At 62.0% G+C, this 56,102-nt stretch carries 55 protein-coding genes and 1 pseudogene (1 of these 56 running past the window's edge); 30 read left to right on the top strand and 26 right to left on the bottom strand.

Features of this window, described 5'->3' with window-relative positions; genetic code table 11:
• The 6 genes from OO258_RS24715 to OO258_RS24690 all read left to right on the top strand — a co-directional run.
• Window positions 1-1,241: the 3' portion of an acetyl-CoA hydrolase/transferase family protein gene (locus tag OO258_RS24715; RefSeq protein WP_110743588.1), read on the top strand. 253 nt of this gene lie to the left of the window's left edge; only the last 1,241 of its 1,494 coding nucleotides appear in the window; its start codon lies beyond the left edge, outside the window; it ends in the stop codon at window positions 1,239-1,241.
• A 372-nt stretch (window positions 1,242-1,613) separates the two neighbouring features.
• Entirely contained in the window at window positions 1,614-1,829 is a 216-nt protein-coding gene (locus tag OO258_RS24710) for a DUF1127 domain-containing protein (protein ID WP_003256968.1), read from the top strand.
• A gap of 305 nt (window positions 1,830-2,134) precedes the next feature.
• The gene (locus OO258_RS24705) at window positions 2,135-2,452 is read left to right on the top strand and encodes a DUF2388 domain-containing protein (protein WP_201204206.1); all 318 of its coding nucleotides are present in this window, start codon (window positions 2,135-2,137) and stop codon (window positions 2,450-2,452) included.
• Between the two features lie 89 nt (window positions 2,453-2,541).
• Entirely contained in the window at window positions 2,542-2,835 is a 294-nt protein-coding gene (locus tag OO258_RS24700; RefSeq protein ID WP_266033806.1) for a DUF2388 domain-containing protein, read from the top strand.
• 36 nt (window positions 2,836-2,871) lie between these two features.
• Window positions 2,872-3,192 (top strand): DUF2388 domain-containing protein, encoded by a 321-nt coding sequence (locus tag OO258_RS24695; RefSeq protein ID WP_266033804.1) that lies wholly within the window; start codon window positions 2,872-2,874, stop codon window positions 3,190-3,192.
• A complete protein-coding gene (locus OO258_RS24690; protein ID WP_266033801.1) occupies window positions 3,189-5,144 on the top strand; it encodes a DUF4105 domain-containing protein in 1,956 nt (651 codons plus the stop codon). The genes OO258_RS24695 and OO258_RS24690 overlap by 4 nt, the downstream gene beginning before the upstream one ends.
• A 39-nt stretch (window positions 5,145-5,183) precedes the next feature.
• Here OO258_RS24690 and OO258_RS24685 read toward each other — a convergent pair whose 3' ends face one another.
• The gene (locus OO258_RS24685; protein WP_266033799.1) at window positions 5,184-5,585 is read right to left on the bottom strand and encodes a GFA family protein; all 402 of its coding nucleotides are present in this window, start codon (window positions 5,583-5,585) and stop codon (window positions 5,184-5,186) included.
• 266 nt (window positions 5,586-5,851) lie between these two features.
• On the opposite strand from OO258_RS24685, the gene OO258_RS24680 reads away from it, so the two are divergent.
• The 9 genes from OO258_RS24680 to OO258_RS24640 all read left to right on the top strand — a co-directional run bounded on the left by OO258_RS24680 (window position 5,852) and on the right by OO258_RS24640 (window position 16,127).
• Window positions 5,852-7,162: a CitMHS family transporter gene (locus OO258_RS24680; RefSeq protein WP_266033797.1), complete on the top strand. Its 1,311-nt coding sequence runs from the start codon at window positions 5,852-5,854 to the stop codon at window positions 7,160-7,162.
• A 69-nt stretch (window positions 7,163-7,231) separates the two neighbouring features.
• Window positions 7,232-8,002 carry a TerC family protein gene (locus OO258_RS24675; protein ID WP_110743581.1) on the top strand — a complete coding sequence of 257 codons (771 nt, stop codon included), beginning with the start codon at window positions 7,232-7,234 and terminating at the stop codon, window positions 8,000-8,002.
• 269 nt (window positions 8,003-8,271) lie between these two features.
• On the top strand, window positions 8,272-9,930 hold the full coding sequence (locus OO258_RS24670; RefSeq protein ID WP_110743580.1) for a Na/Pi cotransporter family protein: 1,659 nt from the start codon (window positions 8,272-8,274) through the stop codon (window positions 9,928-9,930).
• Between the two features lie 30 nt (window positions 9,931-9,960).
• On the top strand, window positions 9,961-11,367 hold the full coding sequence (locus tag OO258_RS24665) for a M16 family metallopeptidase (protein ID WP_266033794.1): 1,407 nt from the start codon (window positions 9,961-9,963) through the stop codon (window positions 11,365-11,367).
• A 145-nt stretch (window positions 11,368-11,512) separates the two neighbouring features.
• Window positions 11,513-12,535 (top strand): DUF5924 family protein, encoded by a 1,023-nt coding sequence (locus tag OO258_RS24660; RefSeq protein WP_110743578.1) that lies wholly within the window; start codon window positions 11,513-11,515, stop codon window positions 12,533-12,535.
• A 114-nt stretch (window positions 12,536-12,649) separates the two neighbouring features.
• Window positions 12,650-13,783 carry an ABC transporter permease gene (locus OO258_RS24655; RefSeq protein ID WP_266033792.1) on the top strand — a complete coding sequence of 378 codons (1,134 nt, stop codon included), beginning with the start codon at window positions 12,650-12,652 and terminating at the stop codon, window positions 13,781-13,783.
• Window positions 13,780-14,571: an ABC transporter ATP-binding protein gene (locus OO258_RS24650; RefSeq protein WP_266033789.1), complete on the top strand. Its 792-nt coding sequence runs from the start codon at window positions 13,780-13,782 to the stop codon at window positions 14,569-14,571. Before OO258_RS24655 ends, OO258_RS24650 begins: the two co-directional genes overlap by 4 nt.
• A 3-nt stretch (window positions 14,572-14,574) precedes the next feature.
• The gene (locus tag OO258_RS24645) at window positions 14,575-15,513 is read left to right on the top strand and encodes an MlaD family protein (RefSeq protein WP_266033786.1); all 939 of its coding nucleotides are present in this window, start codon (window positions 14,575-14,577) and stop codon (window positions 15,511-15,513) included.
• Window positions 15,510-16,127: an ABC-type transport auxiliary lipoprotein family protein gene (locus OO258_RS24640; RefSeq protein WP_266033783.1), complete on the top strand. Its 618-nt coding sequence runs from the start codon at window positions 15,510-15,512 to the stop codon at window positions 16,125-16,127. The genes OO258_RS24645 and OO258_RS24640 overlap by 4 nt, the downstream gene beginning before the upstream one ends.
• A gap of 76 nt (window positions 16,128-16,203) precedes the next feature.
• On the opposite strand, the gene OO258_RS24635 is transcribed toward OO258_RS24640, so the two are convergent.
• The 6 genes from OO258_RS24635 to OO258_RS24610 all read right to left on the bottom strand — a co-directional run bounded on the left by OO258_RS24635 (window position 16,204) and on the right by OO258_RS24610 (window position 21,619).
• Window positions 16,204-17,433: a nucleoside recognition domain-containing protein gene (locus OO258_RS24635; RefSeq protein WP_110743573.1), complete on the bottom strand. Its 1,230-nt coding sequence runs from the start codon at window positions 17,431-17,433 to the stop codon at window positions 16,204-16,206.
• A 152-nt stretch (window positions 17,434-17,585) separates the two neighbouring features.
• A complete protein-coding gene (gene gltP / locus OO258_RS24630) occupies window positions 17,586-18,914 on the bottom strand; it encodes a glutamate/aspartate:proton symporter GltP (RefSeq protein WP_266033779.1) in 1,329 nt (442 codons plus the stop codon).
• A 741-nt stretch (window positions 18,915-19,655) separates the two neighbouring features.
• The gene (locus OO258_RS24625) at window positions 19,656-20,126 is read right to left on the bottom strand and encodes an inhibitor of vertebrate lysozyme family protein (protein WP_266033776.1); all 471 of its coding nucleotides are present in this window, start codon (window positions 20,124-20,126) and stop codon (window positions 19,656-19,658) included.
• Window positions 20,127-20,128: 2 nt separating this feature from the next.
• A complete protein-coding gene (locus OO258_RS24620; protein ID WP_003252966.1) occupies window positions 20,129-20,290 on the bottom strand; it encodes a DUF1328 domain-containing protein in 162 nt (53 codons plus the stop codon).
• A 42-nt stretch (window positions 20,291-20,332) separates the two neighbouring features.
• Window positions 20,333-20,623 carry a hypothetical protein gene (locus tag OO258_RS24615; protein WP_266033773.1) on the bottom strand — a complete coding sequence of 97 codons (291 nt, stop codon included), beginning with the start codon at window positions 20,621-20,623 and terminating at the stop codon, window positions 20,333-20,335.
• Window positions 20,624-20,797: 174 nt separating this feature from the next.
• Window positions 20,798-21,619, bottom strand: a complete 822-nt coding sequence (locus OO258_RS24610; protein WP_266033770.1) for a BON domain-containing protein — start codon at window positions 21,617-21,619, stop codon at window positions 20,798-20,800.
• A 209-nt stretch (window positions 21,620-21,828) separates the two neighbouring features.
• Between OO258_RS24610 and algB the strand changes: the two genes are divergently transcribed.
• Entirely contained in the window at window positions 21,829-23,175 is a 1,347-nt protein-coding gene (gene algB, locus OO258_RS24605; RefSeq protein WP_110743568.1) for a sigma-54-dependent response regulator transcription factor AlgB, read from the top strand.
• A gap of 11 nt (window positions 23,176-23,186) precedes the next feature.
• Window positions 23,187-24,953, top strand: coding sequence for a KinB sensor domain-containing domain (locus OO258_RS24600; RefSeq protein WP_266033763.1), 1,767 nt, complete (start codon window positions 23,187-23,189; stop codon window positions 24,951-24,953).
• Between the two features lie 57 nt (window positions 24,954-25,010).
• On the opposite strand, the gene OO258_RS24595 is transcribed toward OO258_RS24600, so the two are convergent.
• From OO258_RS24595 to OO258_RS24565, 7 genes are all read right to left on the bottom strand, one after another.
• Entirely contained in the window at window positions 25,011-26,615 is a 1,605-nt protein-coding gene (locus tag OO258_RS24595) for an EAL domain-containing protein (protein WP_266033760.1), read from the bottom strand.
• 104 nt (window positions 26,616-26,719) lie between these two features.
• Window positions 26,720-27,508, bottom strand: coding sequence for an N-acetylmuramoyl-L-alanine amidase (locus tag OO258_RS24590; protein ID WP_266033757.1), 789 nt, complete (start codon window positions 27,506-27,508; stop codon window positions 26,720-26,722).
• Window positions 27,509-27,587: 79 nt separating this feature from the next.
• Window positions 27,588-29,528, bottom strand: coding sequence for a diguanylate cyclase (locus OO258_RS24585; RefSeq protein WP_266033755.1), 1,941 nt, complete (start codon window positions 29,526-29,528; stop codon window positions 27,588-27,590).
• Between the two features lie 27 nt (window positions 29,529-29,555).
• Window positions 29,556-30,410 carry an endonuclease/exonuclease/phosphatase family protein gene (locus OO258_RS24580; protein WP_266033752.1) on the bottom strand — a complete coding sequence of 285 codons (855 nt, stop codon included), beginning with the start codon at window positions 30,408-30,410 and terminating at the stop codon, window positions 29,556-29,558.
• A gap of 12 nt (window positions 30,411-30,422) precedes the next feature.
• Window positions 30,423-31,055, bottom strand: a complete 633-nt coding sequence (gene dsbA / locus OO258_RS24575) for a thiol:disulfide interchange protein DsbA (RefSeq protein ID WP_266033750.1) — start codon at window positions 31,053-31,055, stop codon at window positions 30,423-30,425.
• Between the two features lie 151 nt (window positions 31,056-31,206).
• Window positions 31,207-31,824, bottom strand: a complete 618-nt coding sequence (locus OO258_RS24570; protein WP_266033746.1) for a c-type cytochrome — start codon at window positions 31,822-31,824, stop codon at window positions 31,207-31,209.
• 31 nt (window positions 31,825-31,855) lie between these two features.
• On the bottom strand, window positions 31,856-32,158 hold the full coding sequence (locus tag OO258_RS24565; RefSeq protein WP_110743610.1) for a c-type cytochrome: 303 nt from the start codon (window positions 32,156-32,158) through the stop codon (window positions 31,856-31,858).
• Window positions 32,159-32,351: 193 nt separating this feature from the next.
• Here OO258_RS24565 and yihA point away from each other — a divergent pair, with 193 nt between their 5' ends.
• Entirely contained in the window at window positions 32,352-32,984 is a 633-nt protein-coding gene (gene yihA / locus OO258_RS24560; RefSeq protein ID WP_110743560.1) for a ribosome biogenesis GTP-binding protein YihA/YsxC, read from the top strand.
• 397 nt (window positions 32,985-33,381) lie between these two features.
• On the opposite strand, the gene polA is transcribed toward yihA, so the two are convergent.
• The gene (gene polA, locus OO258_RS24555; protein WP_266033743.1) at window positions 33,382-36,129 is read right to left on the bottom strand and encodes a DNA polymerase I; all 2,748 of its coding nucleotides are present in this window, start codon (window positions 36,127-36,129) and stop codon (window positions 33,382-33,384) included.
• A gap of 75 nt (window positions 36,130-36,204) precedes the next feature.
• On the opposite strand from polA, the gene OO258_RS24550 reads away from it, so the two are divergent.
• Window positions 36,205-36,492: a DUF2782 domain-containing protein gene (locus tag OO258_RS24550; RefSeq protein ID WP_003252997.1), complete on the top strand. Its 288-nt coding sequence runs from the start codon at window positions 36,205-36,207 to the stop codon at window positions 36,490-36,492.
• A 71-nt stretch (window positions 36,493-36,563) separates the two neighbouring features.
• Complete coding sequence (locus OO258_RS24545; RefSeq protein ID WP_110743558.1) at window positions 36,564-37,514, top strand: homoserine kinase; 951 nt, start codon at window positions 36,564-36,566, stop codon at window positions 37,512-37,514.
• Window positions 37,515-37,625: 111 nt separating this feature from the next.
• On the opposite strand, the gene OO258_RS24540 is transcribed toward OO258_RS24545, so the two are convergent.
• Window positions 37,626-38,582, bottom strand: a complete 957-nt coding sequence (locus OO258_RS24540) for a zinc ABC transporter substrate-binding protein (RefSeq protein WP_266033740.1) — start codon at window positions 38,580-38,582, stop codon at window positions 37,626-37,628.
• 18 nt (window positions 38,583-38,600) lie between these two features.
• Here OO258_RS24540 and zur point away from each other — a divergent pair, with 18 nt between their 5' ends.
• The 4 genes from zur (at window position 38,601) to OO258_RS24520 (ending at window position 41,465) form a co-directional block, all read left to right on the top strand.
• Entirely contained in the window at window positions 38,601-39,086 is a 486-nt protein-coding gene (gene zur, locus OO258_RS24535; RefSeq protein WP_110743556.1) for a zinc uptake transcriptional repressor Zur, read from the top strand.
• Window positions 39,083-39,856 carry a zinc ABC transporter ATP-binding protein ZnuC gene (znuC, locus tag OO258_RS24530; protein WP_266033736.1) on the top strand — a complete coding sequence of 258 codons (774 nt, stop codon included), beginning with the start codon at window positions 39,083-39,085 and terminating at the stop codon, window positions 39,854-39,856. Before zur ends, znuC begins: the two co-directional genes overlap by 4 nt.
• Window positions 39,849-40,631, top strand: a complete 783-nt coding sequence (znuB, locus tag OO258_RS24525) for a zinc ABC transporter permease subunit ZnuB (protein WP_110743554.1) — start codon at window positions 39,849-39,851, stop codon at window positions 40,629-40,631. Before znuC ends, znuB begins: the two co-directional genes overlap by 8 nt.
• Before the next feature lie 126 nt (window positions 40,632-40,757).
• A complete protein-coding gene (locus OO258_RS24520) occupies window positions 40,758-41,465 on the top strand; it encodes a PA5502 family lipoprotein (protein WP_110743553.1) in 708 nt (235 codons plus the stop codon).
• A 107-nt stretch (window positions 41,466-41,572) separates the two neighbouring features.
• On the opposite strand, the gene katE is transcribed toward OO258_RS24520, so the two are convergent.
• Window positions 41,573-43,759 carry a catalase HPII gene (gene katE, locus OO258_RS24515; RefSeq protein WP_266033731.1) on the bottom strand — a complete coding sequence of 729 codons (2,187 nt, stop codon included), beginning with the start codon at window positions 43,757-43,759 and terminating at the stop codon, window positions 41,573-41,575.
• 175 nt (window positions 43,760-43,934) lie between these two features.
• On the opposite strand from katE, the gene OO258_RS24510 reads away from it, so the two are divergent.
• From OO258_RS24510 to OO258_RS24500, 3 genes are all read left to right on the top strand, one after another.
• Window positions 43,935-44,942, top strand: a complete 1,008-nt coding sequence (locus tag OO258_RS24510; RefSeq protein ID WP_110743551.1) for a methionine ABC transporter ATP-binding protein — start codon at window positions 43,935-43,937, stop codon at window positions 44,940-44,942.
• A complete protein-coding gene (locus OO258_RS24505; RefSeq protein ID WP_056793728.1) occupies window positions 44,942-45,613 on the top strand; it encodes a methionine ABC transporter permease in 672 nt (223 codons plus the stop codon). The genes OO258_RS24510 and OO258_RS24505 overlap by 1 nt, the downstream gene beginning before the upstream one ends.
• 64 nt (window positions 45,614-45,677) lie before the next feature.
• Window positions 45,678-46,451 (top strand): MetQ/NlpA family ABC transporter substrate-binding protein, encoded by a 774-nt coding sequence (locus OO258_RS24500; RefSeq protein WP_266033721.1) that lies wholly within the window; start codon window positions 45,678-45,680, stop codon window positions 46,449-46,451.
• Between the two features lie 120 nt (window positions 46,452-46,571).
• Here OO258_RS24500 and OO258_RS24495 read toward each other — a convergent pair whose 3' ends face one another.
• Genes OO258_RS24495 through OO258_RS24475 form a run of 5 tightly spaced genes read right to left on the bottom strand, consistent with a single transcriptional unit; the run spans window position 46,572 to window position 50,455 of the window.
• Complete coding sequence (locus OO258_RS24495; protein ID WP_266033718.1) at window positions 46,572-47,204, bottom strand: SCO family protein; 633 nt, start codon at window positions 47,202-47,204, stop codon at window positions 46,572-46,574.
• On the bottom strand, window positions 47,201-48,094 hold the full coding sequence (cyoE, locus tag OO258_RS24490; RefSeq protein ID WP_266033716.1) for a heme o synthase: 894 nt from the start codon (window positions 48,092-48,094) through the stop codon (window positions 47,201-47,203). The genes OO258_RS24495 and cyoE overlap by 4 nt, the downstream gene beginning before the upstream one ends.
• Window positions 48,079-49,158, bottom strand: a complete 1,080-nt coding sequence (locus tag OO258_RS24485) for a COX15/CtaA family protein (protein ID WP_266033713.1) — start codon at window positions 49,156-49,158, stop codon at window positions 48,079-48,081. Before OO258_RS24485 ends, cyoE begins: the two co-directional genes overlap by 16 nt.
• A 9-nt stretch (window positions 49,159-49,167) precedes the next feature.
• Window positions 49,168-49,749 carry a hypothetical protein gene (locus tag OO258_RS24480; protein WP_266033710.1) on the bottom strand — a complete coding sequence of 194 codons (582 nt, stop codon included), beginning with the start codon at window positions 49,747-49,749 and terminating at the stop codon, window positions 49,168-49,170.
• On the bottom strand, window positions 49,718-50,455 hold the full coding sequence (locus tag OO258_RS24475) for an SURF1 family protein (protein ID WP_266033707.1): 738 nt from the start codon (window positions 50,453-50,455) through the stop codon (window positions 49,718-49,720). Before OO258_RS24475 ends, OO258_RS24480 begins: the two co-directional genes overlap by 32 nt.
• A gap of 51 nt (window positions 50,456-50,506) precedes the next feature.
• Between OO258_RS24475 and OO258_RS24470 the strand changes: the two genes are divergently transcribed.
• The gene (locus tag OO258_RS24470) at window positions 50,507-50,710 is read left to right on the top strand and encodes a twin transmembrane helix small protein (protein WP_266033704.1); all 204 of its coding nucleotides are present in this window, start codon (window positions 50,507-50,509) and stop codon (window positions 50,708-50,710) included.
• Between the two features lie 13 nt (window positions 50,711-50,723).
• Here the strand turns inward: OO258_RS24470 and OO258_RS24465 are convergent, their stop codons facing one another.
• Genes OO258_RS24465 through coxB form a run of 4 tightly spaced genes read right to left on the bottom strand, consistent with a single transcriptional unit; the run spans window position 50,724 to window position 54,965 of the window.
• A complete protein-coding gene (locus OO258_RS24465) occupies window positions 50,724-51,611 on the bottom strand; it encodes a cytochrome c oxidase subunit 3 (protein ID WP_266033700.1) in 888 nt (295 codons plus the stop codon).
• A 16-nt stretch (window positions 51,612-51,627) separates the two neighbouring features.
• Entirely contained in the window at window positions 51,628-52,194 is a 567-nt protein-coding gene (locus OO258_RS24460; RefSeq protein WP_266033697.1) for a cytochrome c oxidase assembly protein, read from the bottom strand.
• 10 nt (window positions 52,195-52,204) lie between these two features.
• On the bottom strand, window positions 52,205-53,794 hold the full coding sequence (gene ctaD / locus OO258_RS24455) for a cytochrome c oxidase subunit I (RefSeq protein WP_003253037.1): 1,590 nt from the start codon (window positions 53,792-53,794) through the stop codon (window positions 52,205-52,207).
• 43 nt (window positions 53,795-53,837) lie between these two features.
• Window positions 53,838-54,965: a cytochrome c oxidase subunit II gene (gene coxB, locus OO258_RS24450; protein WP_266033694.1), complete on the bottom strand. Its 1,128-nt coding sequence runs from the start codon at window positions 54,963-54,965 to the stop codon at window positions 53,838-53,840.
• 369 nt (window positions 54,966-55,334) lie between these two features.
• On the opposite strand from coxB, the gene OO258_RS24445 reads away from it, so the two are divergent.
• Window positions 55,335-55,994 carry a hypothetical protein gene (locus tag OO258_RS24445; protein ID WP_266033691.1) on the top strand — a complete coding sequence of 220 codons (660 nt, stop codon included), beginning with the start codon at window positions 55,335-55,337 and terminating at the stop codon, window positions 55,992-55,994.
• Window positions 55,978-56,064 (top strand): annotated as a pseudogene (locus OO258_RS24440) (damage-inducible protein CinA); the annotation flags it as partial. The gene OO258_RS24445 and the pseudogene OO258_RS24440, both read left to right, overlap by 17 nt.
• Window positions 56,065-56,102 lie beyond the last annotated feature (38 nt).

Below are 56,102 nucleotides of genomic sequence, written 5' to 3'. Positions count from 1 at the left end.
GCATGCCGTTCCAGGTCGACAGCACCCTGCGCAAGGCCATCAACGACGGCCAAGTGATGTTCATCGACCAGCACCTGTCGGAAACCGTCGAGCAGCTGCGCAACCAGCAGCTGAAGCTGCCTGACATCGCGGTCATCGAAGCGGTGGCCATCACCGAGCAGGGCCACATCGTGCCAACCACTTCGGTGGGCAACTCGGCCAGCTTCGCGATCTTCGCCAAGCAAGTGATTGTCGAGATCAACCTCTCGCACAATACCAACCTCGAGGGGCTGCACGACATCTATATCCCGACCTACCGCCCGACCCGCACGCCTATCCCGCTGGTCAAGGTCGACGACCGCATCGGCAGCACCGCCATCCCGATCGACCCGGCCAAGATTGTCGGTATCGTCATCAGCGACCAGCCGGACTCACCGTCCACCGTACTGCCGCCGGATGACGAAACCCAGGGCATCGCCGACCACCTGATCAACTTCCTCAAGAAAGAAGTGGCCGCCGGCCGCATGACCAACAAGCTCGGCCCGCTGCAGGCCGGTATCGGCAGCATCGCCAACGCAGTAATGTGCGGTTTGATCGAGTCCCCCTTCGAAGACCTGACCATGTACTCCGAGGTGCTGCAGGACTCCACCTTCGACCTGATCGACGCCGGCAAGCTGAGCTTCGCATCGGGCAGTTCGATCACCCTGTCGACGCGCCGCAACGCCGATGTCTTTGGCAACCTGGAGCGTTACAAGGACAAGCTGGTATTGCGCCCGCAAGAAATTTCCAACCACCCGGAAGTCGTGCGTCGCTTAGGCATTATCGGTATCAACACTGCACTGGAGTTCGATATCTACGGCAACGTCAACTCCACTCACGTGTGCGGCACCCGAATGATGAACGGCATCGGTGGTTCGGGTGACTTCGCCCGCAATGCCCACTTGGCGGTGTTCGTCACCAAATCGATTGCCAAGGGCGGTGCGATTTCCAGCGTGGTGCCGATGGTCAGCCATGTCGACCACACCGAGCACGACGTGGACATCCTGGTCACCGAGCAAGGCCTGGCTGACCTGCGTGGCCTGGCGCCTCGCGAGCGCGCAAGGGCAATCATCGACAACTGTGTGCACCCAGACTATCGCGCTGCGCTGAACGATTACTTCGATCGCGCCTGCCAGCGTGGCGGCCATACCCCACACATCCTGCGCGAAGCCTTGAGCTGGCACGAAAACCTGGAAGAAACCGGGCGCATGCTGGCAAGCTGATACAGCTGTGGTGCGGAACGCCGGCGCTGCTCCCGGCGTTCCGGCCTTTTCGCGGGCTGGCCCGCGGAAAGGCGTCAACACCAAATCCTTCTATCAAGATACGTTGCGAACAACACGCTGAATAATCTGTTCTACTGTACCGGTCATCTCTCGCTTCCTTCCCTCAAAAATTCGCTTTCTGAGCAAATACGCACCAAACAAGTGCGCACCAGTACAGTTGCGCCTATTTCGAGTGCAACAGTAGGATTACACAGTTAACTGAGCCATCGTCTTTCAACAGAACTGTATCTACTGTTATGGACAAGAGGGGAGGATCATTGGCATCAGTTAAATCACTACCTAATCCCGCCATAAGCGGAAGGATGAAGCATCATGGAACGTACCCTCAGTTCCGGTCTGGTTTTTGAAAGCAACGCCCAGCAATCCAACGCCTCGCTGCCGCTGCGCGCTCTGTCGACCCTGCTGCTGTGGCAGCGCCGTATGGCCAGCCGCCGTCAACTGGCTCGCCTGGACGCCCGCCTGCTGGCCGACGCCGGTATCAGCGAGTCGCAGCGTTACGAAGAGCTGAGCAAGCCTTTCTGGCGCTAAGCACCGGCTTGCCGGCTGCGGCCGGCACCGCGAATTCCAAAAACCCGTTGCAGGAAACTGCAACGGGTTTTTTGTTTCCAGGCCGCATGCCAGAGCTTCTGGGCCAGCAACGTGCACAGTTTTGGTAAAATCAAAAACATAGCGGTACAGTTTGTTGGTGCGCTGTTCATTAACTACCGCAAACACTGGCGCGTGATACGCTTGGCTTAACAGCTTGGTATAAACCACTGTCAAAAGTACCGCGATGCGCTGTGCAAGCGTCCGATAGACAGAACCACCCGCCCATAGTCCAGGAGTCCACCATCATGTCCCGTAAATACCTGATTGGCGCCGCCCTGATGCTGAGCCTGGCTGGCACCGCAAACGCCACCAGCTTCGTTGTCACCACTGACGCTGTCGTAGGCGCAGTAGCCGCGTCCACCGATGCCACTTCCGATGTTTCCTCCTCCTTCCGTGACGACAAGATCGTCCAGGCTGCCCGTGACGACGCCGCCAGCTTCGTTGGCAGCCAGGGCGACATCCGCGGCGCCAAGCTGGAAAGCGCATTCCTGCACATCCGCTCGCAGATGCCAGCCCTGCAGGCCAGCGACGCACAACTGGCCCAGGCCATCCTGGCACTCTGACCCGGCCTGAATAAAGCAGCTGTGCTGGTCTGCACCAGCACAGCCGTACCCGGCACTGCCGCTACTGTCTCCAGCCGTTTATAGAGCCCATGCGTTATCTGTTGTCTCTGCTGCTTTCCCTCGCCTGCGTGGCTAGCGCCCATGCCATGGACACCACCACGCAAGGTCTGGTGATTACCGGCTACGTTACCAGCCAGGTCACCTCCGCCCCGTTCGACCGCAAGCTGGTCCGCCAGGCACGTGACGATGCTGCGGCGTTCGTTGCCAGCGAGGGCCTGATTCGTGGAGCGCGCCTTGAAGCCGCTCTGGAATCATTACGCCACAATTGCACACGGCATGCCGTCGGCGACCTGGAACTGGCACAGGCAATTCTCGTCCAATAACTACCCCTGACTCCCTGTATTTTTCGGAGATGCTCCATGCGTAAACCGCTGATTGCCGCTACCCTCGGCATGCTGCTGCTGGCTGACCTGGCCCAGGCACAGACTCTGGTGGCCACCAGCAACATCATCGTGCGTGCCTTTGGCCGCTCGATCGACTTCACCTCGGACACCACTACTTCGATCCGCGACTCCAAAGTGGTACGTGAGGCCCATGACGACGCCGCCAGTTTCGTCGCCAGCAACGGGGATATCCGGGGCGCGCAACTCGAGGCCGCTTTCAACACTCTGCGCGAGCGCGTACCGCAAGCGCGCGGCGCAAGCGACCAGGTACTGGCCGAAGCCATCCTCGCACTGTGAAGCGCATACGCGCCTGGCTGCTCGGCTGCGCCCTGACGTTGCTCGGCACGCCCGCCTTGGCCGACCTGCAGCTTGAGCTGCAGGCGTCCGGCCTCGACCCGCAACAAACCCAAGCTACCCAGGCCTTGCTCGACGAGGCCATGGGCAAGCTACCCCCACGCTTCAAACAACAGCTGGACCGCCGCGTGCGGGTCAGCTGGAGTGACAACATGCCGGCCGACGCCTATGGCCAGGCCTCGCTGGTGTCCACCCTTGAGCTCAACCGCCGCCTGCTCCCCAGCCTCACCGACGGCAGCGCCGCCCAAGAGCGCACCAGCCGCCCGCATGGCACAGTGCGCGAGGAGTTGCTGGCCACCGTGTTGCACGAGCTCACCCATATCTATGACCGTGCCCGCCTGTGGCCGAGCGCCGAAAAGTCGCTGATCGCCCGCTGCAAACGCCAGCAAGGCACGCTGGGCAAGGTCGGTCTGCCAGAGGAATGCCGTGGCCAGGCAGAGCGCCGCTTCACCCTCAGCGACGACCCGCGCCTGCTCGACCTGGCTGGCTGGCAGCAGTACGTCGGCCGGCGCGGCGAGCGTGAGCAGCACAACGGCCAGTTCGTGCGCAGCCCCGACAGCTACGAGTTGAGCAGCCCCAAGGAATACATCGCGGTCAATATGGAGTATTTCCTCCTCGACCCGAGCTATGGCTGCCGCCGCCCGGCACTGAACCAATACCTGCGCGAACACTTCGGCTGGGTACCGCAACAGGACACCTGTGCCAAGGGCCTGCCGTTCATCAACGCCGGCAGCGACTTCGCGCGCCAACCGCTGGGCGAGATAGACCCCGAACGGGTCTATGAAGTGGATTACCTGCTGGCCGAGGCCAACCAGAACCTGGTCAGCCGCTGGGGCCACAGCATGCTCCGCCTGGTCATCTGCAAGCCGGGCCGCCCTCGCGGGCCGGATTGCCGCCTGGACCTCGACCAGAGCCTGGTGCTGTCGTACCGCGCCTTCGTGAACGACGTACAACTGTCCAGCTGGGATGGCCTGGTCGGCGTTTACCCATCGCGGTTGTTCGTACTGCCGCTGGGTCAGGTGATCGACGAATACACCAAGACCGAACTGCGCAGCCTGGCGTCGGTCCCGTTGAAGCTCAACCGCGAAGAAATCGAGAACCTGGTGCGCCAGGCTGCGGAGATGCACTGGAGCTATGACGGCAACTACTGGTTCCTGTCCAACAACTGTGCGGTGGAATCGCTGAAGCTGCTGCGCAGCGGCACCGCCAACCCACAGCTGAACGACCTCGACAGCATCATGCCGAACGGCTTGCTGGCCGTGCTCAAGGGGAGGGGGCTGGCCGATACCAGCGTGCTCGATAACCCGCGCGAGGCGCTGCGCCTGGGTTACCGTTTTGACTCCTACCGCGAGCGCTACCAGGCCATGTTCGAGGTGCTGCGCAAGCAATTGCCGATCGAACAGGCACAAGTGGAGGACTGGCTGGCCCTGGATGCCGAACAACGCCGGCCCTGGTTCGCCAAGGCCGACCTGCGCACCAGCGCTGCCTTGTTGCTGCTCGAACAGGCCAGCTTGCGACGGCAACTGCTGCTGGCCCAGGACGAGGTCAAGCAACGCTACCTGAACGCCGCCGCGCTGAAGGACGGCAGCATCAACAAGGCCGATTCGACGCTCAAGCAGATGCTCGCCAACAGCGGTTTTCTCAGCCGGCCGGCAGAGTTGCTGGATGCCAAGGGCTATGGCCTGCCACAGCTGGAGGAGCGCAAGCACCTGGAGCAGGAGAGCACCGAGCGGCAGGCACAGCTGTTGCGCTTGAGTACCAGCCTGGACAAAGAGGTGAGGGCGCTGCTGGAGCCTTCGCGGGCCAAAGCAATTGCTGCGGTCGAGGCTAACGTGAAACAGATCGGCGAGCATCTGCGAGCGCTGCACAAGGCTGCGGGCGGCCTGCAATTATGATGACTGGTGCATCGAACCTGTCGCGCCGCAAGGCCGCTCCTACGACGCCTCTCCAGCGTCCGAAGGCAAGCCCTCGTCCAGTTGCAACCAAGGCAACCGGCTAGCCACCCAGATATGCCGGTTGGCCCGCACCCGCTCCGGGTGGTCAAGCGTGGCCACCGTTACATCGATCGTCTGCGGGCTGTGGGTGGTCACCAGCGCCACATGCGCCCCACACTGCCCACAGAAGAAGCGGCTGCAACTGGCCGGCGCCAGGTAGCAGCTGGGCTCACCCGCCAGCCACTGGAAGCCAGAGCGGGGCAGGGTGAGCCATGTCACCACCAGCCCGCCGCTAACCCGCCGGCAAATCGAGCAATGGCAGTGGGCGATGTCCGTCAGGTCACCCTCCAGCCGATAACGCAAGGCGCCACAATGGCAGCCACCCTCGGTTACATCCTGCATCACCTACCTCTCGTCGCCTTTGCATTGGCGAAAGCTGGCTGAAAGCTTGCCCTCATAGGATAGGCCCACCACCGGCACAAGACCGGTCAGCCAGGGCACCCGGTAAAAACCGCGCCCGGCCCAATCAACAACAACAATGGTGATTCTGATGTATTCCTGTGCCCGCCTTCCTGCAGTACCCCTCCGCATGCTCCCCGCGCAGCGCCATACGCGCTGATCCGCCCGAATCGACGTTCCTTTCGTAGCGCCACGCCTGGAGTATTGCCATGCTGACCTTCCTCGGCTTTGCCATGGTCATCACCTTCATGTACCTGATCATGACCAAGCGCCTGTCGGCCTTGATCGCGTTGATCCTGGTACCGATCCTGTTCGCCCTGTTCGGTGGTTTTTCCGCCAAGATCGGCCCGATGATGCTCGAAGGCATCAGCAAGCTTGCGCCAACCGGCGTGATGCTGATGTTCGCCATCCTGTACTTTGCCCTGATGATCGACTCCGGCCTGTTCGACCCGGCCGTGCGCAAGATCCTCAAGCTGGTCAAGGGTGACCCGCTCAAAGTCTCGGTCGGTACCGCCGTGCTGGCCTTGGTGGTCTCGCTCGACGGTGACGGCGCCACCACCTACATGATCTGCTGCGCCGCCATGCTGCCGATGTACAGCCGCCTGGGCATGAGCCCGCGGATCATGGCCGGCCTGATCATCCTCGCCGGTGGGGTGATGAACATGACCCCATGGGGTGGCCCGACCGCCCGTGCCGCCAGCGCCCTGCATGTCGACCCGTCGGACATCTTCGTGCCGATGATCCCGGCCATGCTGTTCGGCGTGCTGGCGATCCTGGCCATCGCCTATATGTACGGCAAGCGCGAGCGTGTCCGCCTTGGCGAGCTGCACCTGCCTACCGACGACATCGACCATAGCGAAGTCAGCGTGTCGCAGTACCCGGAAGCGCGCCGGCCCAAGCTGCTGTACTTCAACGGCGCGCTCACCGCCGCCCTGATGGTTGCCCTCATCGCCGGCGTATTGCCGCTGCCGGTGTTGTTCATGATCGCCTTCAGCATCGCCATGATCGTCAACTATCCGTGCCTGCAGCAACAGAAGGATCGCATCGCCGCCCACGCCGGCAGCGTGCTGGCCGTGACCGGGCTGATCTTTGCCGCCGGCATCTTCACCGGCATCCTGTCGGGTACCGGCATGGTCGATGCCATGTCCAAGAGCCTGCTGGCGGTGATCCCCGAGGCACTGGGCCCGTACCTGGCAGTCATCACCGCGATCGTGAGCATGCCGTTCACATTCTTCATGTCCAACGACGCGTTCTACTACGGCGTGCTGCCGGTGCTGGCCGAAGCCGCCAGCCACTACGGTATCAGCCCGGTCGAAATGGCCCGAGCCTCGATCGTTGGCCAGCCGGTACACCTGCTGAGCCCGCTGGTGCCATCCACTTACCTGCTGGTGGCCCTGGCGGGTATCGAATTCGGCGATCATCAACGCTTCACCCTGAAGTGGGCAGTGCTGGTCTGCCTGTGCATAATGTTCGCCGCGCTGCTGATGGGGATTTTCCCGTTGTTCAGTAGTCTTCAATAAGTACGAATTACCCTACCGCGACGCGCCCTTGGTTTGGGCCCGTCGCCTTTACCGTTCAAAGGAAAAAACATGGAATGGCTGACCAGCCCGGAAATCTGGGTTGCCTTTTTTACCCTTACCGCGCTTGAGATCGTCCTTGGGATCGACAACATCATCATGATCTCGATCCTGGTCAGCCGCATGCCCAAGCACATGCAGCCGCGCACCCGGATCTTCGGCCTGGCCCTGGCGATGGTCACCCGCATCATGCTGCTGCTTTCGATCACCTGGGTCATGCGCCTTACCGCCGACCTGTTCGTGGTATTCGGCCAGGGCATATCCGGGCGGGACCTGATCTTGTTCTTTGGTGGCCTGTTCTTGCTGTGGAAAAGCTCGCAGGAGATCTACCACGGCCTGGAAGGCGAAGACGAAAGCTCCGACGAGCCGAAAGGCGCAGGTGGCAAGTTCTTCTACACCATCATCCAGATCGCGATTATCGATATCGTGTTCTCGCTGGACTCGGTGATCACTGCGGTGGGCATGGTTTCCCACGTGCCGGTGATGATCGCCGCCATCGTCGTTGCCGTGCTGGTGATGATGCTGTGCGCGGGCGCCATCAGTAACTTCATCGACAAGCACCCGTCGCTGAAGATGCTTGCACTGTCGTTCCTGATCGTGGTCGGTACCGTGCTGATCGCCGAAGCGTTCGAGGTGCATGTGCCGAAGGGCTACGTGTATTTCGCCATGGCTTTCTCGCTGGCGGTAGAAGCTATCAACATCCGCATGCGTACTGCCCTTGCCCGCAAGGAAGGCAAAGAGCATGAGCCTGTGAAACTGCGCAAGGACATTCCGGGTCAATAGGATCAGGAAGTGCAGGACAGGAAAGGGCCCTTCGGGGCCCTTTTTCATGCCTGCACGCCAGTGCTCGGCCGCTGTTGGAGCCGACTTGCCCGCGAGGTGGAACGCACAGGCAACATTCATCTCCCATGTGTTTCAAATAAATGACCACCATGCGAAGCTGGCGACAGCTGCGCAAAACAACTAAAGCTTTGAGTGAGCACTGAAAATTATTCAAACGCTCACGCTTCTTCCCTTGGCCCGCTGGGCCTGTACAACAGGGGGCCTTCGCCATGCTGACCCTGCTCAACCTGCTCTCGGCCGTGACGCTTCTGGTCTGGGGCACCCATATCGTGCGTACCGGCATCCTTCGGGTATTCGGTTCCGACCTGCGCCGCATCATCAGCCAGAACATGAACAAGCGCCCGCTGGCATTCATCGCGGGTATTCTGGTCACCGCCATGGTTCAGAGCAGCAACGCTACTGCCATGTTGGTCACGTCATTCGTTGGCCAGGGCCTGATGGCCATGACCCCGGCGCTGGCAATCATGCTCGGTGCCGACGTGGGTACAGCGCTCATGGCCAGGGTACTGACCTTCGACTTGTCGTGGCTGTCGCCGCTGTTGATTTTCCTCGGTGTGATCTTCTTTCTCTCTCGCAAGCAGACGAGGGCCGGCCAACTGGGCCGGGTAGGGATAGGCCTGGGGCTGATCATTCTCGCACTGGAGCTGATCGTGCAGTCAGCTGCGCCGATCACTCACGCCCAGGGCGTGAAAGTGCTGTTCGCCTCGCTGACCGGCGACATCATGCTCGACGCACTGGTCGGGGCGATGTTCGCCATGATTTCCTATTCCAGCCTGGCCGCCGTGCTGCTTACCGCAACCCTGGCCGGTGCCGAACTGATCAGCCTGCCGGTGGCGATCGGCCTGGTGGTCGGGGCCAACATCGGCAGCGGCCTACTGGCGTTCATCAGCACCAGCATGCAGAACGCCGCCGGGCGCCGGGTGGCCTTGGGCAGCCTGCTGTACAAGTTGATCGGCCTGGTGCTGATCATTCCGGTACTGCACCCGCTGGTGGAGTGGATGGACTCGCTGAGCTTCAGCCCGCAGGAGCTGGTTATCGGCTTCCACCTGCTCTACAACACCCTGCGCTGTTTGCTGATGCTACCCACGGTCAAACCCATGGGACGGCTGTGCAACAGCCTGTTGCCCGAGCGGGAAGCCGGCAACGGCCAAGTCCGGGCGCGCCACCTCGATGCCTCGGCCCTGCAGACCCCCAGCCTGGCCCTCGCCAATGCCGCCCGCGAAACCCTGCGCCTGGGCGATATCGTCGACAGCCTGCTCGAAGCCATGCTCGGAGCCCTGCGGGGTACCCAGACCGCCCTGCCACAGCAGGTTCGCGCCTTGGGCGAAGACGCCGATGCCTTGTACAGCGCGATCAAACTCTACTTGGCGCAGATGTCCCGTGAAGACCTCGGTGAACAGGACAACCGCCGCTGGGCCGAAATCATCGAGCTGGCAATCAACCTCAAGCTGGCCTGCGACCTGATCGAACGCATGCTGCGCAAGGTCCAGCAGCAGAAAACCAGCCAGCGCCGGGAGTTTTCCCAGGTCGGCCTGGAAGAACTGACCGGCCTGCAGGAACAATTGCTGGCCAACCTGCGCCTGGGGCTGTCGGTATTCCTCAGCGCCGACCCGGAAAGCGCCCGCCTGCTGCTGCGGGAAAAGCGTCGCTTTCGCGCCCAGGAACGGCGCCTGGCGCACGCCCACGTCAGCCGCCTGCAGCGTAAGGTAGTGCAAAGTATCGAAACCAGTTCGCTACACTTGGAGCTCATCGCCGACATGAAACGGTTGAACTCTTTGTTCTGTAGCAGTGCCTATGTGGTACTGGGCGGCTCGGACACCGGCGGGCTGATGCTCGACAGCGTGCCGGATGAAGCCCGCCAGCCGTGATTTTGCCTAGCTAAGGACCCTTGCTCGCCAATGCGTTGCCTGATGTTCGTTTGCCTGCTGATCTGCAGCCTGTCCTCATTGGCCCTCGACCGCTCGCGGGTTGAGGGTTACCTATTGCCCAACGGGCTGCAGGTGATCCTGAAAGACGGCTATGAACGTGACCATGTGGCGATTCGCCTCGTGGTTGGGGTCGGCCTGGACGACTTCGATTGCGAACAGAAAGAGCTGCCACACTTGCTCGAGCACCTGCTGTTCAGCGGCATCGACGAAACTGGCGAGGGTGGCCTGGAAGAACGCCTGCAAGCGCTTGGCGGCGAATGGAACGCCTATACCAGCAGCGCCGACACCACCTTTGTCATCGAGGCCCCGGCGCGCAACCAGCGCAAAGTGCTCGACCTTTTGCTGGCGATTGTCCGTGACACCCGCATCGACGCCAAGGCGCTGGCCACCGCCAAGCGCATCATCGAACGCGAAGATGGCGGCCACTATGGCCACCTGCAGCGCTGGCTGGACCGCCAGGACATCGGGCACCCGGCCAGCGACCAGCTGGCGACCGAGCTGGGCCTTAAGTGCCCGGAACGCTCCAACATCGACGACATGACTCTGGAGCAAGTGCAGGCACTGCGTGATCACTGGTATGCGGCCAACAACATGACCCTGATCATGGTCGGTGGTCTCGACCGCCTGCTGCCGGCCTATCTGGAGCGCACCTTTGGTGAGCTGCCTGCCACCGAACCTGAAGAGCGACGCAGCCTGGAGAGCATCACCCAGCAGGCCGAGCAGCGCCGTGACCTGACCCGCGGCTGGCTGGGTGACAGCGTCAAACTGCACTGGCTGTTCATCGAACCGGTGCTGGACAATGACCACCAAGCCACCCTCGACCTGCTGTCACGCTACCTGGACTGGGCACTGTACGACCAGCTGCGCCTGCGCAATGGCTTGTCCTACGGACCCTCGGTGCAACGTGAAAGCTTTGGCGATACCGGCCTGCTCAGCCTCAATGCCGACCTGGAGCGCGATGACATAGACAAGGCCGTCTCGGCAATGCAGGCGTTGTTCGATCACCTGCGCAAGGAAGGCCTCGATCCGGATACATTCGCTCGCATCAAGGATGCCAGCGTTGCCAAGGAAAGCTGGAGTACCCAGGGCAACAGCGCCTTGGCCGACTATTACTGGGGCGCGCTGAACGACTACACCGATGGGCGCTTTACCAACCCGGTACGCAAGCTGCGCCAGGTCAGCCTGGAGCAGGCCAATCAGGCGTTGAAGGAACTGCTCAAGGAGGAGGGGTATGTACGGATCGAGAAGCCATTGCTCGGCTATGACGAACTGTACGGGCTGGTGGCCTTGCTGGCGGGGCTGATTCTGGCGGCGGGGATGCTGCGTTGGCGGCGGCATGGCCCGCAGCGGCCAAGTGGTGCTACACGGCAGCGGTGAATCGGCGGTATCCTTTTGCCAGTACCGGCCTTTTCGCAGGCACGTCCACGCCCATAAAGGCCGCATCATCGCTGAGCCCTGTGGCAGAAGGCATGCCTGCGTAGAGGCCAGTACCGCCATCTCATCCTTTCTGTTGTAGCCCCCAATGCCCCAAATTCCCCATATCGTCCAGCGCATCATCGAACTGCTCAAACGCTACCCCGGCATCATCGCGCTCGGCGGTTTCCTCTCCGGTATCGGCAGTTTCATCCTGGTCGACCGCCAGGCCGGCCTGGCCAGTTGGGTAGCCGTGCTGATGCTGGTCAGTTGGGTCTGGCTGATGTTGGAGAACACCCTCACCGGCCTCTTCGCACGTACCTTCAACCGCGAAATCCCGCAACCGCTGCTGCGCTACGCAACGCAGATGATTCACCAGGAAACGCTGTTCTTCGTGCTGCCGTTCTTCTTCATCACCACCACCTGGAACAGCGGACAGCTGGTGTTTACCGGCCTGCTCGGTGCCGCCGGCCTGATTTCCATCACCGACCCGCTTTACTACAAATGGCTGGCCCCACGGCGCTGGCTGTTCCTGGCGCTGCACACCCTGACCCTGTTCGCAGCACTGCTGACCGCGCTGCCGATCATCCTCCACCTGACCACCGCGCAAAGCTTCAAGCTGGCGCTGATCGCGGCCATGGCCCTGTCGTTCCCCAGCCTGGCCAGCAGCTTCCCGATCAATACCTGGCGCCGGGGCGTGGCGCTGGTGCTGGTTACCCTGTCGGTCGGGGCCGGTGGCTGGCTGCTGCGCTCCTGGGTGCCGCCGGCAACCCTGTGGATGACCGAGGTGGCGGTCAGTACCGAGGTGCTCAACCGCCAGCCGGGCGATTCGCTGGACGAAATTGCTGCCAGTCGCATCCGCAGCAGCGGCTTGTACGCCTACACCGCGATCAACGCGCCACGCGGCCTGAACGAGCGGATCTACCATGTCTGGCAGAAGGACGGCCAGGAGGTCGACCGCATTGCCCTGGACATCCACGGTGGGCGCAAAGAGGGCTACCGCGCCTGGACCCACAAGCAGAACTTCCCGCCAAACCCGGTGGGCAAGTGGCAGGTGCGGGTACTGACCGAGGATGGGCAGGTGATTGGCGTGCTGCGCTTCAAGGTGGTCGATGATGCCCCGGCGCAGTAATTGACAGGGGGCGCTTTGCGCCCCGATGCCCCCTACACACAGCACATAATCACCAAACAGCCCATGCCCACTGCGCTATGATCAGCCCCTAAGCCTTAGCGCCGAGTCAAATGCATGGAGCCTGTGACCATCCCCAGCGCCACCCTGGACACCAGCAGCCATCCGGCCCGCCTGCGCATCACCGGTGACTGGACCCTGGCGCACTACGCCAGCCTCAAGCGCGAGAGCGAGCAGCTGCGTTCGCAGTACACTGCCGACACCGTCGCCGACCTAAGCCAACTGGGCCGCCTGGATACCGCCGGCGCTTCGCTTCTGGCCGAACTGCTCGGCTCCGAGCGCCTGTCACGCTGCACCCAAGAACTGCCCGAAGCCAGCCGCGCGCTGCTGAAGAATGTCTACTGCTCGGTCCAGGACTACTGCATTCCGGTCAAGGAGCCCGAGCGCAACGTGCTGCTGTTGCTGCTGGAGCGCATCGGTTGCGCCGTCGGTACACTGTGGCAAGACAGCATGCAGCTGCTCGGCTTCATCGGTGTAATCCTCGAAACCTTGCTGCGCCGCGCCATCCAGCCCCATCGTTGGCGCATCACCCCAGTAGTTGCGCACATCGAACAGACCGGCCTGGATGCGGCACCTATCGTCGCCTTGCTGACCTTCCTGGTGGGCGCAGTGGTGGCGTTTCTGGGGGCTACGGTGCTGGCCGACTTCGGCGCGACCATTTTCACCGTCGACCTGGTGGCATTTTCGTTCCTGCGCGAATTCGCCGTGCTGCTGACCGCCATTCTCATGGCTGGCCGCACTGCCAGCGCCTTTACCGCACAGATCGGCTCGATGAAGGCCAACGAAGAAATCGACGCCATCCGCACCCTGGGCCTCAACCCCATGGAACTGCTGGTGGTTCCCCGGGTTCTGGCCCTGCTCATTTCGCTGCCGTTGCTCACCTTTGTCGCAATGATCTGCGGCATCGTTGGCGGTGCGGTGGTGTGCGCCCTGACGCTAGATATCTCGCCGGCCATGTTCCTGTCGCTGCTGCAAAGCGACATCGGCGTACAGCACTTCCTGGTGGGCCTGGCCAAGGCACCGTTCTTTGCCTTCCTTATCGCCGCCATCGGCTGCCTTGAAGGCTTCAAGGTCAGCGGCAGTGCCGAATCGGTGGGGGCACACACCACCTCGGCGGTGGTGCAGTCGATATTCGTGGTCATTGTGCTGGATGCGGTGGCTGCCCTGTTCTGCATGGAGATGGGCTGGTGAATGGTAAAGAGCGCGTGATCGAAGCACGCGGCATCTGCAACCGCTTCGGCCGCCAGGTGGTGCATGAAAACCTCGACCTGGACTTGTACCGCGGCGAGATTCTCGCTGTGGTGGGCGGCTCGGGCAGCGGCAAGTCGGTGCTGCTGCGCAGCATCATCGGCCTGCGCCGGCCCAACGAAGGGCAGATCACGGTATTGGGCCAGGACCTGGCCGGCCTGCGCGAAGACCAGCGCTCGCTGGTCGAGCGGCGCTTTGGCGTACTGTTCCAGAAGGGCGCGCTGTTCTCTTCCCTGACCGTCACCGAAAACGTGGCCCTGCCGCTGATCGAGCACGCCGGCTTGTCCCGTGCCGACGCCGAACACCTGGCCGGGGTAAAGCTGGCACTCGCCGGGCTACCGATCTCAGCCGCCGACAAATACCCGGCCTCGCTGTCAGGGGGCATGATCAAACGCGCCGCGCTGGCGCGCGCACTCGCCCTGGACCCGGACATCCTGTTCCTCGACGAGCCGACCGCAGGCCTGGACCCGATCGGTGCCGCCGCGTTCGACCAGCTGATCCTGACCCTGCGTGACGCCTTGGGCCTGTCGGTGTTCCTGATCACCCACGACCTGGACACCTTGTACACCATCACCGACCGCATCGCCGTGCTGTCGCAGAAAAAGGTCCTGGTGGCCGGCCCCCTGGCCGAGGTCGAGCAGACCAACGACGCCTGGATCCAAGAATACTTTCACGGCCCACGCGGGCGCGCTGCCGAACGGGCCGCCACACGCATCGGGCAGGAGCGCTGAACAATGGAAACCCGAGCCCATCACGTTCTTATCGGCCTGGTCACCGTTCTGGTGGTGGCCGGCGCCATGCTGTTCGGCCTATGGCTGACCAAGTCCAGCGTCGATGACGCCTTCAAGGATTACGAAGTGGTGTTCAACGAGGCGGTATCCGGCCTGTCCCGGGGTAGCCCGGTGCAGTACAACGGCATCAAGGTGGGCGACGTCTCCACCCTGCGCCTGGACCCGAAAGACCCGCGCCGGGTACTGGCTCGTGTGCGCCTGAGCGGCGATACCCCGGTGAAGGAAGACACCCAGGCCAAGCTGACCCTGGCTGGGGTGACCGGTAACTCGTTCATCCAGCTCAGCGGCGGTACCCCGCAAAGCCCCGAGCTGAAAGGCAAGGATGGCAAGCTGCCATTGATCATCGCCTCGCCATCGCCCATCTCGCGCCTGCTCAACGACAGCAGCGACCTGGTCACCAACATCAACCTGCTGCTGCACAACGCCAACCAGATGTTCTCCGAGGACAACATCGGCCACCTCAGCAACACCCTGGCCAACCTCGACAAGACTACCGGCGCCTTTGCCGGCGAGCACGGCAGTATCGCCGCGGCTATCGAACAACTGGTACAGGTAGGCAAGCAGGCCAGTGCCACCCTGGCCGAAACCCAGACACTGATGCGCAATGCCAACGGCCTGTTGGGCACCCAGGGCAAGCAAGCCATCGGCAGCGCAGAGCAGGCCATGCAGTCGCTGGCCGAAAGCACTGCGACCATCAATAGCCTGCTCAAAGACAACAGCGACGCCATCGGTGACGGCGCCCAGGGCCTGAACCAGCTGACCCCGGCCATCCGCGAGCTGCGCGAAACCCTCAACGCCCTCAAAGGTATCTCCCGGCAACTGGAAGCCGACCCCAGCGGCTACCTGCTCGGTCGCGACAACAACAAGGAGTTCCAGCCATGAAACCGTCGCTGCGCCTGCTGGCCCTCGCGGCCGCGCTGAGCCTTGCCAGTGCCTGTTCGATCCTGCCCAAGAGCGAACCTGTCGACCTGTACCGCCTGCCAGTCAACCAGGCCAGCCGTGCAGCAGCGCCGCTGGACTGGTCGCTGCGCCTGAACAAGCCCTTGGCCAGCGAAGTGCTGGCAGGGCCACGGATAGCCGTGATTCCCCAAGGCGATGTGGTCAGCAGCTACAAGGGCGCGCGCTGGAGCGATGCGGTACCGATACTGCTGCGCAACCGCCTGCTCGATGGCTTCCAGCGTGACGGCCAGGTGCAGCGCCTGAGCGCCGATGACAGCAACCTGCAGGCTGACTACGAACTGGCGGGAGAACTGCAGGCCTTCCAGACGGAATACCGTGCAGGCGGGGCGGTGGAGGTGGTGATCCGCTATGACGCACGGCTGGTACAGGGCCGGACCCAGCGCATTCTTGCCAGCAAACGCTTCGAGATCCGCCAGCCGCTGGCAGACAAGCAGGTGTCAGCGGTGGTAGCCGGGTTTGGCCAGGCCTGTGACCAGCTGACCGGGCAGGTGGTGAGGTGGACCATCGCCCAGGCGAGCAGCGTTCCCGCTGGCTAAGCTCCTGATAGGGGGGAGGGCTGCCCCTCCCACCGGGTTGCACAGGCCCAAGACCCGTGCAGTCACATCATGGCGATTAGCCGAAGAACCAGTAGCAGATGAAGATCGCCGCGACCACACCCGAGAACTCGGCCAGCAGCGCGCAACCCACCGCATGCCGCACGCGCTGGATCCCCACCGCACCAAAGTACACCGCCAGCACGTAGAAGGTAGTTTCGGTACTGCCCTGGATGGTCGCCGCCACCAGCGCCGGGAAGCTGTCCACCCCCTGCGTCTGCATGGTCTCGATCAGCATTGCCCGCGCCGCACTGCCGGAAAACGGCTTGACCAGCGCAGTCGGCAAGCCTTCGACGAAGCGCGTATCCAGGCCCATCCAGTTCACCGCATGGCGAATGCCGTCCAGCGCCAGCTCCAGCGCCCCTGATGCGCGCAGCACACCTACAGCCACCAGCATCGCCACCAGGTAGGGCAGCAGGTTCTTGGCTACGTCAAAGCCTTCCTTGGCGCCTTCTACAAAGGCTTCGTACACCTTCACCCGCCTCAAGGCTCCGATCACCAGGAACAGGATGATCACGCCAAACAACGTAAGGTTACCCAGGATCGATGACAGGCTGGCCAACGCCGCCGCCGACAACGTGCCCAGGAAGGCCATGAAGCCACCCAGCAGCAAGGCGCCAGGGATGAAGTAGGCGAGCACCACCGGGTCCCACAGGCGCAGGCGCTGCATCACCGCAACCGACAGCAAGCCAACCAGCGTCGAGACACTGGTGGCCAGCAGGATTGGCAGAAACACCATGGTTGGGTCGGGCGCGCCTTGCTGGGCGCGGTACATGAAGATGGTCACCGGCAGCAGGGTCAGCGACGAGGCGTTGAGCACCAGGAACAGGATCTGCGCATTGCTCGCCGTGGTGCTGCTGGGGTTCAGCTCCTGCAGCGCGCGCATGGCCTTCAGGCCGATCGGCGTGGCAGCGTTGTCCAGGCCCAGGCCATTGGCCGCGAAGTTCATGGTGATCAGGCCCAAGGCCGGGTGGCCCGACGGCACTTCCGGCATCAGGCGGGCAAACAGTGGGCCCAGCACCTTGGCCAGCCATTCGACGATACCGGCCTTTTCGGCGATTTTGAGAAAGCCCAGCCACAGGGTCAGCGTGCCGAACAGCAGCACCATCACCTCGACCGACAGCTTGGCCATGGCGAAGATGCTCTCGACCATCGCTGCAAAAATGCCTGCGTTGCCGCCTACCAGCCATTGGGCCATGGCGGACACCGCCGCCACCAGGAAAAAGCCGAGCCAAAGGCCGTTGAGCATCCGAGTGTTCCCCCTGAAAAATGCCCGAATGATAGCGTATCGCAGCCCCTGACTGGCGACCTCGCGCCTACAGAGAACCACGAAGGCCTGGAGAATCGCAGACAACAAAAAGCCCCGACAAGTCGGGGCTCTTGGTCAGGCAGCCATCAGGCTCAGCGCTTGGCAGCTTCGCCAACCACTGCGGCTTCCCGCTTTTCAGTCATCAGCGAGGCGTAGTACTTCTCGCCCTTCGCCGCATCGTACATGCCTTCCCAGCGAGCAATGACCAATGCAGCCAAAGCGTTGCCCACGACGTTCAGCGCAGTACGGGCCATGTCCATGATGCGGTCTACACCGGCGATGAAGGCCAGGCCTTCCAGCGGAATGCCCACGCTGCCCAGGGTAGCCAGCAGCACCACGAAGGACACACCCGGGACCCCGGCAATACCCTTGGAGGTGACCATCAGGGTCAGCACCAGCAGCAGCTGCTGGCTCCACGACAGGTCGATACCGTACAGCTGGGCGATGAAGATGGCCGCGATGCTCTGGTACAGGGTCGAACCGTCAAGGTTGAACGAGTAGCCGGTCGGTACCACGAACGAACAGATCGACTTCGGTGCACCGTACTTTTCCATCTTCTCGATCACCCGCGGCAGCACGGTTTCCGAGCTGGAGGTGGAGTAGGCGAGGATCAGTTCATCTTTCATGATGCGCATGATCTTGATCACCGAGAAGCCGAACAGGCGAGCAACCAGGCCCAACACCATGAACGCGAAGAAGGCGATGGCGAAGTACACCAGCAGTACCAGCTTGGCCAGCGGCAGCAGCGAGCTGAAGCCGAAGTTGGCCACGGTCACGGCGATCAGGGCGAACACGCCGATCGGGGCGTAGTTCATGATCATGTGGGTGACCTTGAACATGGTTTCCGATACGGCCTGGAAGGTCCGCACCAGCGGGTCGCGCAACTCTGCCTGCAGGCTCGACAAGCCCAGGCCGAACATCACCGAGAAGAAGATGATCGGCAACATTTCACCACGCATCAGCGCAGCGAAGATGTTCGACGGGATCAGGTTGAGGAGGGTTTCGATGAACGCATGCTCATGCTGTACCTCGGCCGCAGTCGCCTGGTACTTGGAGATGTCCACGGTACCCAGGGTGCTCATGTCGATACCGGCGCCCGGGTGGAACAGGTTGGCCAGAACCAAGCCGACGACGATGGCGATGGTGGTCACCACTTCGAAGTAGATGATGGTCTTCAGGCCGATGCTGCCCAGTTTCTTCGCATCGCCAACCCCGGCGATACCCACGATCAGCGACGAAATCACGATCGGGACGACGATCATCTTGATCAGGCGAATGAAGATGTCACCGGCGGGCTGGAGGACATTGCTGATCCACCAGGCCTTTTCTGCGCTGAAGTGGTTCAGCAGCGCGCCGATTGCAACGCCCAGGACCAGACCGATGACGATCTGCCAAGCGAGGCTCAGTTTTGCCTTCTTCATGTCTTTACCCTTTGTTCTAGTGGTCATGGCGCTTGGCGGAAACGTGCGTGACACAGCCGTGGCCAGGTCACGGGCAGCAATGTTTCACCCGGCGACTTCATGTAAGGACACCGCAGGCGAGCGACAGGGCGCTCTGGCCAGCGAAAAAGGCGGCAACTATTGCGATGGCAAGGTGGGAAATCTAATGCCGGAAACGCATACCCCATACCGTTTGTGCATACTGTTTTATGGCACCTCAGGGGTGTCGCAAGTGCTTGATTTATAACGTTCGGAATCCCGAACAAGACCAAACCGCCATATTTCGGCAGAATCAGCGGTACACAAAGGGCATTGAAGATGGCTTGTTCGACAATCCGAATGGCCGAAATACCGCTTGAACAAGCAGTACGGGGTAAGAAAAAAATTTGATGTACGGTCGAGACAAAATGTGTCCCAAAGGAAAAAACGCGCAAGCAAAGCGATAGAACCTACATGGCTCCTCGGAAGTCAGGTCTGGCATGGTGTCCCTTGACACCGCCGACCTGATGCTTCCGATTCCGCCTTTCCTGACCCGGCCCATCGCTGGAGGCACTCCCTGTACCCCTAGGCCACTCCGATCCTGCAACAATCAGAACAGCCCGGCCCCATGGTCATGTGCTGCCCCTCCTCGAGGCGGCGCATCATAGAAGGCTGAACTATAGAAAGGTTCAGCTTCTATTACGTGACAGTGCGTGACCTTTCTTGGGTACCGGCACTAACCGCTCAGTACCAGTTCGGATCACGCTTGAGCTGCTCCTGCAGCATGGCCTTCATGCCATCGTCGGGCTCGCCTATCCAACGGTATTGCGCATGTCGGGTAGGCGACTTGTCCTTCGGCAAGCCTTCAGGTACCTCTACGAGCATCCCGTAGGCATCATCCTTGTCCCAGCTGAACGCCACGATCAGGCGTTTGAAGGTGCACTTGTCCTCAGCCTCACACAACGGGCCGACCAAGTACTTGTCACCCTCTTCGGTAACTGCGGACATTTGCTGCTGGGCACTGCCGGTCAGATTGACCACCCAATCAGGCAGGCGTTCCTCGCCCTTGATCGTGTCCTGCCAGGTTTCCCGGTACTCAGGGTCCGAGCCGAGCAACTGGTCGACCCGGACCTGGCCGTCATTGGCCGCCATCGCCGCCGCGCTGCTACCCAGTAACAGGGCGGCAGCCAGGGCTGAACGGAGCTTCCTGCTCATTTTCAACCTCGTCCACGTCCAAAGAAGAAAGAAGCTACGAACAGCACCAGGAAGACAATGAACAGAATCTTCGCGATACCCGTCGCGGCGCCGGCGATACCACCAAAGCCCAGTACAGCGGCGACAATGGCGATGATGAGGAAAGTGATAGCCCAGCTCAGCATGGTGATTCTCCTTTCTTTTGCGGAATCGGTTCGGCCAGTGGATCAGAACACCCAACGGTCCTGGGGTACGACATTTTCCACAGTGGTCGGCGAAGCAGTGGCCCGGCCGCCAGATACTGGCTCTGCGGCCTTGACCAGAGTATTGGCACGGGTTGCCTGAATCTGCGTCAACAAGGCAGTCTGCGCTGCCACTTGCTCGGCCAGGCGCGCGGTCTGCCAGCTGTAATAGAACAGGCCAGCGGCCAGAGTCAGCAGCAGCGCCATGCCGAGGGACAGCATCTGGCGAAGAGGCAGTGCGGCGATCTGCGAGCGGTTGACGGATTGGCGGTTCATGCCGGCTCCTCCTGCTGTAATTTTTGTTCAAACCTGAACAGGTAATTGCAGCCTGCATGCCAGTCTTTGAAATTAAATAAAATCCTTTAAAAACAATGACTTAATGACACCCACCAAAACCGCCAAGGACGTATACTGCACGATGCCGCCCATGGGGTCGTGCGAATTGCACGATCAGCCTTCGACCTTGGTCGCCACCTTCAGCAGGTCGGCATCCACCCCACGCACGCCGATGATTTCGCGGGCGATATCTACCGCGATGGTTTTCTGCTCGGCGCTGACTACCTCTCCCGATAACCGCACCATGCCGTCCACGCTGGCCACTTTCAGGTTCAGGCCATCCAGGTTGCGGCTGAAGCGGTAACTGTTCTGGACCTTGTCGATGATCCAGCTGTCGCTTGGCTGCGGCCCCTCGGGCGCCCCGACGGGGGATTGCCGCGCCTTGGCCATGGCGGCGGTATCCAGGCTGACCAGGTTGTTGACCAGATACACCCCGTCGGTGGTACGCGCCACCACGCCCGCCAGCTCCTTGGCCTCAGCACTATCGACCCGGCCACGCAGCGTCACCACGCCTTGGTTGCTCTGCACGTCTATGGGTGCCTTCTCGGTGGTGCGACTCCACAACAGCCGTGCCCGGATGACCGCCGCCAGGGTGGCGTCCTCCAGCCTCTGGGCGTAGGCACGCAGTTCCAGCGGGCGCTCCACCAGTTCGGGATTGACCTGCAATTGGTTATCCACCTGTTCGATGCCGTGGGTAGCCCGCGCCACATCCTCGGCCAACTGCCGCTCGACGTTGTTCTCTACCTCACCGGAAAGCCGCGCTTGCTTGCCATCCACCTCGACCTTGATGCGGAACGGGTTGAGCATGCGGTTCAGTGACAAGGCAGTTTGCAGCGCGCCTTCCAGACGGGCGTCCTGCACCGGCTCGGCGAATGCCGGGGTAAATACTGTCAGCAGGGTGGCTGCCAACACGGCTCTAGGCAGGGGAAAGGGCATGGCAGTGGCTCCTTTTGGGCAAAAGGTGAAAATCCTCGCAACCAATGTGCCACCGCGTACCTCTAAGCAAATCATTGGAAAAACGCGGGTTGCAGGCATCATTTGGCCATTGGCTAGCATGCAAAGGACAGAATCCTTCAGAATTGACCATGCAACTTGCCCGATTTTTCCCACACTAAATACAGATCTATCTCAAAGGAGCGCAGGAAATGGAATCAGCCCAGGACAACCAAGGCCGCATTCTGCTGGTGGATGACGAGTCCGCGATCCTGCGCACCTTCCGCTATTGCCTGGAGGACGAGGGCTACAGCGTGGCCACGGCCAACAGCGCTGCCCAGGCCGAAACCCTGTTACAGCGCCAGGTATTCGACCTGTGCTTTCTCGATTTGCGCCTGGGTGAAGACAACGGGCTGGATGTACTGGCGCAGATGCGTATCCAGGCCCCGTGGATGCGAGTGGTGATCGTCACCGCGCACTCGGCGATCGACACCGCAGTAGACGCCATCCAGGCCGGTGCCGCCGATTACCTGGTCAAGCCGTGCAGCCCCGACCAGTTACGCCTGGCCACCGCCAAGCAATTGGAAGTGCGCCAGCTCTCTGCACGCCTTGAGGCGCTGGAAGGTGAAGTGCGCAAACCCAAGGATGGGCTCGACTCGCACAGCCCGGCGATGATGGCGGTGCTGGAAACCGCCCGCCAGGTTGCCACCACAGACGCCAACATTCTGATTCTTGGCGAGTCCGGCACCGGTAAAGGCGAGTTGGCCCGCGCCATCCATGGCTGGAGCAAGCGTGCGCGCAAAGCCTGCGTGACCATCAACTGCCCATCGCTGAACGCCGAACTGATGGAAAGCGAACTGTTCGGCCATACCCGCGGCGCCTTCACCGGTGCCAGCGAGAGCACCCTGGGGCGGGTCAGCCAGGCTGATGGCGGCACACTGTTCCTCGACGAGATCGGCGATTTCCCGCTGACCTTGCAACCCAAGCTGCTGCGATTCATCCAGGACAAGGAATACGAGCGCGTCGGCGACCCGGTTACCCGCCGTGCCGACGTGCGAATCCTGGCTGCCACCAACCTGAACCTTGAAGAAATGGTGCGCGAAAGCCGCTTCCGTGAAGACCTGCTGTATCGCCTGAACGTCATCACCCTGCATCTGCCGCCGCTGCGTGAGCGCAGTGAAGATATCCTGACCCTGGCAGACCGCTTCCTTGCCCGCTTCGTCAAGGAGTACTCCCGTCCCGCCCGAGGCTTCAGTGATGAGGCTCGCACAGCCCTGCTCAATTACCGCTGGCCCGGCAACATTCGCGAGCTCCGCAACGTGATAGAACGGGCAAGCATCATCTGCCCACAGGAACGGGTGGAGATCACCCACCTGGGCATGGGCGAACAACCCACTGGCAATGCCCCGCGCGTGGGTGCCGCGCTTAGCCTGGATGAACTGGAGCGCGCCCACATCGGAGCCGTACTGGCCGCCAGCGATACGCTCGACCAAGCGGCCAAGACCTTGGGCATCGACGCGTCGACCCTGTACCGCAAACGCAAGCAGTACAACCTGTGAAGTGGCCACCCATGAAGCTGCGCACGCGGCTTTTCCTCAGCATCTCGGCCCTGGTCACGGTGGCGTTGCTCGGGCTGCTGCTGGGCCTGGTCAGCGTGCTGCAGATGGCCACCGTGCAACAGCGACTGGTGCAAGACACCACCCATGCCCTGGAGGTAGGGCTGAAGCTGCGACAGAACCTGGGCGAACAGCTGACCCTTATCCTCGATGAAGACACCGCTCCGGAAAGCCTGCGGTTGCTGCAGGACAACTTCCAGAACCTGCTCAACCAAGGGTTGGAGCAAGGCGGCGAACGCACCGGTTTCAGCAAAGCCAGCAGCAACTACCAGACGTTCCTCCAGGCCTACCGCGACAGCCCCGCGCCGGCCCGCAGCATGGGTGTCGACCAGCCGCTGGGGGCCGCGTTCAACCAGGTGCGCACTGACCTGATCGACTCCCATAAACAGGCATTGGAACTCATCACCCGTAGCGAGGAACGCTCCCGCGATCAGGCCCTGCTGGTCAGCGGCGTCCTTGGCCTGATGGGCCTGGTGGTGCTGGTATTGGGCTTTGTCACCGCACACAACATCGCCCGGCGTTTCGGCCAGCCAATCGAGGCCTTGGCCAAGGCTGCCGACCAACTCGGCAAAGGCAATTTCGACGTTACCCTGCCAGTCACCCAGGCCACCGAGCTTAACCTGCTGACCCGCCGCTTCGGCCTAATGGCTGATGCCTTGCGCAAGCACCAGGCAACCAACATCGACGAACTACTGGCCGGTCAGCAGCGTTTGCAGGCGGTGCTCGACAGCATCGACGACGGCCTGCTGATCATCGACCGTCAAGGCCGTCTGGAACACCTCAACCCGGTGGCCCAGCGCCAACTGGGCTGGAACGACAGCCGCGTAGGCAGTAGCCTGGCCGAAGCCTTGCAGCGACCGGAGCTGGAACAGCAACTGCGCCAGGTGCTGCGCGGCGGCAGCCTCGACCGCCCGCCAGACGACCTGAACATGGAGGTGGATGAGGAAAGCCGCCTGCTTACCTACAGCCTGACCCCGGTTAGCCACCCGCAGGGGCCTATCCTTGGTGCGGTGATGGTGCTGCACGATGTGACAGAGCAGCGTGCCTTCGAGCGCGTTCGCAGCGAATTCGTACTGCGCGCCTCTCATGAATTGCGCACACCGGTAACCGGCATGCACATGGCCTTCGGCCTGCTGCGTGAGCGGATCAAGTTCCCGCCCGAGGCGCGCGAGAACGACCTGCTGGAAACCATCGGCGAGGAAATGCAGCGGCTGACCCAGCTGATCAACGACCTGCTCAACTTCTCGCGCTACCAGAGCGGGTTGCAAAAACTCGAGCTGGCACCCTGCGCCATCGACGAGCTGATAGCGCGCGCGCAACTGCGTTTTGCCGAGCAGGCCGCACATAAGCAGATCGAGTTGATCAAGGAACTGGAACCACCACTGCCGCGCATCCAGGCCGATCTGGCCCAACTCGACCGGGTGCTGGACAACCTGTTGCACAACGCCATCCGCCACACCGCCAGCGGCGGGCGCATCCGCCTGCATGCCCGGCGGCATGCGGAGCGGGTAATCATCAGCGTCGAGGATAATGGCGAGGGTATTGCCTATGGTCAGCAAGGGCGTATTTTCGAGCCCTTCGTGCAGGTAGGCCGCAAGAAAGGTGGGGCAGGGCTGGGGTTGGCGCTGTGCAAGGAAATCGTGCAACTGCATGGTGGGCGCATGGGCGTGTTCTCCCGGCCCGGGCAGGGTACCCAGTTCTATATGGCCCTGCCGGTATGAGTATCGCCTGCTCCGGCCTCATCGCCGACAAGTCCGCGAGGGGCCGGTGCTGATTAGTCAGTGTTCTACCCGTCGCGGCAGATGGCCACGGCTGACAAGCTCGGCAAACTGCCGGGCGTTCAATGGCCGGGCAAACAGCCAGCCCTGCCCGTAATTGACGCCTTCGCTATTCAGCAGTACCGCCTGGTCCTCACACTCGATTCCTTCGGCAATCACCCGCAGGTGGAGGTCATGGGCCATGCGGATGATATGCGGGGCAACTCCGCTACTGGCTGCATCATGGCCGAGGGCATCGATGAACGCCTTGTCGATCTTCAGACAGTCCACCGGCAAGGTCTGCAGGTAGGCCAGGCTGCAGTAACCGGTTCCGAAATCATCGATCAGCACCTGGTGCCCCACGGCACGCAATGCTTGCAGGTTGTCACGAGCCACCACCACGTCGATCAGGCCGCGCTCTGTCACTTCGAAGGCAATCTGGCTGGCCGCCACCCGATGCAAGGCCAACAGGCGCGCCGCTACCCGGCCAATACGCGGCACCATCACATCGCAGGCCGCCAGGTTCACCGATATGTACAGTTTGGGGTGCGAGCGCAGTAGCTGACCCAGTTGTTCAAGTACGCGTTGCAGGACAAAGTCGGTGATCTGGCGAATCTGCCCGGTGTTCTCGGCCAGCGGAATGAAGAGGTCGGGGCTGGTCAGCGAGCCGTCGGGGCGGCGCCAGCGCACCAGGGCCTCAGCCCCCACGCAGCGCCGGCTGTCGAGTTCGATGATTGGCTGATAAAGCACCTGCAGTTCGCCACGGCGCAAGGCATGCTGCAGTTCCGAGCTCATCGATCGCCGCTGCAGGATCAACTGCAACACCAGCCACCCTATGCAGCAGGCCGCAAGCACGCTACCAGGGAACAGCAGCCAAAGCATGCCATTCATCCGCAGCGGTAGGCTGGCCCGCGGGGCAATCAGCACCAGTTGATAATCCGGCGACTTGGTTGGCATACGGTAGATCAACCGGTCACTGAGTTCGAGCAGCGACTTGTGGCTGGTTGACCAGGCTGACGGCGGTGGCCATACCTGGGGCGGGCCCAGCACCGGGATAGCCCGGGCGCCGTTATCCAGCACTACCACCAGGCTGCCGCCCGGGGGCAGGTCGACAACATCAGTCAGGTGCCCGCGCGATGTGGATACCAGGAATTTGCCCCGGCCCAGCATCAAAGCAGCCAGGTTCTCGTTCGGCTCGGTGGTAGTGTTGAGCCAGTAGCTGTAGGTCGGGCCCTGGATGTCCGGCGGCCGCAGTGGCACGAATGCGCGCTCGTTACCGCGGTTGGAGCAAGCAATGTCACCATCCACATAGGTTGCTTCGTAGATGAACCGCGAACTCAGGCCTACCTGTTGCAAGGCAGCCAGCATCGCCGGGCTACAGCCGCGCAACGGCTGTGCCTGCAACAGGTCGACACCCTCGCGCAATTGGCCGAACACCTGCTCAAGGCGGTCGAGAAACCGCTCGCCCTGGGCATTCATCTGCTCACTCTCACTTTGCTTCATCTGTTGCAGGGCAATGCCGATGCTGGCGGAGAGCAACAGCGCGGCGCTGGCCAACGCCGCCAAAGTGGCCAGCATCCAGGGACGGTAGAAAATTTGGCGCAGCAGGGTGATGAGTGCTGACATCAAGGGCATCCAGTTGATTACTAAGGTATAGCAACTGAATCAATAATCACCCTCACCGTTTGGCGCTTCGCTCGTTTGTGGTGTGAGCAGCCCTGGGCTGCGAATCAACGCATGCGGTTAAGCACCTGCAGCATCGCCGCCGTCTGCGCATCCGGCATGCCATCGAAGCGCTGCGGGCGGAAGCGCATCTGGAACGCGGCGATCACATGGCGGGTGGCCACATCCAGCACGCCGGTCTGCTCGATCTGGTAGCCAAAGCGTGCCAGCTCCTGCTGGTACCAGCCAATGCTGGGCGGGTTGACGCTGAAATAGGCCTGTTGACGGGCCACGGCATTGGCATCCGGCCAGATCCCCAGGCCAGCATCGGCCAAGCGCTTCCATGGGAACAACGGGCCTGGGTCAAGCTTGCGCAGCGGGGCAATGTCGCTGTGACCGATAATATGACGCGGCTCGATGTTGTTGCGTTTGACGATGTCCTTGAGCAGTGCGATCAACGCCTCGACCTGCGCCTCGCTGTAAGGGTGCCAAACCCGACCGTTCGGGGTGTCGGTGAAACCCGGATTGACGATTTCGATGCCGATGGACGAGGAATTCAACCACGTGCGCCCTTGCCATTGGCTATCACCGGCATGCCAGGCGCGCCGGCTTTCGTCCACCAGTTGGTACACCGTCGCCGGACCATCGCCGATCAGGTAATGGCTGCTGACCTCGCCATGAGTGAGCAGCGCCAGTGAACGCTCCAGCGAAGCATTGGTGTAATGCAGCACAACGAACTGGATGCGGTTGTCCTGATTGGCCGAAGGGTGACTGCGGTCGATGCGCAGGCCGGTCGAGCAGCCGGCGACAGCCAACAGCAAGGAATAAATCAGGGTTTTTTTAAGCGTGGAAAGCACGTCAGTGGCCTCGGCGTATGAGCGCTACAGTATAACGTGCTCGCCACGGCCGCGCCTGCCGTGGCTCTGCGCTGGCCGGCTAGTTCTGTTGCACGCGATTGCGGCCCTGGTCCTTGGCCCGGTACAACGCTGTATCGGCACGTTTGAGCACTTGGTCGGCGCGCTCCCCGGAGTGGAATGCAGCCAGCCCGATCGAAGTGGTGATTACCACCCTTTCACCCTTGAAGTGAAACGGGCAGGCTTCGACCGTGGCCCGCAGCACTTCCGCCATCTGGGCAGCTGCAGCGGGTGGTGTCTGCGGCAAGAGCAGGACGAATTCCTCACCGCCAAATCGGGCGATGAAGTCACGAGCACCCAAGCGTTTGCGCAACTGATCGGCGACGATCTTCAACACTTTGTCACCAGCCAGATGCCCGTAGCTGTCGTTGATACGCTTGAAGTGGTCCAGATCGAGGATCGCCATCGCCAGGTGACCGCCATTCTCCTGCCACTCAACCATTTCACGCTCAACCCGCTCGCTCCAGGCCGCACGGTTGGGCAGGCCAGTGAGCGGATCGAGCAGGGCCTTCTGCCGCTGCTCCTCCAGGTGCTCGCGGTAGCCAAGCGCCTCGTGTTCCATGTTCGCCACCCGCTCCGAGAGCCCTTGCAGGCGGCCTGCCAGGTCCTGCTCGCGGCGGTCGCGCTCAAGCTTGTGCTCATCCATGGTCACCAGCAGGCCTTCCAGACGGTTTTCCAGGATGTGCTTCAGGCTGTCCACGTCGGCGGCACCTAGCACACTGCTTTGCAGCCCGTCGACGTGTTCGCGCAACTGGGTATCCAGCTCGCGGGCAGCACTACTGTTGTCGGCGTGGCCGGCGCTGGCCTCATGCAGGTGGCTCTGGAAACCTTCCAGGCGTTCGTTGAGTTGCTGCAGGTAAGCTTCAAATTCGTGCTGGCCACTGTCGGTGATCGCCAGCATCAGCACCGCCAAGTCATCCAGCACCGGGATCAGCTCATACCAGTTCAGCCCGCGGGCAACCCGTTCGCGCATTTCCAGGGCCTGGGCCTTGTGTCGCTCAGGCAGGCTGAGGTCGTCGAGCAGGCCGATCAGGGTCTGCTCGATGTGAGCGGCCACCTGGCTGTAGGGCGGCTCTACCGCGTAGGGCAGGGCATAGGGCTCATCTTCGCCAAGGACTTCCTCAGGCGTCTGCACCAGCTCTTGCTCAGCCAATGGGTCGCTAGCGGCGGCCTGCGCTGCTGGTTCTGCGTCCGGTTGTGGCGGTACCGATAAAGCGAGCGGGGGCTCGATGGTTTCGATCAGTGCCGGGCCTGCTGCCTCCAGCTCCGGCCCGGGCGCCATGGCCAGCTCGGCTGCAGGGGGCGCAGTTGGCAGGGGTTGCAGAGCATCGACGTCGTCAGCCGGCAGGGCCTCGACAGGGCTCGATGCTGCCGGGGGCGGCGTCTCGGCACCAGGCACTGGCACGGGGGCCGGCTCTGGCTCACCTTGGGCATCATCCTCACGGTTACCGAACAAACGCTGCAGAAAGCCGGGACGGATTTCTTCGCCCGGCTTACCCAGGGCCGATAGCGCGCGGCCCTGCAAACCGCTCAACTCCCCCAGCAATGGCGGCAGGTCACGGGACTGGGCGACGCCGCCGTCGAGCTTCTTCGCCAGTTTTTTCAACGGCCGCGAGATATCGTTGGGCAGCGGTAGGCTCTGCAACTGGCCAACCAGCGCGGTCAGCGCATCACCAACCTGGTTCATGCGCGTTTCCCGGCGCTGTTCCGAGTCCAGCACCGCTTTTTCAAGACGTGGAATCAACCCGGCAAGGCCAGCGTCCATGTTGTCGCTGCGGATAACCTCGCGCATTTCCTTCATGCACTGGTCCACCACCTTGTCGCTACCTTCGGCCGCCAGGGTACTGCGCACCAGACCGCGCCGCAGCAGGTCGAGGCGGGCGTTCCAACGCCGTTCGAGCTTTTCCTGCTGCTCGATGCTCTTAAGGTATTTTTCTTTCCAGCGCTCAGCGTCTTCAGTCATGCCCGGTTCCGCAAACGGTGATGGCAATTAGCTCAAAACCGGCAGCGTATCCACAGTCAATGCATCAGGCAATCGAATCTCGACAGCAACGGGAAGGTGGTCGGATATTGGTCGGGCCAACACCTCGACACGCTCCAGCGTGAGGCTTGGGCTGAGCAGAATATGATCCAGGCAACGCTGAGGCCGCCAGCTGGGGAAGGTGGCCTCGACTTGCGGCGCGATCAGACCCAGATCACGCAGCGGCGAGTGCTCCAGCAAGTCTGTTGCATGGGTGTTCATATCGCCCATCAGCACCTGGTGGCGATAACCGCCAATCAGCTCGCGAATGTAGCCCAGCTGCAAGGCGCGGGTCTTGGCGCCGAGTGCCAGATGCATCATCACCACGATCAGTGCATCTTCGCCCTCGCCAAAACGCACCAATATCGCCCCGCGCCCGGCCGGCCCTGGTAGCGGATGGTCTTCGAGCAACTGGGGCTTCAAGCGGCTGAGCACGCCATTGCTGTGCTGGGCAAAACGCCCGAGATTGCGGTTGAGTTGCTGGTACCAGTAGGGGAAGGCCCCCAGATGAGCCAGGTGCTCGACCTGGTTGACATAACCGGAGCGCAGGCTGCCCCCATCGGCTTCCTGGAGCGCCACCAGGTCGAAGTCGCCGAGCAGATCACCGATTTTCTGCAAGTTGCCGGCACGCCCATTGTGCGGGAGCAAGTGCTGCCAACTGCGGGTCAGGTAGTGCCGGTAACGCTCGGTACTGATGCCGACCTGGATGTTGAAGCTGAGCAGCCGCAGGCGACCATCCTGGGGCAGGCCAGAGGCCTGCAGGTGATGCTCGTTGACCTGCGGCTGGTGCAGGCCAATGCCTCGCGTGGTTCTGAAGCGGGGCATGGGTTACGCCGCCTACTTGGCGGCGCGCTCCTTGTCGATCAGCTGGTCGGCGACGTTCAGCACGCCTTCCGGCCCGCCAGCGGTACCCAGGTCGAAGCGGTACTTGCCATTGACCACCATGCTCGGTACCCCAGTAATTTCGTACTTCTTCGCCAGTTCCTTGGCCTGGTTGACCTGGCCCTTGATGGCGAACGAGTTGAAGGTGGCGAGGAACTTGTCCTTGTCCACACCCTGGGTAGCGAGGAAGTCGGCCATGTCCTGCGGGTCGGTCAGGCGTTTGTGCTGGTTCTGGATGGCATCGAACACCGCAGCGTGCACCTTGTGCTCGACACCCATGGCTTCGAGGGTCAGGAACATCTGGCCATGGGCGTCCCATGGGCCGCCAAACATCGCCGGTACGCGCTTGAAGTTGACATCTTGGGGCAGTTTATCAACCCATGGGTTGATGGTCGGCTCGAAGTGGTAGCAATGTGGGCAGCCGTACCAGAACAGCTCGACCACTTCGATCTTGCCAGGCACGGAAACCGGAACAGGGTTGCTCAGCTCGATGTATTCCTTGCCTGCAACAGGCTCGGCGGCCTGCACGGCAGTCATACCGAACACGCTGGCGGCGACCAGCGCGGCGCTGAGAATCAGTTTACGCATGCTTTACTCCTGAGCAGTCGAAAGTCGCCTCTACGCGACCCGTATTGAGACAGGCCGGCAACGGCGTGAGTTCTGTAGTGTAACGGCTGCGGACTGAAAAAAGAGCGGCCCGGCCGCCCTTTCATCATTGGCCTACAACATTAACTGAAAGTTAATGCAGGCCCTGGATGTAACTGGCCAACGCTTCGATGTCGTGGTTGCTCAGCTTACCGGCGATGGTGCGCATGGTCATGGCGTCGCCATCGTTGGTCCGATTGCCTTCACGGAAGTCGGTCAGCTGCTTGGTCACATACTGCGAATGCTGCCCACCCAAGTGCGGGAAGCCGGCCAGCGCGATACCCGCGCCATTGGGCGAGTGGCAGCCGGTGCAGGCAGGCATGCCTTTCTCCAGGTCGCCGCCGTTGAACAGCGCGCGGCCACGCTCAACCAGTTTGGGATCGGCGGCGCCCACGCTGCCTTTCTGGCTGGCGAAGTAGGCCGCGATGTCGGCCAGGTCCTGGTCGCTGAACGCGGTCAGCATGCCGGTCATCTCCAGCACGGTACGTTTGCCCGACTTGATGTCGTGCAGTTGTTTTTCCAGGTAACGCTGGCCCTGGCCGGCCAGTTTCGGAAAGTTCGGTGCCAGGCTGTTGCCGTCGGGGTTGTGGCAGGCGCCACAGACGGCCGTCTTGGCCTGACCGGCGGCGGCATCGCCTTTGACAGGTTGCGCAGCAGTGGCCGCACCTGCGACACCCAGGGTCAACAGCAGACTCACGACTAGTTTGTTCATCAGCTAATCCAACACGGCTAAGGGTGAAATGTTATGTATCGGGACTGCCGCTCATCCAAAGGATGACCAAACGGTAGTCCTCGGCACTGCAGTCCATGCACAATCCACGCGGCGGCATAGCCTTGAAACCCTGGGTTACATGCTTCACCAGTACATCCATGCCCTGCGCCAGCCTTGGCTCCCAAGCTGCCCGGTCACCCTGCCTGGGTGCCTGTGGCAACTGCCCGGTGTGACAGGCCGCACACGTGCGGTTGTACAACACCTCGGGATCCTGTGTAGCCTGTGCGCTGAAATACGGCAGGAACATACCGACAGCTAGCAGCCTTTTCGCCAGGCGAAACGACCTGACAGGGTTGGGGGACGCGCTGCGTTCTGATGCGCAAGCTATAGTTCGGCACCCCATGCCCGCTCTCCTTCGCTGGGAGAATGGGCACACAAAAACTGGGGCATTATATACTTCTGTCAGCCAAACGGAAACGACACCGCTTGCCGGCCTAGGCTTTGGCAACACCCACATCGGAAATCCCATGCAAGTCAAGAACCCCATCCTCGGCCTCTGCCAGAAAGCCAAATTCGCCCTCAGCGCAGCCAAGGTCGAACAATGCCCGGACGACCAGGGTTACGAGGTGGCTTTTGCCGGCCGTTCTAACGCCGGCAAATCCAGCGCCCTCAACACCCTGACTCATGCCAGCCTAGCGCGAACCTCGAAAACCCCAGGGCGCACCCAGCTGTTGAATTTCTTCAGTCTGGACGATGAACGGCGTTTGGTCGACCTGCCCGGCTACGGTTATGCAAAAGTACCGATTCCACTGAAGCAGCACTGGCAGAAACACCTGGAAGCCTACCTGGGCAGCCGTGAGTGCCTGCGCGGCATCATCCTGATGATGGACGTGCGCCATCCAATGACCGACTTCGACAAGATGATGCTCGACTGGGCCAAGGCCAGCGGCATGCCGATGCACATCCTGTTGACCAAGGCAGACAAGCTGACCCACGGCGCCGGCAAGAACACCCTGCTGAAGGTGCAGTCGGAAATCAGAAAGGGCTGGGGCGATGGCGTGACCATCCAGCTGTTCTCGGCGCCCAAGCGTTTGGGCGTTGAGGAAGCCTACCGGGTGCTGGCGGGCTGGATGGAGCTGGAAGACAAGCCAGCTGTTTGAGGGCCCTATCGCCGGCAGCCGGCTCCCCCAGGTACAGCACAGGCCTCAAGGGCGGTGATACCTGGGCGGGGGCTGGCTTGTCGGCGATGAGGTCAGCACGGCCTGACCAAATTTCGGGCAAAAAAAACCCCGGACTTCGTATGGGGAGGGGGAAGTTCGGGGTCCAAGTCCGGACCGCTAGGGCGGGGTCCAGATATCTGCCAACACTTAACACAACATAGGAGCATCGAAAGGCTTCACCAGCCATTCAGTTACTCTGAGTCCCGCTTCACCGGTTTAGTTCCGGAGCCCTGAAAACTATTTGCGATAGTTTGATGAACCATCAGCACCAACGGCACTAGCGGTGCCAGGATCCGCGTCCCTACATCGCAGATCCTACACAGCTTTCCCGGCTCAATCAGTGAGCTTCGTCCCAATTTGCGCCAATTCCTGCCTCAACCAGCAGCGGCACATCCAGCTGCGCCGCCTGGCTCATGTGCTGGCGAATTTCATCTTTCACCTGCTGAACCAGGTCCTCACGCACCTCTAGCACCAGTTCGTCGTGTACCTGCAGGATCACCCGGGCGTCCAGCCCGCTCTCGCTCAGCCAGTTATCCACATTGACCATGGCGCGCTTGATGATGTCCGCCGCAGTACCCTGCATCGGCGCGTTGATGGCCGTGCGCTCGGCACCTTTACGCAGGGCCGGGTTCTTGGCGTTGATGTCTGGCAGGTACAGGCGGCGACCGAACAGGGTTTCGACAAAGCCTTGCTCGGCCGCCTGGGCGCGGGTGCGCTCCATGTAGGCCAACACGCCTGGGTAGCGGGCGAAGTAACGGTCGATGTAGTCCTGCGACTGCTTGCGGTCGACGCCGATCTGCTTCGCCAGGCCAAACGCGCTCATGCCATAGATCAGGCCGAAGTTGATGGCCTTGGCTTTACGACGCTGGTCGGTAGTGACGTCTTCCAGCGCCACCCCGAACACTTCGGCAGCCGTGGCACGGTGCACGTCAAGGTCGTTGCGGAAGGCGTGCAGCAAGCCTTCGTCCTTGGCCAGGTGGGCCATGATGCGCAGTTCGATCTGCGAGTAGTCCGCCGCCAGCAGCTTGTAGCCAGGGCTGGCAACAAACGCCTGCCGGATACGCCGGCCTTCAGCGGTGCGGATCGGGATGTTCTGCAGGTTCGGGTCGCTCGACGACAGCCGGCCGGTAGCCGCCACCGCCTGCTGGTAGGAGGTGTGGATACGCCCGGTGCGCGGGTTGATCTGCCCCGGCAATTTATCGGTGTAGGTGCTTTTCAGCTTGCTCAAACTGCGGTACTGCATCAGCACCTCAGGCAGCGGGTAGCCCTGCTCGGCCAATTCGTCGAGTACCGCTTCGGCAGTGGAGGGCTGGCCCTTGGCGGTCTTGCTCATTACTGGCATGCCCAGCTTGTCATACAGGATTGCGCCAAGCTGTTTGGGCGAGCCGAGGTTGAACTCCTCACCCGCCAGCTGGTAAGCACGCTGCTCCAGCTCGGCCATCTTCACGCCCAGCTCACCGCTTTGCACCTGCAGCAGTGCAGCATCGACCAGTGCGCCTTGGCGTTCGATCTTGGCCAGCACGGGCACCAGCGGCATCTCGATGTCCATCAGCACCGGCTGCAAGCTCGGCGTCTGCGCCAGGCGGGCCTGCAGCGCATGATGCAGGCGCAGAGTGATGTCGGCGTCTTCAGCGGCGTACGGGCCGGCCTTGTCCAGGTTGATCTGGTTGAAGGTCAGTTGCTTGGCACCCTTGCCGGCGATGTCCTCGAAGGCGATGGTGCTGTGGTCGAGGTACTTCTGCGCCAGGCTGTCCATGTCGTGACGCGTCGCGGTGGAGTTGAGCACATACGACTCGAGCATGGTGTCGTAGGCCACGCCGCGCATCTCGATCGCTGGCGAATTGTTGGCGAGGATATTGATATCGTACTTGGCGTTCTGCCCGACCTTGGCCTTGCCCGGGTCTTCCAGCAGCGGCTTCAACGCCAGCAGCACAGCGTCGCGGTCCAGCTGCGCCGGCGCGCCTTCATAATCGTGGGCCAGCGGCACATAGGCGGCCTCATGCGGTTCGACCGCGAACGACAGGCCAACCAATTGTGCCTGCTGGGCGTCCAGACCGGTGGTCTCGGTATCGAAGGCGAACAGCGGCGCCTGGCGCAGCTTTTCCAGCCAAACGTCGAAACGCGCCTGGTCTAGGATGGTTTCGTATTTTGGCTCGACCTTGGCCGCCGGCTCTGCAGCCGGCGCAATGTCATCACCGGCCCTGGCTGCATCGCGCTGCACCTCGGCGACCCAGCTCTTGAATTCCATCTCGGTGTACAGCGCCAGCAACGCATCGCGGTCGGGCTCACCGCACACCAGCGCCTCGACCTCGACATCAAGCGGCACGTCACACTTGATGGTGGCCAGTTCATAGGAAAGGAACGCCGAGTCACGGTGCTCCTCCAGCTTGGCCGGCAGGGTCTTGGCGCCGCGAATGGTTAATGTCGGCACCTTGTCCAGGTTGGCGTACAGGTCGCTGAGGCCGCCACCGATACCCGTCAGCAGCCCCACAGCGGTTTTTTCGCCCACACCCGGCACACCGGGAATGTTATCGACCTTGTCACCCATCAAGGCCAGGAAGTCGATGATATGTTCAGGCCCGACGCCAAATTTCTCGTGCACGCCAGCCACGTCCAGCACGCTACCCGTCATGGTGTTGACCAAGGTAATGTGGCCGTCCACCAGTTGCGCCATGTCCTTGTCACCGGTCGAGATGATCACCGGGCGGCCCAGGGCGGCGCTGCTGCGCGCCAGGGTACCGATCACGTCATCGGCCTCGACCCCTTCGACGCACAGCAGCGGGTAGCCCAGTGCCTTGACACTGGCATGCAGCGGCTCGACCTGTACCCGCAGGTCGTCGGGCATGCTGGGACGGTTGGCCTTGTATTCGGCGAACATGGCATCACGGAAGGTACCGCCCTTGGCGTCGAATACCACCGCGAACAGGCTGTCGGGGTATTGCTTGCGCAGGCTCTTGAGCATGTTCAGCACACCTTTCACCGCACCGGTCGGCATGCCCTTGGACGTGGTCAGCGGCGGCAGGGCGTGGAAGGCGCGGTACAGGTAGGAGGAACCGTCCACCAGGACGAGGGGCGCTTGGCTCATGAGCAGAATCAACCTTTTCGACGGGTCCGGCGCTAGAATAGCCAGAATCATTGACGACAAAGGGACTAGGTTATCATGCGTACACTCAATCGCCTGTTACTGCTCGGCCTGTTGGCAACCACGCCTGTCGTCACCCTGGCGGCGGACGACGCCCCCTCGGCCGATCCCGAGGTGACCATTCGCACGGAAGGCGACAAAACCATCCAGGAATACCGGCAGAACGGTTTCCTGTATGCGATCAAGATCACACCGAAAAACGGCAAGCCTTATTTCCTGGTACGCGCCGATGGCACCGATGCCAATTTCATTCGATCCGACCAGCCGGACATGCTGATACCGTCCTGGAAGATCTTCGAGTGGTAATCTGACGCGCGCACCGTTCACATCAACCCGGCACTTCCCGGCGGAAGTGCCCGTATGGGCAATTTTTCATCATGTCAGTCTTCACCCCCGTGACCCGGCCTGAGCTGGAAACCTTTCTGGCGCCGTACGAGCTGGGCCGTCTGCTCGACTTCCAGGGCATTGCCGCCGGTACCGAGAACAGCAATTTCTTCGTCAGCCTCGAACAGGGGGAGTTCGTCCTGACGTTGATCGAGCGTGGGCCGAGCGAGGACATGCCGTTCTTCATCGAACTGCTCGACACCCTGCACGCGGCCGACATGCCGGTGCCGTATGCCATTCGTGACCGCGACGGCAACGGCCTGCGCGAGCTGTGCGGCAAGCCTGCATTGCTGCAACCACGCCTGTCGGGCAAGCACATCAAGGCCCCCAACGCCCAGCACTGCGCCCAGGTCGGCGAGCTGCTGGCGCACATCCACCTGGCCACCCGCGAACACATCATCGAGCGCCGCACCGACCGCGGCCTGGACTGGATGCTGGCCTCGGGTGCCGAGTTGCTGCCACGCCTGACTGCCGAACAAGCCGCGCTATTGCAGCCAGCGCTGGACGAAATCGGCGCGCACAAGGCACAGATCCTGGCACTGCCAAGGGCCAACCTGCATGCCGACCTGTTCCGCGACAACGTGATGTTCGAAGGCACCCACCTGACCGGCGTGATCGACTTCTACAACGCTTGCTCCGGGCCCATGCTGTATGACATCGCCATCACCGTGAACGACTGGTGCCTGGATGAGCATGGCGCAATCGATATGCCGCGCGCCCAGGCGCTGCTGGCAGCCTATGCGGCGCTGCGGCCGTTCACTGCCGCCGAGGCCGAGCTGTGGCCGGAAATGTTGCGTGTAGGCTGCGTGCGCTTCTGGCTGTCGCGCCTGATTGCGGCGGAGTCTTTTGCCGGAATGGATGTAATGATCCATGACCCGAGCGAGTTCGAAGTGCGTCTGGCGCAGCGCCAGCAGGTGGCTTTGCACCTGCCGTTCGCTCTGTAGACCACGTCTGCTTCTTCGCGGGTGAACCCGCTCCCACAGGGATAGCGACAGCCTTGAGGCCTGCGCAGTACCTGTGGGCACGGATTCACCCGCGAAGGGGCCGGTACAGGCTTACAACTGTTCCAGGCAGCCTGCCAGGTCACCGCCCAGCTTCTCCAGCAAGCGTTCATACCCTTTGCCATCCACCGGATCGGTGCCACCCAAGGCATCCAGCTCGGCCAGACGCACCGGTAACCCGGCAGTCAGGGTTTCGGCCAACCGCGGCCGCAGTGGCGGCTCGCTGAACACGCAGGTCTTGCCTACTTCCTGCAAGCGTTTGCGCATGGCGGCCACATGCTGCGCCCCCGGCTGCACCTCGGACGCCACGCTGAACACGCCGGTGTGCTTCAGGCCATATTCTGCCTCGAAGTAATCGAAGGCCTCGTGGAACACGAAGTACGGCTTGTCGGCAATGCCGGCCACCCGCGCCTTGATCCGCCCATCAAGTGCATCCAGGCGTTCATTGAAGGCGTTCAGGTTGCTCTGGTAGCGGATAGCATTTGCAGGATCTACCTGGGCCAGGTCAGCCGCCATTTTTGCCGCGATTACCCGCGCATTGACCGACGATAGCCACAGGTGCGCATCCAGGCTGCCAGGGCGATGGTCGTGGTCATGATCGTCGTGGTCCGCTTCCTCATGGGAATGACTGTCCTCGCCAAAGTGGCGCAACTTCATGCCCGGCAGCGACTGCACAGACACGGTAGCCTTGCTCCGGCTACCCAATACGCGTGACAGGAAGTTCTCCATGTCCGGGCCGATCCAGTACAGCAAGTCGGCATCACCTACCCGCCGTACGTCGGATGGGCGCAGCGCGTAGTGGTGCGGTGAAGCACCGGGCGGCAGCAAGACATCAGGGCTGCCGACACCCTCCTGAACGGCAGCGGCAATCTGCTGCAGCGGCTTGATACTGGTCAGCACGCGCACATCGGCTTGGGCCGAGCATGCGATGAATACGACAAAAAGGGCTAGAAATCGGGACACGGTGAATACTCGAGTCGTGAGAAACAGGTAACATAATAACGTCTCCATCCAGAACCGTCGCTGCCCATGTCCATCACGCCGCTGGCCAACCGCCCTCACGATCACTCCCATTGCGTCCATAGCGCACTGGCTGAAGCCGACGCCTTGTGCACGCGGCAGGGCCTGCGCCTGACCGCGCTGCGCCGCCGTGTGCTGGAGCTGGTTTGGCAAAGCCACAAGCCGCTGGGTGCCTACGACATCCTCGCCGTGCTCAGCGAGCAGGATGGCCGCCGCGCTGCCCCGCCTACGGTGTACCGCGCCCTCGACTTCCTGCTGGAAAACGGCCTGGTCCACCGCATCGCCTCGCTCAACGCCTTCATCGGCTGCAGCCACCCGGAGCATGTGCATCAGGGGCAGTTCCTGATCTGCCGTGAATGCCATGTGGCCATCGAACTGGAACAGAGCAGCATCAGCGAGGCCATCATCACCAGCGCCAAGGGCGTAGGCTTCACGGTAGAGACCCAGACCGTGGAAGTGGTGGGGCTGTGCGGCAACTGCCGGAGTGCGGCATGAGCGACGCACTGATCCGCCTGGAACAGGTCGGCGTCACCTTTGCCGGCGAGGCGGTGCTCGACAGCATCGACCTGTCGGTAGCTCCGGGCCAGATCGTCACTCTGATCGGCCCCAACGGCGCGGGCAAGACTACCTTGGTACGTGCCGTGCTCGGTCTGCTCAAACCGCACCGCGGCAAGGTGTGGCGCAAGCCGAAGCTGCGCATTGGCTACATGCCGCAGAAGATTCAGGTCGATGCCACGCTGCCGCTGTCGGTGCTGCGCTTCCTGCGCCTGGTGCCCGGGGTAGACCGCGCGGCAGCCCTGTCGGCGCTGCAGGAAGTGGGTGCCGAGCAGGTCATCGACAGCCCGATCCAGACCATTTCCGGTGGCGAAATGCAGCGCGTGCTGCTGGCCCGCGCGCTGCTGCGCGAGCCCCAGCTGCTGGTGCTCGACGAGCCGGTACAAGGCGTGGACGTGGTTGGCCAGACCGAGCTGTACAACCTCATCACCCGCCTGCGCGATCGCCACGGCTGCGGCGTATTGATGGTGTCGCACGACCTGCACCTGGTGATGAGCGCCACCGACCAGGTGGTGTGCCTGAACCGCCACGTGTGCTGCTCGGGCCACCCGGAGCAAGTCAGCAACGACCCGGCCTTCGTCGAACTGTTCGGCCAGAACGCCCCTAGCCTGGCCGTTTACCACCACCACCACGACCACAGCCACGACCTGCACGGCTCGGTGGTGGCGCCCGGCAACCATGTCCACGGAGAGCACTGCAAGCATGGCTGATTTTCTTCTTTACGCCTTGCTTGCGGGCCTTTCCCTGGCAGTCGTTGCGGGCCCGCTTGGCTCTTTCGTGGTGTGGCGGCGCATGGCGTATTTCGGCGACACCCTGTCCCACGCCGCGCTGCTTGGCGTGGCAATGGGTTTCGTGCTGGACGTAAGCCCGGCCTTGGCGGTAACCGTCGGCTGCCTGTTGCTGGCGATCCTGCTGGTGACCTTGCAGCAACGCCAGCCATTGGCCTCGGACACTTTGCTCGGCATCCTGGCCCCCAGCACCTTGTCACTGGGCCTGGTGGTGCTGAGTTTCATGCACGATGTGCGCATCGACTTGATGGCCTACCTGTTCGGCGATCTGCTGGCCATAAGCCCCACCGACCTGGCCTGGATCCTCGGCGGCAGTGCGCTGGTGCTGTTGCTGCTTGCCGCGCTGTGGCGGCCGCTGCTGGCGGTTACCGTGCACGAAGAACTGGCCATGGTCGAAGGCCTGCCGGTGGCCGGCCTGCGCATGGCGCTGATGCTGCTGATTGCCGTGGTAATAGCCGTGGCCATGAAGATCGTCGGCGTGTTGCTGATCACCTCGCTGCTGATCATCCCCGCTGCTGCGGCGCAGCGTCACGCCCGCTCGCCCGAACAGATGGCGCTGGGCGCCAGCCTGCTGGGCATCGCCGCCGTCTGTGGCGGTTTGGCCATGTCCTGGTTCAAGGACACCCCAGCAGGGCCGTCGATCGTGGTCTGTGCAGCAGTGCTATTCTTGCTGAGCCTGGCGTTGCCAAAGCGCTGAACACAGGGCGTGCGCAGGCACGCCTTGCAACCTTTTGCCAGGTAAAGGGTCTGTAAGACCTGTTTTCGAGCGTGCGCACCTGGGTGTAGACTTGCTCGCTTTTTGCGCAAATAGAGAGTCGCAGGAATGAAGCCGTTCGCCTCCCGTTATCTGCTTGTTGCCGCGTTTTCCCTGTTCCTGGCTGCCTGCTCCAGCGCGCCGGTAGAGCAGGCCACCGCACCTGCCCAAGCCGATGCCTGGCAGCAGTTGCAACAGAACATTGCCAGCAACGAGCTGGCCACCGCCGAAGACCAGTTGACGACCCTGCAGGCCCAGGCGCCCGATGACGCGCGTCTGGAGCAATATCAGCGACAACTGGCCGAGGCTTACCTGCAACGTAGCCAGATCGTCCTGCAAAAGGGCGATGTGAATGCGGCGGCAACTGCCCTGGCCCGTGCCCGTGCGCTCATGCCACAGGCCCCGGCGGTGACCGGTGGCGACGCTGTAACCCAAGCGCGCAAGGCCGAGCTGGAGAAGGCGGAGGCGGCGCTGAAGGCAGCCGAGGCCAAGCCCAAGGCACGCATCATCGACCCAACTGCGCCCAGCACCGTGGTGGCCTTGAAGACCACCGACAGCCGCGCCATGCGTCGCCAGCTGGACGAGATTGCCGCCGATGTAGTGAGTTACCAATGCGAGGTGGTGTTCCAGGTGCCGCGCACCGAGGATGCACCTTGGCTGAAGACGTTGCTGGAGAAGCGCGTGCGCAAGATCGACAGCGGGTTCGATTTGAAGCAAAAGCATGAAATCCAGCGCTCGCTGCCGGCGCAGGTGGTTCTGGTCCCACATCAGCAGTAAACCTTTACAGCCCTATTGCCGGCAAGCCAGCCCCCACAGGTACAGCCTTACGAGCAGTGATGTACCTGTGAGAGCTGGCTTGCCGGTGACGGTATGCAAAGCGCGCCTTAGGCCGGTACCGCCTCCGCAGCCGCCTCCCGTTCCCACACCCGATGCCCCTCGACCGCTTTCACAAACGCATCCACGGTCTTCTGCTCATCCCCCACCAATAATCCCTTGTCTTCCTTGAGCCCCAGCGCTTTGACCAAGTCCTTGGTCAACACCAACGCCTTCAGATGCTTGTAACCCTCCAGCAGGAAGTGCTTGGCCAATCCGCTGGCCGCCAAGGCATTCGTTGCAGCATCACCCCCGGGCACGACAATGCCGTCAAACATGATCGACGGCATCCCCTCCATCGACGCATCCACCGGCAACTGCTTGCCATCCGCCGCCTTCACCGGCGCCGAGGTCGGCCCCAGCAGCATTGGCCGCGCACTGTGCGCCTCCAGCGCCTTCACCAGCCGGTCGACACTCGCTGCATCCACACCATCGGCTATCAATACGGCGATCTTGCGCCCCTTGATGCCTATTGAGCCGGGGTGATTCATCTGGCTCAACGCCTTGGACTGCGCCAGCTTGCTGCCTTGCACCTTGACCGTACCTTGCTTGGGCGCCGGTAGCCCCAGGTTCGCCGCCACGGCCGCCGCCAGTTTCAGATCGATATTGGCGAGGATCTCGTTAACCTCCCGCGCCCGGATGTGTTCCCGCTCCACCTTGCCCAGCTCGAAGCTATAGGCCTTGATGATGTGCTGCTGCTCGGTCGGGCTCATGCTCTGGAAGAACAACCGGGCCTGCGAGAAGTGGTCGCCAAACGACTCGCTGCGCTGGCGGATCTTGTGCGCGTCGATACGCTCCTGGTAACTCTCGAAACCGCCGTCCTGTGCGGCAGGCGGTGTTTCCTTCGGCCAGCCGCCATCAATCGAGTTGGGCTCGTACGAGGCCCGGCCCTTGTCGATGGTCATGCGGTGCATGGCATCGCGCTGGCCACTGTGGTTCGGTGCCACCGGCCGGTTGATCGGGATTTCATGGAAGTTCGGCCCGCCCAACCGGCTGATCTGCGTATCGGTGTATGAGAACAGCCGGCCCTGCAGCAGCGGGTCGTTGGTGAAGTCGATACCCGGCACGATATGCCCCGGGCAAAACGCAACCTGCTCGGTTTCAGCAAAGAAGTTGTCAGGGTTGCGGTTAAGCACCATCTTGCCCAGCAGCGTCACCGGTACCAGCTCTTCGGGGATGAGCTTGGTCGGGTCGAGCAGGTCGAAGTCGAACTTGTGTTCATCGGCCTCGGGCACGATCTGCACGCCCAGTTCCCATTCCGGGTAGTCGCCGGTCTCGATCGCTTCCCACAAGTCGCGGCGATGGTAGTCGGTGTCCTTGCCTGCCAGCTTCTGCGCTTCGTCCCACAATACCGAATGAACGCCTTGGCGCGGTTTCCAGTGGAACTTGACGAAGCTGGCCACACCCTCGGCGTTGATCAAGCGGAAAGTATGTACGCCAAAGCCTTCCATCATCCGCAAGCTGCGCGGGATGGCCCGGTCGGACATGGCCCAGATCACCATGTGCGCCGACTCCGGCACCAGCGAAACGAAGTCCCAGAACGTGTCATGGGCCGAGCCGCCAGTAGGCATTTCGTTATGCGGTTCAGGCTTCACTGCATGCACAAAGTCCGGGAACTTGATGGCATCCTGAATGAAGAACACCGGCATGTTGTTGCCAACCAGGTCGAAATTACCCTCATCGGTATAGAACTTGACGGCAAAGCCGCGTACATCGCGTACCGTGTCCCCTGAACCACGTGGCCCCTGCACCGTCGAAAAGCGCACGAATACCGGGGTAATTTTCTCAGGGTCCTGCAGGAAACCGGCCTTGGTCAGCTCGGCATGGCAGCCGTAGCTCTGGAAATAACCGTGCGCACCGGTACCGCGGGCATGCACGATACGCTCCGGGATGCGCTCATGGTCAAAATGGGTGATCTTCTCGCGCATGATGAAGTCTTCAAGCAACGAAGGCCCACGCGCACCAGCCTTGAGGCTGTTCTGGTTATCGGCAATCTTCACCCCCTGGTTGGTGCGCAACGCCTGGCCGGTGGCATCGCTGCGAAAACCCTCCAGGCTCTGCAGCTTGGCATTGGTGTTGGCCCGGTCGGGGGTCTGGGTTCCGGCGGCCTCGCTGTGCTTGGGCGCGTCCGTTTTCTTGCTGGGCATGGGTCGGCTCTCCTCATCAGTCTTCAGGCGTGCCCGTTCGGGCTTGTTCAAGTAGTGACTAGAGGGCTTTGGCGAGCGTTCAATCAGGATTACCGGTTGTCGCGATATGCCCGAAGGATTGGTGCATTACGAAATAAATGCTAAGAACAGCTATGGGAAAAGGCTAAAATGCGCGACCCCAGCTAACCGCTGACCCCAATTCCATGCGCCCCACAAGGTTCGCTACGTGATCGAGTTCCAACAGGTACATAAAACCTACCGCGTTGCCGGTAGGGAAATCCCCGCACTGAATCCGACCAGCCTGACCATCGAAGATGGCCAGGTGTTCGGCCTGATCGGCCATTCCGGCGCCGGCAAAAGCACCATGCTGCGCCTGATCAACCGTCTGGAAGAGCCCTCCGGCGGCAAGATCATCGTCGACGGCGAAGACGTCACCGCGTTCAACGCCAACCAGCTGCGCGGCTTCCGCCAGCAGGTCGGCATGATCTTCCAGCACTTCAACCTGCTGGCCTCCAAGACCGTCGCCGACAACGTTGCCCTGCCGCTGACCCTGGCGGGCGAGCTGTCGCGCAGCGAAATCGACAAGCGCGTCACCGAACTGCTGGCTCGCGTCGGCCTGTCGGACCACGCCAAAAAGTACCCGGCGCAGCTGTCCGGTGGCCAGAAGCAGCGTGTCGGCATCGCCCGCGCCTTGTCCACCAACCCGAAGATCCTGCTGTGCGACGAGGCCACCAGCGCCCTCGACCCGCAAACCACGGCCTCGGTCCTGCAACTGCTGGCCGAGATCAACCGTGAGCTGAAGCTGACCATCGTGCTGATCACCCACGAAATGGACGTGATCCGCCGGGTCTGCGACCGTGTGGCGGTAATGGACGCCGGCCAGATCGTCGAACAAGGCTCGGTGGCTGACGTGTTCCTGCACCCGCAGCACGCCACCACCAAGCGCTTCGTCCAGGAAGACGAGCAAGTCGACGAAGGCGAGCAGCGCGACGATTTCGCCCACGTGCCAGGCCGCATCGTGCGCCTGACCTTCCAGGGTGACGCCACCTATGCACCGCTGCTGGGCACCGTAGCCCGTGAAACAGGTGTGGACTACAGCATCCTCGCCGGGCGCATCGACCGCATCAAGGATATCCCCTATGGCCAGCTCACCCTCGCCCTGATCGGCGGTGACATGGAAGCGGCATTCGCCCGCTTCAAGGCAGCTGACGTACATATGGAGGTACTGCGTTGATGGACGCCCTGAATTTCTTTGCCAATGTCGACTGGGCCGAAATCTGGCTGGCCACCATCGACACCATGATCATGCTGTTCGGCTCGTTGTTCTTTACCGTGCTGCTGGGCCTGCCGCTGGGCGTGCTGCTGTTCCTCTGCGGGCCAAAACAGATGTTCGAACAGAAGGGCGTGTATGCGCTGCTGTCGCTGGTGGTCAACATCCTGCGCTCGCTGCCGTTCATCATCCTGCTGATCGTGATGATCCCGATCACCGTACTGATCACCGGTACCTCGCTGGGCGTTGCCGGCGCCATCCCGCCGCTGGTAGTGGGCGCCACGCCGTTCTTCGCACGGCTGGTGGAAACCGCCCTGCGTGAAGTGGATCGCGGCATCATCGAAGCCACCCAATCGATGGGCGCCACCACCCGCCAGATCATCACCAGCGCGCTGCTGCCAGAGGCCCGCCCGGGCATCTTCGCGGCCATTACCGTGACCGCCATCACCCTGGTTTCGTACACCGCCATGGCCGGTGTGGTCGGCGCTGGCGGCCTGGGCGACCTGGCCATCCGCTTCGGTTACCAGCGTTTCCAGACCGACGTGATGGTGGTGACCGTGGTACTGCTGCTGGTACTGGTTCAAGTACTGCAAAGCGTTGGCGACAAACTGGTCGTGCATTTTTCCCGTAAGTAACCCCAATGGGGTCGGCCCGGCCGACCCGTTCGGGGGCCGTCGCGGCCCTCACAAGGAGTGATCAATGAAGAAGCTGCTTGCTGTTGTCGCCGCTGTCGCGGCCTTTTCGGCCAATGCCGCCGAAACCCTGACCGTCGCTGCCACCCCGGTGCCGCACGCTGAAATCCTCAACTTCGTCAAACCTGCACTGGCGAAAGAGGGCGTTGAGCTGAAGGTCAAGGAATTCACCGATTACATCCAGCCAAACGTGCAAGTTGCGGAAAAGCGCCTGGACGCCAACTTCTTCCAGCACCAGCCGTACCTGGATGAATTCAACAAGGCCAAGGGCACCAACCTGGTGAGCGTGGCCGGCGTGCATATCGAACCGCTGGGCGTGTACTCGACCAAGATCAAGAAGCTGGACGAGCTGTCCTCCGGCGCCACCGTGGTCATCCCCAACGATGCTACCAACGGCGGCCGCGCCCTGCTGCTGCTGGACAAGGCCGGCGTGATCAAGCTGAAGGACAACAAGAACATCCTGTCGACCGTGAAGGATGTGGTGGAGAACCCGAAGAACGTCAAGTTCCGTGAGCTGGAAGCCGCCACCATCCCGCGCGTGCTGACCCAGGTCGATGCCGCCCTGATCAACACCAACTACGCGCTGGAAGCCAAGCTGAACCCTGAGAAAGACGCTCTGGCTATCGAAGGCAGCGACTCGCCTTACGTGAACATCCTGGTTGCCCGCCCGGACAACAAGGACTCCGATGCGATGAAGAAGCTCGCAGACGCGCTGCACTCGCCTGAAGTGAAGCAGTTCATCACCGAGAAATACAAAGGCGCTGTGGTTCCGGCGTTCTAAGGCGTCACATCGCGCTGGATTCTTCGCGGGGCAAGCCCGCTCCCACAAGGTAAGGCGTACGCCGACCCATGTGGGAGCGGCCTTGTGTCGCGATAGGCCTGCGCAGCAGGCCCAGCATTCTCAATCCCGCTTCACAAGCCCGGGCAACTGCGCCACCAGCTTCTGGTTGTTGAACGGCGCCCGAATGAACCCCCGCTGACGCCCATCCGGCCCGACAATCGCCAGGTTGCCGCTGTGATCCACGGTATACCCCGGCTTGCTGGTATCCGCCGGAATGAACGGAATGCTCAAGGCATTAGCCAGTTTCTGGGTATCCTCGATCGACCCCGCCACCCCGATAAAATCCTTGTCGAAATAGCCCAGATACTGCTTCAGCTGGTTCGGCGTATCGCGGTTCGGGTCCACGCTCACCAATACCACCTGCAACCGGTCGACGGCTTCCTTGGGCAGTTCGCTCTTCACCTGGCGCAACTGGGCCAATGTGGTCGGGCAGATGTCCGGGCAGTAGGTGTAACCAAAGAACAGCAGCGACCATTTGCCCTTCAGATCATCCAGTTGCACCGGCTGGCCGTTCTGGTCAGTCATGGTCACGTCGGCCACGGTGCGGCTCTGCGGCAGCAGGATGATGCCGGCGTCGATCAGTTCGGTGGGGTTGGGCTGGTCGCGGCCATTGAGCACCTTGTTGACGGTCAGGCCCAGGATCAACGCGACCAGGGCAACGAGAATGAAGACGGTTTTCTGGGTTCGGGTCATAGGTTCAGCAACAGGTAGTGGTCGAGGAGCAACGCGATGAACAGCGCGAACAAGTAGGCGATAGAGTACTTGAAGGTGCCAATCGCCGCGTGCGGCCGGCTGCCACGGTACAACACCCAGGCCCATTGCAGGAAGCGCAGGCCCAAGGCCAGGGCACAGGCGAGGTACAGCGGGCCGCTCATGTGAATGGCATAAGGCAAAAGGCTCACCGCCAGCAAGATCAGGGTGTAGAGCAGGATATGCAGCTTCGTGTAGCGCTCACCATGGGTCACCGGCAGCATCGGGATATCGGCCTTGGCGTACTCCTCCTTGCGGTGGATGGCCAGTGCCCAGAAGTGCGGTGGAGTCCAGGCGAAGATGATCAGCACCAGCAGCAAAGGCTCGTCGCTGACGTGGCCGCTTACCGCAACCCAGCCGAGCAAGGGCGGGGCAGCGCCAGCCAAGCCCCCGATAACGATGTTTTGCGGCGTGGCACGCTTGAGAAAGCCTGTGTAGAGCACGGCATAACCGAGCAGCGAAGCCAAAGTCAGCCAGGCGGTGAGCGTGTTGGTGAACACCAACAGCAGGGCCATGCCCAATAGCGCAAGGGCCAGGGCGAACAGCAGCGCCGGCAGCGGCTCGACTCGGCGCTGGGCAAGCGGCCGCTTGCGAGTACGCGCCATCAGCGCGTCGATGCGCCGGTCCACCACATGGTTGACCACCGCCGCACCACCGGCACACAGGCCAATGCCCAGGTTGCCGAACAGCAGCACACTCCAACCCACCCCCGCGCGGGTGGCGAGGAACATACCCGCCAGCGAGGTGATCAACATCAGCACCACCACCTTGGGCTTGGTCAGTTCCAGGTAGTCGCGCCAGGTGGCCCGCCGTGCGCTCAGAAGCGTCGCCACGAATCGTTCCTCATATGATGGGAGATGCCTACGCCGGTCACCGGCCGCAGGCGCCAGCCGTGGCCGACACCTACGCGCACCTTGTCGACCACCCGAATGCGGTAGTTCACCAGCACCATGCTCAGCAGCAACAGTGCGCCGCCAGCGTTGTGCGCCACGGCCACCGCCAACGGCAGATGCAGCAGCACGTTGCTGATCCCCAGGCCCACCTGCACGGTCAGCGCCAGCAACACCAGCCGCGCCAGGCTGGCAAGGCCACAGCGATGCAGCTTCCAGCTGAGCATCAGCAGCACGCAGGTCACCAACAGCGCTCCCAGGCGATGGCTGATATGAATGGCCGTGCGCGCATCACTGTCCAGTTGCCCGCCCAGGTAGTTGGGGCCGACGTGCTGGGTCAGGTGGAAACCGTTGCTGAAGTCCGCCGCCGGCCACCACTGGCCATGGCAGGTCGGCAGGTCGATACAGGCAACCGCCGCGTAGTTGGCACTGACCCAGCCGCCCAAGGCAATCTGGCCGATGACTACCAGCAGGGCCAGCGCAGCGATCCGGCGCAGGCTCAAAGGCAATTTGGGCAAGGGCGCAAAAGCCCGGGACAGGCGCAGGGATAACAGGAATAGCAAGCTCAGCGTGGTGAAACCACCCAGCAAGTGCGCGGTGACCACCTGTGGCCACAGCTTCAGGGTGACCGTCCACATGCCAAAAGCCGCCTGGGCCAAGACTACCCCCAGCAACAGCACTGGCAGGCGATACGGCTGGCCATCGCGGGCATGTCGGCGTATCGCCTGAAAGGCGAGCAGGGCGATTACCACGGCCAGGGTACCGGCGAAGTAGCGATGAACCATCTCGGCCCAACCCTTGGCAGCTTCCACAGGGTGCTCAGGGAAGTGCAGCTCGGCATGAGCCAGCTGCGCTTCGCTCTTGGGCACGCTGATGAAGCCGTAGCAACCCGGCCAGTCAGGGCAGCCGAGGCCGGCGTGGGTCAGCCGGGTATAGGCACCGAGCAGGACAACGAGCAGTGCCAGCAGGGTGGCGAACACAGCAAGGCGAAATCCGGGTCTGGCCATGGCAGGCTCCTAGCCGATGTTGGACAGCTTGAGCAGGTGGCGCAGGTCATCCAGCACATGCTTGCCATTGACCTTGTCGCCGTAGCGCAGTACCAGGTTGCCGTGCGGGTCGACAATCCATAGCTGCGGGCCAGCCTCGCCGACCTGCTTCAGGTAGCGCTGCGCATCCAGCGGGTAGCGTTGCAATTGCGGGTACTCGCGGCCGAGCAGGGCCTGATAATCGGTGCTCAGCGGCTGGGCGGTAGCCAGCGCATGGCTGGCACGGCTGGCATCGCGCCCCAGGCCGACCTGGATCTGCCGGGCCAGATAAACCAAGCGCTGGCAATCTTCGGCACAGGCCTGCGGCGCGCTGACCAGCAACTGCCAGCGCTCGTCCTGGCCAGCCACGCCAAGATCGGCACGGCTTTGCCCGTTGCCGATCATGGCGCCGTGGTAGCTGCGGCCTTCCGGCACCCAGAACTTGAGCTTGTACATGCTCGTGGCCAGGATCATTGGCCCAAGCACCACCAGCAGGATCAACAATAGCTGCAAACGCCCGCGGGCTCTGGGTTTGCTACGTTCAGGCACGTCCAGTGGAGTGGCGGTGGCCATGGCGTTTCTCCTTGTTGTGGTGCCAGCCGAAATAGAGGTAGAGCAGGACCAAAGCAGTAGCCAGGGCAAACCATTGCACGGCATAGCCCACGTGTTTTTCCGGGCCCATGGCCACGATCGGCCAGTCCAGGCGATAGGTAGCCGGGCCCGGTTCCAGGCGCAGTTCGTGGGCGAAACCTTCCCGATCCAGCTGCGGCCAAAGCTGAGCGGCGTCGACGGCGGTCAGCAGGTGGGGCCACTGACCGCCAACCGGGTCCGGGTGCAGCTGGAAGGTGCTACCGGGTGCGACGTACACCGAAGCGTCCAGTGCCAAGGCCTGGGCAGGCGTGTCGAAGTGCACAGGCACGCGGCGATCTGGCCAGGGTAGCCAACCGCGATTGACCAGCACCCACAAGCCGCTGGCCTGGTCATGGAAGGGTTGCAGCAGCTCTACGCCGGCCTGGCCATCGCGCATGCGGTTGTCCAGCAACAGGCTGTGTTCGGCGTCGAAGCGGCCGTACAGGTGCACGCGGCGGAAGGCGTTGTCCTGGTTGCTGGTCAGCTGGGCAATGGCTAATGGCGCTTCGATACGCCGCTCGGCATAGCTGGCCAGCAGCGCACGCTTTTCCTCTGCGCGACCCAGTTGCCAGCAGCCAAGCGCGATCAACCCCGGCAGCAGCGCAAGCACCACCAGAGTCGGTACCCAGCCTGGGCGAAACGGCCTCATCGGCGGCTCGCTATACTTATCCACATCACCGCATCCCCCCGGAGAAGCGCCATGCTCAAGGCCGCGATTGTCCTGATGCTGTTGGCCACGATTGCCAGCCTGTTCAGTGGCCTGGTGTTCCTGGTCAAGGACGACGAAAACTCGACCCGCCTGCTGAAAGCGCTGACAGTGCGAGTGACCCTGGCGGCCCTGACCATCGGCCTGGTCGCCTGGGGTTTCATGAGTGGTCAGCTGGTTTCACATGCTCCCTTCTGAATCTGCATGGGCCTTAAAGCACATACACAAAGATGAACAACCCCACCCACACCACATCGACGAAATGCCAGTACCAACTGGCCGCCTCGAAGCCGAAATGTTTCTCTGGGTTGAAGTGCCCCCGCATGATCCGCACGAACATCACGATCAGGATGATGGTGCCCAAGGTCACGTGCGCACCGTGGAAGCCGGTGAGCATGAAGAACGTCGCCCCGTAAATGCCCGAACCCAGCGTCAGCCCCAGCTTGGTATAGGCTTCGTGATACTCGAAGGCTTGCAGCGCGATGAAGCTGATGCCCAACAGGATGGTCAGCGCCATCCAGAGTTTCAGCGGCCCACGGTGGTCACGGCGTAAGGCGTGATGGGCGAGGGTGATGGTCACGCTGGAGCTGACCAGCAGGATGGTGTTGATCAGCGGCAGGTGCCACGGGTCGATCACTTCCTTGGGCGGCGGGAACAGTTTCGGGTCTGGCGTATGCAGCAGCGGCCAGGTGAACTCGAAACTCGGCCACAGCATGTGCGCCACGCCCTTGGCACCTTCCCCCCCCAGCCATGGCCCTGCCAGCACACGCACGTAGAACAGCGCGCCGAAGAAGGCCAGGAAGAACATCACCTCGGAAAAGATGAACCAGCTCATGCCCCAGCGGAACGAGCGGTCCAGCTGCGGGCTGTACAGCCCTGCACGGCTCTCCTTGACCACCGCCCCGAACCAGCCGAACAACATGTAGGCCAGGAACAACGCACCAACAAAGAAGATCAGTGGCCCATGCGAGTCCGGGTGGCCGGCCTTCATGTCGTTGAACCAGGTGCCCAGGCCAAACACCGTGATGAACATGCCGAGGGTGGCGATGATCGGCCATTTGCTCTGCGCCGGGACGTAATAGTGCTCATGACTTGCCATTGCTGTTCTCCTTCCCTTAACGGGCGCCCTGGACGTCCTGGGCCGCAACATGCGCGACCGGCGGGTGGCGAGCGGTGATGTCGAACAAGGTGTAGGCCAGTGTCAGGTGCTTCACGCTGGCCGGCAGGTCGCGGTCAACGATGAAGCGCACCGGCATCTCGATGCGTTCGCCGGGCTGCAGCACCTGCTGGGTAAAGCAGAAGCACTCGGTCTTGTGGAAGTACGCCGCGGCCTCGGCCGGGGTAATGCTGGGTATTGCCTGCGCACTCATCGGCCGGTCGGTCGGGTTGTGGGCAATGAAGATCATCTGGTTCACCGCCCCGGGGTTGACCTCCAGCTGGTCGGCAGTGGAGTAGAAGTCCCAGACCATGTCGCTGGCATTGGTCGACATGAACTGCACCCGCACAGCACGCGTCGGGTCACTGACCTGGCTACCTTCGTATTGGCCGCCGGTCTTGCCGTTGATACCGAACGCTTTGCACATCACGTCATAGATCGGCACCAGGGCGAAACCGAAGGCGAACATCACCACCGTCAGCATCAACAGGCGCGTTACCAGGCGCTTCAGCGAAAGGCCTTTCATGGCAGGGTTCCTATTTCACTTCCGGTGGAGTCTGGAAGGTGTGGTAGGGCGCCGGTGAAGGAATCGACCATTCCAGGCCCTCGGCGCCATCCCAGGGTTTGGCCGGTGCCGGCGCGCCACCACGGATGCACTTGATGACAATGAACAGGAAGAAGATCTGAGTGGCGCCAAACATGAACGCGCCGATCGACGACACCATGTTGAAATCGGCGAACTGCAGGTTGTAGTCGGGGATGCGCCGCGGCATGCCCGCCAGGCCAACGAAGTGCATGGGGAAGAAGGCCATGTTCATGCCAATGAACGACAGCCAGAAATGCAGCTTGCCGAGGGTTTCGTCGTACATGTGGCCGGTCCACTTGGGCAGCCAGTAGTAGGCCGAAGCGAAGATGCCGAAAATGGCCCCGGGCACCAGCACGTAGTGGAAATGCGCCACCACGAAGTAGGTGTCGTGGTACTGGAAGTCCGCCGGGGCAATCGCCAGCATCAACCCGCTGAAGCCGCCGATGGTGAACAGGATGACGAAGGCAATGGCAAACAGCATCGGCGTTTCGAAGGTGAGCGAACCTTCCCACATGGTGCTGACCCAGTTGAACACCTTCACCCCGGTGGGCACGGCAATCAGCATGGTGGCGTACATGAAGAACAGCTCGCCGACTACAGGGATGCCGACCACGAACATATGGTGAGCCCACACGATGAACGACAGGAAGGCGATGGCGCCGGTGGCGTACACCATCGAGGTGTAGCCGAACAGCGGCTTGCGCGAGAATGCCGGGATGATCGAGCTGACCGCGCCGAAAGCCGGCAGGATCATGATGTACACCTCGGGGTGGCCGAAGAACCAGAACACGTGCTGGAACAGCACCGGGTCACCGCCACCGGCCGCGCTGAAGAAACTGGTGCCGAAGTGAATATCCATCAGCATCATGGTCACCACGCCCGCCAGCACCGGCATCACAGCAATCAGCAGGAATGCCGTGATCAGCCAGGTCCAGACGAACAACGGCATCTTCATCAGGGTCATGCCAGGCGCACGCAGGTTGAGGATGGTGGCGATCACGTTGATCGCGCCCATGATCGAGCTGATGCCCATCAGGTGGATGGCGAAGATGAAGAAGGTGACGCTGGCAGGTGCATAGGTGGTGGACAGCGGGGCGTAGAAGGTCCAGCCGAAGTTCGGCCCGCCGCCCGGGCTGAACAGGGTCGAGACCAGCAGCAGGAAGGCCGCCGGCAGCAGCCAGAAGCTGAAGTTGTTCATCCGCGGCAGGGCCATATCGGGCGCCCCGATCATTAACGGGATCATCCAGTTGGCCAGGCCGACAAAGGCCGGCATCACCGCACCGAACACCATGATCAAACCATGCATGGTGGTCATCTGGTTGAAGAACGCCGGCTCCACGATCTGCAAGCCAGGCTGGAACAGCTCGGCCCGGATCACCATGGCGAACGAGCCACCCAGCAGGAACATGATGAAACTGAACCACAGGTACATCGTGCCGATGTCTTTATGGTTGGTGGTCAACACCCAGCGCATCAAGCCCTTGGCCGGGCCGTGCGCATGGTCGTGCCCGTGGGCGTGGTCGTCGATCACTGCACTCATGTCCTGTCTCCTGCAATCCGTTGATTGCCGCGAGTAACCCGGTTCACTTGGCTTCTGCCTGCTTCAGCGCCAGCACGTCCTTGGGCGTGACCATGTCGCCTTTGTTGTTGCCCCAGGCATTGCGCTCGTAGGTGACCACAGCAGCGATATCGACTTCCGACAGCTGCTTGCCAAAAGCGGCCATGGCCGTGCCGGGTTTGCCATGGAAGACAATGCCCAGATGGCCTTCCTTCGGCCCGGTGGCAATCTTCGAGCCCTTGAGCGCCGGGAACATTGGCGGCAGGCCCTGGCCCTCAGCCTGGTGACAGGCTACGCAGGTGGTGTGGTAGACCTTGTCGCCGCGCTCCACCAGCTCTTCCAGGGTCCATTCCTTGCTGGTCAGCTCCTTGAGCTTGGCGGCTTCAGCCTTGCGCTCGCCCAGCCAGGTGTCGTAGTCGGCCTTGGACTTGACCTCGACCACCACCGGCATAAAGCCGTGGTCCTTACCGCACAGCTCGGTGCACTGGCCGCGGTAGATGCCGGGTTTTTCGATACGGGTCCAGGCTTCGTTGACGAAACCGGGGATGGCGTCGCGCTTTACCGCGAAGGCCGGCACCCACCAGGAATGAATCACGTCGGCAGCAGTCACCAGGAAGCGCACCTTGGCGCCCACCGGCAGCACCAGCGGCTGGTCGACCTCAAGCAGGTAATGCTCGTCCTTGGGCGCTTGGTTGTGAATCTGCTCGGTGGGGGTGGCCAGGTTGCTGAAGAACTCCACGTCCTGGCCCAGGTACTTGTAATGCCACTTCCACTGGTAGCCGGTGACCTGGATGTCGATGTCCGACTCACTGGCGTCGTAGATGTCGATCAGGGTCTTGGTGGCCGGGATGGCCATGGCCACCAGGATCAGGAACGGGATCACGGTCCAGAGAATTTCCACCCAGGTGTGCTCGTGGAAGTGCGCGGCCTGTTGGCCGGTGGAGCGACGGTGGATGACCATCGACCAGAACATCGCGCCAAACACCACGATGCCGATGATCACGCAGATCCAGAAGATGATCATGTGCAGGTCGAAGACGGCGTTGGAGACTTCCGTCGCCCCCGGGTGCATGTTCACGGTCCAGGCAGCGTTGGCCTGACCAAAAACCGACCACAACAGGAGGCCCATCCAGACATGTGGATGTCGCATCATTGCGGGTTCCCCTTCTCGTTCTTGTTGTCCCGGAGGCGTGGCCTGCGGCAAGAGGGAACGGCGGTCAAGACTGCCTGGCTTCGACGACCGAGCCCCTGCTAAAAGCAGCTGGGCCTCATCAACGAATCACGTTCAACGGGAGTATAGACAGCGACCAATGGCACGCAATGAAGCCTGTGAAATGAACTTCATGAAAAGAGGAAATAGCCCGAAAACCGCGTGCTTGATAGGGTATGGCCAAATAATGGCAATCCGATATGCCTGATTGCGCACACGTTTGCGTGATTTATAACAAATACGTCTTAGGTATTCTGTATACCGAGCTAATTTAGTGTCTTCCGTTTGAAACGTAATGTCCCTGGAGTTGTCATGAACATCGCTGCTGTACGCGAGCAGGTAAGCCAAGCCCATCAACATGAAGGCCAGACCGGCCAATTGAAACAGCGTCTCGAGCTGCAACTGCCCCACCTGCATCCCTCGATCCAACTGCCTGAGCAGGACGCCCAGGGTACTTTGGCGCGCTTCGTCAGCGCCTACATCGACCAGGTTCCGGAACTGCTGGAGGCCGCCCACGAGGTCGCCCGCGAGGCCGGCATCGAATCGCAGATCACACCCGTGCTGAAAATTGCCGAGGCCTACTTCCTGCAGCCGCCCAGCGTGATGCAAGGACATGTGGGCCTGGACTGCCTGCTGGACGAGGCCTACCTGGCACACCGCCTGGTGGAAGAGGTGAACGACCTGTACATCCGCCATTTCCAGCAGCCGTTGATTCCGGTCGACACCACTGTCGCCAACCTGATCGCCCACCAGTTGATTGGCGAAAGCTTTGCCAACCAGCTGGATGAAGTGGTGCACCACTCGGTTGACGAAATGCTCAACGACGAGAGCTTTGCGGTTGAATCGGTGGAGGTTTATCGGGAGAAACTGAGCAGCCCGGCCACCGGCGAGGCGTGGAAGCGCTGGCCTTGCCTGTCGCGCCAGCTAGGTGTCGAGCTAGGACAGCCAGCCTTGCCGCCAGTTCGACGGTGACCGCGAAGCGGTGCGCCGACAGACGGTGATCGCCGCGTTAGACGGCTTGTTACAGCTTGGTGCCGAGTAAATCGACGACAGGGGTTTGCTCAAGCGTCTGCCTGTGGA

Origin of the sequence: Pseudomonas sp. DCB_BI, from assembly GCF_026240995.1 — a bacterium.
Classification (GTDB): Bacteria; Pseudomonadota; Gammaproteobacteria; order Pseudomonadales; family Pseudomonadaceae; genus Aquipseudomonas.
Note: the sequence above shows the minus strand (reverse complement) of the source record. Positions and strands in the feature narration are given on the sequence as shown.

What these genes read in the sequence shown, in the direction of transcription:
- OO258_RS24710 (WP_003256968.1), top strand. Translation starts at nt 1,614, where the DNA reads ATGGAACGTACCCTCAGTTCCGGTCTGGTTTTTGAAAGCAACGCCCAG.
- OO258_RS24705 (WP_201204206.1), top strand. Translation starts at nt 2,135, where the DNA reads ATGTCCCGTAAATACCTGATTGGCGCCGCCCTGATGCTGAGCCTGGCT.
- OO258_RS24700 (WP_266033806.1), top strand. Translation starts at nt 2,542, where the DNA reads ATGCGTTATCTGTTGTCTCTGCTGCTTTCCCTCGCCTGCGTGGCTAGC.
- OO258_RS24695 (WP_266033804.1), top strand. Translation starts at nt 2,872, where the DNA reads ATGCGTAAACCGCTGATTGCCGCTACCCTCGGCATGCTGCTGCTGGCT.
- OO258_RS24685 (WP_266033799.1), bottom strand. Translation starts at nt 5,585, where the DNA reads ATGCAGGATGTAACCGAGGGTGGCTGCCATTGTGGCGCCTTGCGTTAT.
- OO258_RS24680 (WP_266033797.1), top strand. Translation starts at nt 5,852, where the DNA reads ATGCTGACCTTCCTCGGCTTTGCCATGGTCATCACCTTCATGTACCTG.
- OO258_RS24675 (WP_110743581.1), top strand. Translation starts at nt 7,232, where the DNA reads ATGGAATGGCTGACCAGCCCGGAAATCTGGGTTGCCTTTTTTACCCTT.
- OO258_RS24670 (WP_110743580.1), top strand. Translation starts at nt 8,272, where the DNA reads ATGCTGACCCTGCTCAACCTGCTCTCGGCCGTGACGCTTCTGGTCTGG.
- OO258_RS24665 (WP_266033794.1), top strand. Translation starts at nt 9,961, where the DNA reads ATGCGTTGCCTGATGTTCGTTTGCCTGCTGATCTGCAGCCTGTCCTCA.
- OO258_RS24660 (WP_110743578.1), top strand. Translation starts at nt 11,513, where the DNA reads ATGCCCCAAATTCCCCATATCGTCCAGCGCATCATCGAACTGCTCAAA.
- OO258_RS24655 (WP_266033792.1), top strand. Translation starts at nt 12,650, where the DNA reads ATGGAGCCTGTGACCATCCCCAGCGCCACCCTGGACACCAGCAGCCAT.
- OO258_RS24645 (WP_266033786.1), top strand. Translation starts at nt 14,575, where the DNA reads ATGGAAACCCGAGCCCATCACGTTCTTATCGGCCTGGTCACCGTTCTG.
- OO258_RS24640 (WP_266033783.1), top strand. Translation starts at nt 15,510, where the DNA reads ATGAAACCGTCGCTGCGCCTGCTGGCCCTCGCGGCCGCGCTGAGCCTT.
- OO258_RS24635 (WP_110743573.1), bottom strand. Translation starts at nt 17,433, where the DNA reads ATGCTCAACGGCCTTTGGCTCGGCTTTTTCCTGGTGGCGGCGGTGTCC.
- gltP (WP_266033779.1), bottom strand. Translation starts at nt 18,914, where the DNA reads ATGAAGAAGGCAAAACTGAGCCTCGCTTGGCAGATCGTCATCGGTCTG.
- OO258_RS24625 (WP_266033776.1), bottom strand. Translation starts at nt 20,126, where the DNA reads ATGAGCAGGAAGCTCCGTTCAGCCCTGGCTGCCGCCCTGTTACTGGGT.
- OO258_RS24620 (WP_003252966.1), bottom strand. Translation starts at nt 20,290, where the DNA reads ATGCTGAGCTGGGCTATCACTTTCCTCATCATCGCCATTGTCGCCGCT.
- OO258_RS24615 (WP_266033773.1), bottom strand. Translation starts at nt 20,623, where the DNA reads ATGAACCGCCAATCCGTCAACCGCTCGCAGATCGCCGCACTGCCTCTT.
- OO258_RS24610 (WP_266033770.1), bottom strand. Translation starts at nt 21,619, where the DNA reads ATGCCCTTTCCCCTGCCTAGAGCCGTGTTGGCAGCCACCCTGCTGACA.
- algB (WP_110743568.1), top strand. Translation starts at nt 21,829, where the DNA reads ATGGAATCAGCCCAGGACAACCAAGGCCGCATTCTGCTGGTGGATGAC.
- OO258_RS24600 (WP_266033763.1), top strand. Translation starts at nt 23,187, where the DNA reads ATGAAGCTGCGCACGCGGCTTTTCCTCAGCATCTCGGCCCTGGTCACG.
- OO258_RS24595 (WP_266033760.1), bottom strand. Translation starts at nt 26,615, where the DNA reads ATGTCAGCACTCATCACCCTGCTGCGCCAAATTTTCTACCGTCCCTGG.
- OO258_RS24585 (WP_266033755.1), bottom strand. Translation starts at nt 29,528, where the DNA reads ATGACTGAAGACGCTGAGCGCTGGAAAGAAAAATACCTTAAGAGCATC.
- OO258_RS24580 (WP_266033752.1), bottom strand. Translation starts at nt 30,410, where the DNA reads ATGCCCCGCTTCAGAACCACGCGAGGCATTGGCCTGCACCAGCCGCAG.
- dsbA (WP_266033750.1), bottom strand. Translation starts at nt 31,055, where the DNA reads ATGCGTAAACTGATTCTCAGCGCCGCGCTGGTCGCCGCCAGCGTGTTC.
- OO258_RS24570 (WP_266033746.1), bottom strand. Translation starts at nt 31,824, where the DNA reads ATGAACAAACTAGTCGTGAGTCTGCTGTTGACCCTGGGTGTCGCAGGT.
- yihA (WP_110743560.1), top strand. Translation starts at nt 32,352, where the DNA reads ATGCAAGTCAAGAACCCCATCCTCGGCCTCTGCCAGAAAGCCAAATTC.
- polA (WP_266033743.1), bottom strand. Translation starts at nt 36,129, where the DNA reads ATGAGCCAAGCGCCCCTCGTCCTGGTGGACGGTTCCTCCTACCTGTAC.
- OO258_RS24550 (WP_003252997.1), top strand. Translation starts at nt 36,205, where the DNA reads ATGCGTACACTCAATCGCCTGTTACTGCTCGGCCTGTTGGCAACCACG.
- OO258_RS24545 (WP_110743558.1), top strand. Translation starts at nt 36,564, where the DNA reads ATGTCAGTCTTCACCCCCGTGACCCGGCCTGAGCTGGAAACCTTTCTG.
- OO258_RS24540 (WP_266033740.1), bottom strand. Translation starts at nt 38,582, where the DNA reads ATGGAGACGTTATTATGTTACCTGTTTCTCACGACTCGAGTATTCACC.
- zur (WP_110743556.1), top strand. Translation starts at nt 38,601, where the DNA reads ATGTCCATCACGCCGCTGGCCAACCGCCCTCACGATCACTCCCATTGC.
- znuC (WP_266033736.1), top strand. Translation starts at nt 39,083, where the DNA reads ATGAGCGACGCACTGATCCGCCTGGAACAGGTCGGCGTCACCTTTGCC.
- znuB (WP_110743554.1), top strand. Translation starts at nt 39,849, where the DNA reads ATGGCTGATTTTCTTCTTTACGCCTTGCTTGCGGGCCTTTCCCTGGCA.
- OO258_RS24520 (WP_110743553.1), top strand. Translation starts at nt 40,758, where the DNA reads ATGAAGCCGTTCGCCTCCCGTTATCTGCTTGTTGCCGCGTTTTCCCTG.
- OO258_RS24505 (WP_056793728.1), top strand. Translation starts at nt 44,942, where the DNA reads ATGGACGCCCTGAATTTCTTTGCCAATGTCGACTGGGCCGAAATCTGG.
- OO258_RS24500 (WP_266033721.1), top strand. Translation starts at nt 45,678, where the DNA reads ATGAAGAAGCTGCTTGCTGTTGTCGCCGCTGTCGCGGCCTTTTCGGCC.
- OO258_RS24495 (WP_266033718.1), bottom strand. Translation starts at nt 47,204, where the DNA reads ATGACCCGAACCCAGAAAACCGTCTTCATTCTCGTTGCCCTGGTCGCG.
- OO258_RS24485 (WP_266033713.1), bottom strand. Translation starts at nt 49,158, where the DNA reads ATGGCCAGACCCGGATTTCGCCTTGCTGTGTTCGCCACCCTGCTGGCA.
- OO258_RS24480 (WP_266033710.1), bottom strand. Translation starts at nt 49,749, where the DNA reads ATGGCCACCGCCACTCCACTGGACGTGCCTGAACGTAGCAAACCCAGA.
- OO258_RS24475 (WP_266033707.1), bottom strand. Translation starts at nt 50,455, where the DNA reads ATGAGGCCGTTTCGCCCAGGCTGGGTACCGACTCTGGTGGTGCTTGCG.
- OO258_RS24470 (WP_266033704.1), top strand. Translation starts at nt 50,507, where the DNA reads ATGCTCAAGGCCGCGATTGTCCTGATGCTGTTGGCCACGATTGCCAGC.
- OO258_RS24465 (WP_266033700.1), bottom strand. Translation starts at nt 51,611, where the DNA reads ATGGCAAGTCATGAGCACTATTACGTCCCGGCGCAGAGCAAATGGCCG.
- OO258_RS24460 (WP_266033697.1), bottom strand. Translation starts at nt 52,194, where the DNA reads ATGAAAGGCCTTTCGCTGAAGCGCCTGGTAACGCGCCTGTTGATGCTG.
- ctaD (WP_003253037.1), bottom strand. Translation starts at nt 53,794, where the DNA reads ATGAGTGCAGTGATCGACGACCACGCCCACGGGCACGACCATGCGCAC.
- coxB (WP_266033694.1), bottom strand. Translation starts at nt 54,965, where the DNA reads ATGATGCGACATCCACATGTCTGGATGGGCCTCCTGTTGTGGTCGGTT.
- OO258_RS24445 (WP_266033691.1), top strand. Translation starts at nt 55,335, where the DNA reads ATGAACATCGCTGCTGTACGCGAGCAGGTAAGCCAAGCCCATCAACAT.